The following is a 57671-nucleotide window of genomic DNA, read 5'->3' on the forward strand; positions in this document are numbered from 1 at the left end:
TTCTTGCAGTTATCGTAGAATCGCGCTATCGCTGACCATGCACGTTCAGCAGCAGACTGTCTAGCCATTGAATTGAGTTCATCGGCAAAAGGAAATTCAGCAGATAGTACCGCGCAATATTTATTAAGGTCATATCTGCCAATATTTTTATTATCCATCCAGTAGCGCAAGCACTTATTTTGGATGAATTGACTAGTGCGTATGGCTTCGTCAATAGCGCTATACTGTTTTTCTTTCCCCTTAACTTTGAACTCGTAAACAATCATGGTGTCGACCAGTTAACCACTATCTTATGTTAACACTTCTCACATAAGATAGCCAAATTTATTTGGCATATTCGCTTATATCCCCCGGTTGGAAACCGAGGGTTTTACGCATCACACTTCATAAGCAATTAATCCAGCTATCAAATTGATAAATTTCTTGCTAGCACTTAATGACAATCCTGGGTGGAAGTTTTTAATAAAGCGCAGAGGGACGCAGAGTCCTACCAAATTTAATTGGCTACTTCCTTAATTAAATTCTGTACTTAGCCGTTCGAGTTGGGCTTCAATGGCTGCCAAAAGTTGGTTTTGCTGCCAATCTTGGCTAAGATGAGCGGCTATGCAAGCGGCTCCAGCACCCATACCTTCTTTCACAAAGCCCTGTTCATAAGCTCTCAGTTGGGGATAACGAGAATCAGCAAAGCTCAGATCAGTTGCTAATAAGGCAGGGGTTCCTCCACTCTGAGTTAAGTTGCCTTTCCCTAAGCTGAGAGCTAGGTCAACTGTAGCGCCAGTAGGGTCTTCTGCCACCCAGCGAGTTGTGCCTACAACGACTGCTTCTGGTTGCCATGATAAAGCATAAGCTTGAGCGATCGCACTTATCAGAGCATAAACCGCCAGCATTTGTGTTCCTCCAGCAAGCATTACACCACAACTACGACTAGCAGCGATCGCCATCCCAGCTACCACCACTTGCATCGGATCACCCACAGCAGCGACGAGTTGCAAGGGGTTAACTGGGGAAGATGAGGAAGACAAAGTAAAATTTTCTCCGCCTGCTCCCTGCTTCCTGCTCCCCCTCATCTTCTCCAGCCCCGCTTCCACTAGTGCCCACTTTTGCGCATGGTTACATATAGGGTGGCTACTGTTAACTTTTCCGGCAGCATCTATACCCAAACCAGTTAAGATTGCCAGGGCAGTTGTAGTGCCTCCAACGACGCACTCACCAAGAATCACATACTTATGTTGGATATTGGCAGCAAGGCGTTCTCCCCAAAGTAGCCCTTGTTTAAACAAATGGTGTACCGTTGTAATTTCCATAGCAGCACCACTACTTAAGCACTGGGCAGGAGCGCCATCCAAATCAATTACTGGAACAGCAGGAGGCTGGGGTAAACCAGCATTAAACAAACGAACTGGTATCTTTAGTGACTTAAAAACAGCGCGAGAAATCAGCACAGGTGAAGCCCCGGCCGCTAATGGTGGTAAGGGATATTGAGCTTTATGTTCTGGCCCGTAATACAAAAACTCGGCATCGGCACAAGCAGTATATTTCCGATCCTCTGGAGTGCGACCCGCTGCTGAAATCCCTGGAATTAAACCAGTTTCAGTAAATCCTAAAACACATGCAAATACGGGTAGACAGCCACGATACCGTCGCAGCCATTCTTCACTCTGTTCTTTTTGCGTATAAATACTAATCATTTGGAAAGTTAAAAGTTAGGAATTAGGAGTTAGGAGTTAGGAGTTTAATTCATAACTATTAACTCACAACTCCTGACTATCCTTCATAATCCATGAGGACTTGCACCCAGCGTGGGGGCCGGGGAATGGGGTTACCCAGGCGGTCAAAAAGCAACCATGATGCCAGATGTACGATAAAAAGATAGATAAAGTTGTTTAGTACAATTAGAGCGATCGCTCCTACTTGAATCAAAAATACACTGGGACTCGCTAACAAACTCAGCTTCAAAAATACCCACTCTATGAACTCAGTTACCTGGGTAATTACATAAATCCACAAGTCTTCCCCTGACAAAACAGACAGCAACCACAGCCTAAAAAATACTCCCAAAGTACCCAACATCGTACCCAAGGTGATAGAAACAATCCAGGGAACACGACGACGATACCACGTTGCTCCTAAAAGCACGCCCATAAACCCGTAGGGCATGACAAACAGCAAACTGCGGGCTGGCCCCATCAGTACCGTTAGCAGTAACCCGGAGGTGAGTGCTGCCATCCATGCCGCGCGTTTGCCCCAACGCAGATAAACTAGAGCGATGGGCACCGGAAAAAATATCCGCAAAACTGGCCCCAAGGGAAAGTAAAAATTAATAAACCAAATTAAGCTAGCGGTACTGGCTAAAAACGCCGTTTCCACCATCCTCAAGGGTGCCTCAGCCTTGAGTTGAGGAGGCATTAACTGCTGTTCTTTGTCTAACCAATGATTGTGGGGAGTTGGAGATTCAGGGGATGGATCTTCCTCCGGCTCATCTGGCAGAGAATCTAAAATACTCATATCTGACAAGTTCTTAAACGATCATTCTTTCTAAGGCTGACAAATCAGGAATACAAATAGTGTCTTGATCCCGTTTAATCAAGCCTTTTTTTTCTAGCCTTGTCAACACTCGTGTCACCGTTTCTCGGGCCAGTCCGCTCAAACTACTCAATTCCCGATGGGGTAAATTGGGGATTTCGGTTCCGGTTTGCCCTTTTTTTCCCTGTCCTTCTGCCAAAAATAACAACGTATCTGCTACCCGTGACTGGCTATCAGATTCCCGCAACCGCAATCGGCGATTTACTTGCCGCAAACGTCGTGCCATGAGTTGCGCCAATCGAACTCCTGCCAAGGGTTCTATCTGAAGTAACTTGACAAAATCTTGAGCAGGCATACTACCAATTACCGTCGGGGCCAAGGTAATCACATCTGTGGATCGAGGTACTTCATCTAGGGCCGCCATTTCACCAAACAATTCCCCTTTGCCAAGAATATTCAGCGTTACCTCTTTTCCTTCCAGATTGTAGGTGCGAATTTTTACCCATCCGTCCAGAATAAAATACACAGAACCGCCCCAGTCATTTTCTAGCAAAATCACCTGATTGGCTGGATGAGTGCGGGTAACAAGATGGATCAGGGCTGATTCCACAGCAGTTTCTGGCAACCCTTGAAAAAAGGGAGCCGAGGTGATCATCCAAGGATTAGCCTGTGCTTGCAAGCTATATCGGTCTTCCATTACAACATTTTTATTCAAGCTGCTATATACACACAACAAACAAGAGCGCCAGTTTCAGCCTAAGCCATCAAGGCACAGCTCCCTTTCAAAGAGAAAACTTAACTATGCTACATAAGAAAGCGACAAGAACATTTTTCTAGACAATTTTTACCTATAAGTTTAAACGGGATAAAAGTTTTGCAAAAAGTAGTTTATAGCCGGCGGTTGTATTGCTTAGGGGCTAGCTGCACTGCAAACTTGATTAGTTCAGAATATAGGCAAACAACATCAATGATACTAAAGGGAGTAAATTATTGCTCAGGTATTTTAGCGATTTTCAAAAATAGGCAATTAAATGAGCTGCAAAACTAAGCTTCTCACACAAACACTGACTGAAGATTGCCACGACTCCCAGTAATCCATAACATAATGACAGTCACAAGTCCAAGCAGCGGCTTTTGCCACTCAAAACTTCTCCTATGTAAGATCCTCATAGGGGTACGGTGATTGTAAAGTAATTGTCACATTAGTTGACATACGTTTTAAGGTAAGGTGATAAAAGTGACTTCCAGTGCAGACGAAATTCAAAAGCTGATTGCAGACATTGACAACTTACTTGCCAGCGGTGGCAAACGCGTGTCTAAATTTCTGTCTGGTCAGGCGCAAGAGCCTAAAGAGGTTTTAGAACGAATTCGCAACTTCTTGGTCAGGCTACAAGAAAAAGAAGCATTACAGAAAGGCATCCCAAATCAGCCTTCTGAAGAACCGCGAACGCCTTTATTAACAAAATTTATTGATCAAGGTAATAACCAGTATCCATTACCGCAGCTCGAACCCTATCAGGAACAGAGCACTGTTGGGGCAGGACAATTAAAAAGTGAATTTTCGAGCTTGATCCAGCCATTGCGATCGGAATTAGAATTGCTTTTGCAAGAACGAGCCACTCTTATACAGGAAATTCGGCAGCTAGAGCAAAGGCGATTGCAAAACTACTCCTTAGCGCAGCAGTTGACAAACCAGGATCAAATGATTACCGAGTTTTTACAGGTACTCATGAGTCGCCTTGTGCCAACTTTAACGCCACTTGCAGCACAAACTTGGGAAAATTCTGCCAGTTCTTCAGAAGGAATTAATCACGCAAACTCAGAACCAACAACCTCTGCAACTCAACCTTTGTTAGAATCACCAGATCGTGTAGAGCGGTTAACACATCTGGCCAAAGAGTTGGATCAACGCTTATTATCACTAGATGGGACAGTAAATGTAGTCTTTGAGGCACTACAGCGCAACATTAATACTTATTACGAATCCCTGTCGCAAGCACTGGCAAGAATGCATAGCAAGGGAATGCAAGGCGAACAGTTGATGGCCAGCTTTCTCAATAATTTGACCCAGCATTTGCAGCCAGAATCCCCTAGTTCTCAATCATCTTTGTTGGAGGTAGAATCTGAGACACTAGAATCATTAGCTGACCCAGCCGAGATAACTGCTGGAGTTGCGCCCCAACCTTTCGAGCCTATACAGCCAGAAACTTCATCTTCACTCACAATTAATTCTGAGCAACAGAAGACTACCCTCACAGAGGATCTAGATGCAGTGCTGTTGCAGCTTGGCTTAGACTCGTCAGAATCTTCTGAAACCCAGACCGAATTATCGCAAGATATTTCTGCGTTAATTGGCGATGAAGTAGACCAACTTTACGCCAGTTTGTTTGGTACTGGTGATGTTAATCCAAGCCCCGATCTTGCTACAAATGACTTATCTGCTTCCACAATCGCCGAGAGTCCATCTGTCCCTACAACCGTGGATTCTGAGGTTGGACAGACAGATATAGGTCTTTCATCCCAAGAGACTTTAGTAGAAACCACAGATTCATCATCAGAACCACAGGAAGAACTATTTTTTGAAGAGGATACTGATATAGGGTCGCCTCTTAGCAACTCTCTGCCACAAACAGACAGTTTTCCCGTACAAGTCGACACTCAGCCAGCTAGTGTTGATACAATTAATACCCTAACTGACCTATTGCCTAATGCAGGTAATGATCAGGAACTGCTGGAAGTATCAACCTCTGTTGAGGATGCCACAATTACAGCACCAGTTACTCCAGAAGTAGCAGAAGTAGCAGAAATTGCGTTGGCAAAACCTACCGTACCCAAACCTACCGTACCCCTACAGGGAAGCAAGCTACGCGTAGCAGATGCACCAGAAGGTATCACCACACCGGAAGTATTAATTGCTGATCAGCCAGAACCGTTTTTAGATAACTACATTGCTGCTTCCCCCCAGGAAAACTTGCTTTCTGTTGAGTCAAATCAGGCTCCAGCCGTACCTGATATTTCTTTAGATGAAGAACAGTTGCAGCAATTAGATCGGGATTTGGCTAATTTTGATCGGCAGCTAAATTCTGAGTTGCAGCCAGCTACTAACTTGGATATTTCTCAGGTGCTGGTTACTAAAAATCAAGATATAATCCCCACAATTCCCCCTAAGCCGCAAACAGAAAATCTCCAATTAACAGAAAACACCTCAACTGCTGCTTTCTCCAGTTTGACAATTCCCCAGGTAGAAGCTGAACAAAAAAAGGAAGTTACAATTCCTGTTCAAGAAAGTTCTTTATCTTCAATTTCTAACTCCATCAACAATCCAGAAGCTTCGCTCAATGTTCTAGAATCAGTCTGGTATTTAGGAATTGATTTAGGTACAACAGGAATTTCTGCTGCATTATTAAATCGCTCGACTTTTGTTGTACATCCTATCTACTGGTCAGCAGAAAATTCGCAGGGAACAACTTCCTTCCAGCAATCATTTCGTTTACCAACAGAGGTTTATCTGCCTACAGCTTCTGTTCCCCACGGTGAAAACGAAAGTATTGAAGCACATGAACAGACTGCACCTGCGGCTGTTGCCCAAGATAAAGTACCTGAGCATTCAGCTACAACCCCTGCAACACCGAGATCAACAGCAGATTCGACAATAAACAATCTCTACTCGGCGCAGTTGAAGCCCTATTTACAAGTAGCCATTCCCTACAAGAGCGAACGGCAAAAATGGGAACCTGTTTTGCAATTAAATGAATTTTCGGCAGGCCCTTTGATTTGGGTTGTGCGATCGCTCTCTAAGCTACTGTTAACCCTCAAATCCGAAAAAACTTGTACCACCCCTAGTTTAATGGCTGCTGCTATGGGGATCAGTGAACAAGATTTCCCCAAGATTATCAATAATATTGCTGGTGTCATTTGCACCTGTCCATCTAGCTGGTCAGAACAATATCGCTTCAACGTGCGGGAAGCTTTACTCACCAGCAAACTCATCCAACATCCGCAGCAAGTCTTTTTTGTAGAAGAAGCGATCGCTAGTTTACTCCCAGAACTCGATGCTGCTAACGGTGAGCAAGTAAAATTAAGCGAACTTCAGGGTTCTCATCCTGCAAAAACCAGCGAACATTCCATTGTTGGCAACACCCTTGTGATTAACATTGGGACAACTGCCACAGAAATGTTGCTGGTAGATGTCCCAGAAACATTGCTGCAATTGACATACAATGATTTCATGCTCCACAGTTTTGCCTATGCTGGTAAAGGAATTGAACAAGATATTATCTGTCAGTTGCTATTGCCACCTAAATCTCGGCAATCACGCCCAGAAACACCAAGCGATGCCTGCGGCGGGCTACGCCAACGCAAAACTATCACCAGTAATCCTTGGCAATGGCAACCGTCAATTCCCGGTTTAGACCAAATGCGTTGGCAGAGTTTAGGGTTGGAAGAATTAGAACTACCCAGAGTTGGAGAACCAGATATCACCGCTCGGATTCGCCTCCAGCAGCGTCTAGAAAGTTCTCTGCTGGGACAGGCGGTATTAGATGCCGCACTAGCCCTAAAACTGATTTTGCAACACCAAGACTCTTTTACCCTGGAGTTGGCCGATCAGCAGTGGATTTTGCAACGACGAGATTTAGAAAGTCAGGTATTTATCCCGTTTGTGCGCCGCCTGAACCGAGAACTCAACAAGTTGTTGGTAGCTCGTGGCATCCCCACAGAATCCATTAATCAAGCTATCCTGACTGGTGGGGTGGCTTGTGTTGGGACGGTGAACCGCTGGCTACGGCAAAAACTCCCCAGCGCTAAGATTATTCAAGATTTATATCTCGGCGAAAACGGTGCTCCCAATTGTAGTCGGGTTGCTTATGGTTTGGCGATGTTGCCTCTACATCCCCAAATATTAGATATACCCAGGCAACAATACACTGATTATTTCTTATTTACAGAATTGCTGCGGCTGCTACCAGACCGATCCTTATCTTTTGGTGAAGTTATCCAGCTATTTGAGGGTCGTGGGATCAATACTCGCACTTGTCAGCAACGCCTCCTAGCTTTTTTGGAAGGTGAACTGCCTTCCGGTTTGATACCTTCAGTTACAGACTCAACCTGGCTCACCCAGAGTTCGCAAGAAAATTCTGACTATCAGGCGATCGCATCTGCACCACTTTTTGAAAAACAAGGGAGTCTTACTTATCGTCCCAATTCTCAACAACTGTTGTCTTTGCGTCGCTATCTAGATGCGATCAAAGCTAGTAATCAGCAATCACTGGAGGAACCATATACGGTGAATTTCGCCTTAGAGGTTCATCATTGAGATTGGTGCATCATACTAAAAATAAGGATACTATTCAAAATTCAAAATGCTTATACCGATTATATCTAAGGTTGCTCCAGAACAAAGGGCTTAAGCCCTTTGTTTCACCAAGCTTGATTTTGTGCAGTTTCACAAAGAATTGGTGTTACGTCATAAGCATTTTGAATTTTGCAAAGTACTAGTAGTACTTCAGGACAGTAATTTTTTGGATGTGTACCCCTTACACTATATTTTTATCTGATGGGAGAAAATAATGTAAATTTACAATCTATCATTTTAATTAAAAGATTCTGTAAACTTTGGGTTTTCGGTTTTTCTATTTTTGAAAATTTGTGTATATTAATACTCAGTAGTAGTGACAAAAGCAGTAAAAATTGCCTAAAAATTATAGTCAGGTCTACACTACTGATGCAAAAAGCCATGTTGTAGATAAGTTAGTCCTTGTGAATCATCTTTATCTTTATTCAGTTAATTGCTCACAACAGCCTTTCCACCCGTCAACTTTAAGCGTGAGAAAACGATTAATTGACATTGTTGGAGCCATTGTAGGGCTGATAATTACATTCATGGTAGCAATTCCTGTAGCAATTGCTACCTTTGTTCATGAGCCAAATCCAATATTTTATTCCCAAATTCGCTGTGGTTTGAACGGAAAAACTTTCCGCATATGGAAATTCCGTTCCATGATCGTCGATGCCGATAAACTCAAGCATTTGGTTGAAAACCAAGCTAAAGGTCATATCTTTAAATCTGTTGACGATCCTCGCATTACTCCTGTAGGTAAATTTTTGCGGCGCACTAGCTTAGACGAATTTCCCCAATTTTGGAATGTTCTGGTAGGGGACATGAGTTTAGTTGGTACTCGTCCACCCACTCCTGATGAAGTCAGCCATTACGATCCACATCATTGGGATAGATTGCGAGTTAAACCAGGCATTACCGGAGAATGGCAGGCTAATGGACGCTCCAGCATTACAGACTTTGAAACCATTGTCAAGATGGATATGGAATATCAACGTAAGTGGTCTGTAACTTATGACCTGAGTCTGATTATTAAAACTATCTGGGTTGTATTTAAAAAAACTGGTGCTTATTGAATTAAGGTATTGGGTATGGGGAGAGAGATTTTTATGTTCTCGTTGTAACTAAAGAGGCATGAGTGTCTATTTTTAATATCGTTTAACCTTTGACACCGCTACCAGTTTCCGTAGGTACGATATAACGTTGTAAAAATACAAATAGTAATAATACTGGGGCGATCGCAATCACTGAACCAGCAGCTACTAACCGCCAGTCAAGGGAAAATGTCCCTGCCAGCTTTGCAACTCCCAAAGGAAGAGTGTATAAATTTTCGTCTTGGATGATAATTAAAGGCCACAAAAAGTCACTCCAAGCACCAATGAATACAAAAATAGCTAAAGTTACCAATGCTGGGCGAACTGCTGGTAACATCACATGCCACCACAAACCTAACTCCGAACTTCCATCCATTCGGGCGGCTTCTTCTATCTCTTTGGGGACACTCATGAAAGCTTGACGCAACAGAAAAATGCCAAAGGCAGAAGCTAAACTCGGAAAAATCATTCCTAAATAAGTATTTCTCAAACCCAACTGAACTGTCAAAATATAGAGGGGAATCATCACGATTTGGAAGGGAATCATAATCGTAGAGACGATCGCCACAAAAATCCAGTCTCGCCCGACAAATGACAATCTTGCCAACGGATAGGCAGCTAAAGCGCAAAACAGCAGATTTAAGCCCACAGTCAGGACTGACACCAAAGTACTGTTATACAGGTATTGCCCAAAAGGTAGAGAGTTCCACACACTAAAGAAGTTATTTAGTGTTGGTTGACTAGGCAATAACTGTGGCGGCGACTGAAAAATATTTTCCGTAGGCGATTTTAAGGCTGTACTAATTAGCCACAGTAAAGGAAAGAGCATCACCAGTGCGATCGCTCCCAAAAGCATATACATTAGCAGAATTTGCGATCGTGATTTTTTCCAGTTCAGCATTTGATTAATAAGGGAAATTATCTTTTCTTAAAATTAAATTATCTCTCACCACAAGCGGCGAGGGGTTAGGAACGAAATGTAACGCACCCTGATATATAGATGTAGAGACGTAAAATTTTACATCTCTACAAAGTTTTGGCTGCATAACTAATAAATTTCACACATCAAATCAGCAACACTAGAAAATCGTATCTAATCAAGTTGGCAGCCTATCATCCTCCAGTTTTAAACCAAATTATAGTGGTTAATCTTCAACCTCTACATAAGGTTTTGGTTCACGCGATCGTTGGGCAATTTGTTCTCGTCGATACTTTGCAAGTTCGCTGTAAAGCCTCTTGCGAGAAAGATTCACACTTCCAACAGGCTCATGCTCTAGCAGTGTATGCCAAGGGGAAAACAATATACCCTCATCCAAACGTTTGCGTTCTTCAAAGTCAAATTTTTGGCTGGGAATGCGGACAGTCGCAACTTTAATAAACGGTGAATCTGCTTCTTGCCATTCGTGAACGTGGTCTTCAATTGGTGTTTTTTGATCGTCTACATAAAACTGAATGAAAAAGTCAAAAGACGCTTCCCGATTTTCTTCAGTCAAATATTTGACCATCGCTTCTCGGAGGTAATTTTCTGATTCTGGAAGTGTTTCGGGTGGTTGTTCAGGTTGTTGAGATTTGACGGACAATTTTACAATGCGAGACGCTCCTAACGTCGCTACCGTTTCGCTAACGCCAAACTTAAACGGAGCCATGCTCCAATATTGAATCAAAAGTGGATTTCCTACCTTCTGGCTGCCAATTTTTTGCAAGATAGCAAAGGCGTAAGCAAGTTCCTGCATTCGCTCTGGAGTAAGTTCTCCACTACCTGCTCTGGAAAGATCAGCGTAATCACGAACGTCTTTGGTTAAGAAAGTAGGATAATTGTTGAGTATAAAATCTTGAGTTTTTTCCTCATCATCCAGCACTTTTTGCCCGTCCACATTCATCACCTTGATGGCGATACCACGAACATCAGGCTGGCTATCGGAGTGGAATTTACCACGCTTTTGAGGTGAACCACCACTAGAAAAACGAATCCAGGCAGGATAGGTTTGGGAAGTTTTGAACAAACCTACTCTCAGTTCTTCAGGAAGATTGGGTTCAATAATAAACTCTCCCCAAAGGAGTCCATGACTTTTGCTATGAATTTGGCGGAGGTCTGGGCCGGTTTTTTGTTGAGCTTGGAGACTAGTTGCTATAATCTCGTCAATTATTGCTTCCTGCTCAGTGGTAGATGACGTTGGGTTAGTCATAAACATTTGATGATGTGTCTTCATCATCCTGAATCCTCAGCCCTTCTGAGTCAATCCGGTTTCCGTAGAAACTGTTTGTAATGGTTTATCCCAAAGTTCAATAGGTATTTGGGACAAATAAGCAAACTCAAAGACCACTCCGATAGTCGGCTTTGTCTGCCATTGCGGCAAACTGAGCAAGCGATCGTAATACCCGCCACCATAACCGAGGCGATATCCTTGATAGTCGCAAGCGACACTGGGGACGAGAATCAAATCTACTTCAGCCGGATCTAAGATTGGAGCGTTGGGGTGTGGTTCAGTAATGCCATAAGCACCGCTTTGAACAGAATCGTTAGGTGCCCAAATATGCCAACATAGGGATTTATCAACGCAGCGAGGAAATCCCCATCGGTGTTTGGTGTTTGCAAATAGTGGACTGAGGTCAGGTTCTTGGCGAAAACTGAAATAAGCAAGTATTGTTTTTGCTTGGGTAAATAAAATAGAGTTTTGTAAATGAGAGCAAATGCGATCGCTTTTTTCTCTCCACTCTCGAACAGACATTGATTGACGTGTTTTGAGTAGAGTGCGGCGTAGTTCTGCTTTATTTAGTTGATGATTAACTTTGTCCATAAAAATTCATAGCATCAAACAAATAAGCTGGGCGATGCCCAGCTTATACCACCCTAATTCACTAGTACATAGTTATGCAGCGTGTTGACGATACCACTCAATGGTATTTTTTAACCCTTCTTCAAAGCTCACTTGAGCCGTGAAATTAAAGGCAAGCTTTGCCCGTTCAGTATCTAAACAACGGCGGGGTTGACCATTAGGCTTGTCAGTTTGCCAAACAATTTCACCCTTAAACTCCATCAATTTGCAGATTAGAGTTACTAAATCAAGGATGGAGATTTCATAACCCGTTCCCAAGTTAACTGGTTCCGATTCGTTATAAAACTGAGTTCCCATAACAATCCCTCGCGCTGCATCTTCCGAATACAGAAACTCGCGAGTGGGACTGCCATCACCCCAAACTGGGAGTTGCTTTTCTGCTTTAATTTGGGCTTCGTGAACTTTACGAATTAACGCTGGAATAACGTGGGAACTTCCTGTGTCAAAGTTATCTTCTGGGCCATATAAATTGACTGGCAGTAAATAAACCCCATTAAAACCGTACTGCTGGCGGTAAGATTGCAATTGGACTAAAAGCGCTTTTTTAGCAATTCCGTAGGGGGCGTTGGTTTCTTCTGGGTAGCCATTCCAAAGATCATCTTCTTTGAATGGCACTGGGGTGAATTTAGGATAGGCGCAGATTGTACCAACACAAACGAATTTTTCTACTCCAGCTTGATAGGCAGCGTGAATTAGCTGGGTTCCCATGATCAAGTTATCGTAGAACAACTCAGCGGGTTTTTCACGGTTCAGACCGATGCCACCGACATGAGCTGCTAGGTGGATAATTATGTCTTGCTGGTCAACTGCACGTTGGCTATTTTCCCAGATACGCAAATCACAATCGCGCGATCGCGTGATTGTAATCTTCTCACGATCAGCCCCTGCTTTACACAGTTGATCTATCACCTGACGACCTAGAAACCCCGACCCACCAGTGACGAGAATGCGTTTATTTTTTAGTTCTAAGGCGGTCATATTTATTATCCTCTGTGGTGCGAATCAGAAGTGCAAAGCGCCCAGTTCTTGACGAACAGTAGCAATATCATGTGGGAATTGGGAACCATTTCCATTGGGTGAAGTGTGACCCAATGCTTGTAAGTCTGCTTCCACCATTAAGGAAACTAGTTCTTCAAAAGTTACTGATGGTGTCCAGCCTAACTTCTGCCGTGCTTTGGTAGAATCACCAATCAACAACTCTACCTCAGATGGACGGAGGTAACGCTCATCAAACTCTACATAATTTTGCCAATTGAGATTCACATAACTAAATGCCAGTTCTAAAAACTCCTTTACTGAGTGGGTTTCACCAGTAGCAATTACATAATCATCTGGCTGGTCTTTCTGCAACATCAACCACATTGCTTTAACGTAATCCTTCGCATAGCCCCAATCTCGCTTGGCGTCTAGATTACCCATGTAAATCTTTTTCTGCTTACCAGCAACGATACCAGCCACTGCTCTAGTAATTTTGCGGGTTACAAAGGTTTCGCCCCGCCGTGGTGACTCGTGGTTAAAAAGTATGCCATTACAAGCAAACAAATCATAAGACTCACGATAATTTACAGTTTGCCAGTGGGCGTAAACTTTCGCACAGGCATAGGGACTGCGGGGATAAAAGGGCGTTGTCTCCGTTTGCGGTATTGCTTGTACTAGACCGTACATTTCTGAAGAACCCGCCTGGTAAAATCGCACCTGAATTCCGGTACGGTGTTGATAGTCCCGAATTGCTTCTAACAAACGTAGGGTTCCCATTCCTACAGCATCCACTGTGTATTCTGGTGAATCAAAGCTGACTCTGACATGGGATTGAGCGCCGAGGTTGTAGATCTCTACTGGCTTAACTTCTTCTAAAATGCGCCGCAAAGTAGTACCATCCGTCAAGTCACCGTAGTGAAGAAACAACCGTACTCCATCTTTGTGGGGGTCTTCGTAAATGTGATCGATGCGGTCTGTGTTGAAGGTAGAAGTCCGGCGAATAATACCATGAACTTCATAACCTTGTTCCAACAAAAACTCACTTAGATATGAACCATCTTGACCAGTAATACCAGTAATCAACGCTCGCTTCTGTTGCGTCATGCTCAATTATCCCTTATTGTCCTTGATTAAAAAGTTACAGCCAATCTGATACAACCTAGCAGCTAATTGCTGAATTGCATAATGGGAAACCTACGAGTTATTATTGTTAGGATACTTTTTCGGTAAATAGATATACTTAATAAAAAGTAATTTAACACGTAAGATCAACCTTAGATAGATCAAGATTGTTTAATTATGTATATTCCTTGTACTAGATAGATCAAGATTATTTTTGTGTACGTTATTTTTTGGTCAAAACTTTATATATCTCTAGTTTTGTGAAGATTGAATAAAATAAATATTTTAAATTAGACTTTTTTTGGCAAAAATCCGAATCAGAGCAAAGCAAAGTGTGTATTCACACTTAGAAAAGCCTGAGCTAGCTAGAAAGGCATATATATAACAACTATATAAACAAAGATAAACAGTGGTTCAGTCTTACGGCAAGAATTGGTATTTAGGGGCATTAATTGCCCCACAGAATCGACCCTAAGTAGTGACTCAGTATGCCCCGTTATTTTTGGGCAGAATGACCACATCAACAGTTTTCAAGATGATCCATAAATCAAGCCAGAAATTCCTAAATCGAGCATAATGCAGGTCTATTTGGACTCGCCGAGGGTAGGGAATATCATTACGCCCAGACACCTGCCACAAACCAGTAATTCCTGGACGGATTGTTAAAATCTCATCAATGTGACAACCGTATTTTGGCAGTTCTTCCGCTACTAAAGGTCGGGGACCGACTACACTCATGTCCCCTTTTAAGACGTTCCAGAACTGGGGAAATTCGTCTAAGCTAGTAATTCGCAAAAATCGACCAATTTTGGTAATCCGGGGGTCTTGTTTCAGCTTAAAACTGCTTTCAAATTCTTGTCGCAACTCGGGCGATGTTTCCATCATTTGCATGAGGATTTCATCCGCATTGCTTACCATTGTTCGGAATTTAATACAATTAAACGCTTTGTAATTTTTCCCTACCCGTTCCTGGATATAAAAAATTGGCCCTTCTGAGCTGAAAGCAATCAGCAAGGTCAAAATTAAGTAGACGGGGAAGAACAAAATTAACACCGACAGCGAAAACACTATGTCGAACAGTCGTTTGGCAAACTCTCCGTTTAAACCCTGAAAAGATAAACCTTTGGGTTTAACTTTTGGCGTCTTTGTTTTTTGACCGCGTTTTAAGAAAGTACGCGTAGACGCTCTAGTGTCTTGCCGTACGCCTCGCTTGCCGGAGAGGAGTGAGCTCTGGGCAGTCATCATACTCCTTAATAATCCACACCACACATAGTCCCAATATTAAAGCCAAAATGATGTGCTTCTGGGGGGAAATTGCCAAAAGCCTAAAAAAAATCAGACATTAACCAAGACCATCATTCCAAAAACGGTCTTTTCTCGTTACACTTGTTTACAAAATCTAGATAACGATCTGCAAAAATTTCCGGTGAAAACTGCGCGGCGTGCGATCGCATATACTCGGAACTGAACGAACCCTCATACACTTCAAACTTTTCTACTGCCTCCACCAAAGCCGCCTCTGTTTGCGTCTTGAAGAATATACCTGTCCCTGTATCCGCACCAGAGCGAATATCTCGCACTGTTTCTAAAGCACCCCCTGCACCGTAGGCAATCACTGGCGTGCCACAGGCCTGTGCTTCCACTAGGGCAATACCAAAATCTTCACAAGCTGCATACACAAACGCCTTAGCCCTAGACATATATTTTTTTACCACATTATCGGGTTGCCATCCCAATATTTGGATATTGGAGTTTGCCATCTCGCGAATCTTGTTCATTTCATCTCCTGTACCAATGACTACTAATGGTCGTTTTAGTTGATTAAAAGCGTTTACAATCAACGATACTTGCTTGTAACTCACTAACCGGGAAACTGTCAGGTAAAAGTCCTCTTTCTCAGACAGAAAAGGAAATTCCCCAATATTCACTGGTGGGTAAATGACTGTTGCTTCTCGCCGATAGCAACGCCAAATCCGCCGAGCCGTATGTTGCGAGTTGGCAATGAAGTAATCAACGCGATTGGCACTCAATACATCCCACTGGCGCAAACGATGTAATAAATATCGTGTCACCCATCCAGCGAAACCACTACCCATTTTGCTGTGGCGCAGATAATCAAAGGTCAAGTCCCAGGCATAGCGCATAGGACTGTGGCAATAGCAAATATGCATCTGTTCGGGAGTGGTAAGGATTCCTTTAGCAACAGCGTGAGATGAAGACAGAATTACGTCATAATGCCGTAAATCAAGTTGTTCAATTGCCAAAGGCCACAAAGGCAAGTATTTTTGTATACCGTTGCGGGCATAGGGAAAGTCCTGAAGAAACGTCTTACCAATCTGACGCTTATATAAATAACTTTCAGGATTGCTGGATTCAAAATCGATGAGAGCATACAAATCAGCATCAATGTGATTCAAAATTTCTCGTACAACGAGTTCTGAACCACCGGTGGCTTTGGGTGTCAGCCACTCATGAACCAGAGCATATTTCAAGGGCACAGCTAACTTGAATAAATGGAAAATACAAAAGCCAACTTGATGACGTTAACTGAAAAGTTTCCCCTTGTGATTAATTAACGGGAAGCGCCCCAGATTAGCACATAAGACGCAATCTTTCCCTCAGAGGTTCCAGATGGATGCTGCAACCTGATAATCTCAGATTGGGCATTGCGGCTTGGGGATTGGGCATGGGACATTGGGAATTAGGCATTTTGATTATTCTCCTGCCTCTTAGCCTCTTCCCTAGTCGCCAGTCTCCAGTTCCCAATCCTTTGACGACAACTGATATAGAAATGGTGAATTTATGCGAATTTTAATTATGGGTGGTACTCGGTTCATTGGTGTCTATTTGACTCAACTACTAGTGGAACAAGGACATGAGGTGGTGCTGTTCAATCGTGGAAATAAACCAGCACCTTCTTTACAGGGAGTAGGACAAATTATAGGCGATCGCACTGATGCTACTCAATTAAAAGCAAAGTTATCACAAGAAAACTTTGATGTCATTTTTGACAATAACGGGCGGGAACTTACTGATACTCAACCACTAGCAGAAATTTTTCAAGGTCGAGTGCAACATTTTGTGTATATGAGTTCTGCGGGAGTATATCTCAAATCTGACCAATTGCCCCATGTAGAAGGTGATCCAGTAGATCCTAAAAGTCGCCATAAGGGTAAACATGAAACAGAAGCTTACTTAACTCAATTGGGATTGCCCTTTACCTCTATTCGTCCTACTTATATTTACGGGCCTCGTAATTATAATGAGTTGGAAGGCTGGTTTTTTGACAGAATTGTGCGTGATCGCCCCATTCCAATCCCCGGAAATGGCTTGCATATCACGCAGCTAGGTCATGTAAAAGACTTAGCACAGGCAATGACTCAGGTTTTGGGTAATGAACAAGCCATAGGACAGATTTATAATATCTCTGGCGATCGCTTTGTCACTTTTGATGGTTTAGCCCGTGCTAGTGCGATCGCGGCTGGGAAATCACCCGATGCTGTTAAAATCGTCCATTACGACCCGAAAAAGTTTGATTTTGGCAAGCGCAAAGCTTTTCCGATGCGGGTGCAGCATTTCTTTGCTTCGGTGAACAAAGCGCAAACAGAATTAAACTGGCAACCTGAATATGATTTAATTTCTGGGTTACAAGACTCTCTGGAAAATGATTATTTGGCTCATGCGAAAGACAAAGCTGATGTTGATTTCTCTGTAGATGAGGAGATTTTACAAGCTGTTTAAGAAGAAGATTTCCAACTTATCTAAGAGGATATCTCAAAAGTTCTTTTGTATAGGTCTAACCCTTAGAGATCCCCCTAACTCCTCCTTTTTAAGGGGGACTTTAAGACTGTTATTCCCCACTTATTAAGGGGGTTACGGGTGATCAAGAAATATTTGATACTTCTCAGACATCCTTTAAAAAGTTGGGAATCTGAACATTAGTCAAAAGGATTAGTTTTTCTTTTACCTGGGAAAGACGCAATTTATTACGTCTTTAGTTTTTACTTGAATATAAATAATATTTTTGCCTGTTGTCTATAAGTAAGTAAGCAAACGTTTTTGAACGCATTGCGTCAATTTCGCTTAAATTGGTTTCTGTAAATGGTGTTGTTGGTTAATAAAATGAACAAGTTACAATATCCACTCCATAATGTTCTAGAAGTCCGTGCCCGCTTAGGTGAAGGCCCCATGTGGGACTCTAACCAAAACCTACTGTACTGGGTCGATATTTTTAACCATCGGGTGCATCAGTTTCATCCTGCCACAGGGAAAAACTGCTTTTTTGACGTCGGAGATGTCGTAGGTGCGATCGCAACAGCGGGTGCAGATAGATTAATTATCGCACTGCGTCATCACCTGGCATTTCTCAACACCCAGACAGGTGAAGTTAATACCATTTTGGAAATTGAAGAAAATCTACCAGACAACCGACTAAATGATGGTAAATGTGACCCTCAAGGACGTTTTTGGTTCGGTTCAATGTGTACATTGGAAAAACCGCAGGCTAGCCTCTATCGCTATGATCATGATGGTTCATTGCATGTCATGGAAACGGGATTGACTATCTCTAACGGTCTGGGATGGAGTCCTGATCAAAAGACATTTTATCTGACAGATTCTCCTCAGCAAAAAATATACGCTTACGACTTTAATTCAATAACAGGAAACATTACTAATCGTCGCATTTTTGTTGATTTAACTCATGAACCCTTCTACCCAGATGGGTTGACAATAGACAGTAAAGGGCATATTTGGTCAGCTATGTGGGATGGATGGTGTGTGATTCGTTTCAACCCCAAGGGTGAAGAGATATTGCGGATAAAGCTACCTGTGCAATTGCCAACCAGTTGTACTTTTGGGGGCGAGGATTTGCAAACACTCTACATTACTACTGCTTCAGTAGGACTGAGCCAAGCAGAGATCGAAAAAAGTTTCTACGCTGGTGATTTGTTTGCCCTCGAAACTGATGTTACTGGATTACCTGCTAATAATTTTTAGAATTTTAGAAATTTTCAGGGAATTAAAGGATTTTACTGTTGTTTATTCTCTCCATGAAGCCACTTGCTGTTTGAGTTCTCTCATATCTAAATAATCGCTAGCAAAAGCTTTTCGTAAAAGTGGATGAGGAATAAATTGGTCATACTTTTGAATTTCTGGTGCTTCTGAAGTATTGATTAAATCTTCTGAGGTAATTCTTTGCTCACACAATGAAGCAATTTCATGATAAAGATATTTAAATTTATCCTTGCCTAATTTAATTGTTAAATAATAGGGATTTACTCCGCCAATACTTGTAATTTCTAACGATTCTCGACAGTAGGAGTTGAGTAATCTTTCTAGGGTGCGGTAAGCAACCGTACCCATCCAGGGAAAGATGCAGCATTTACCTTTTTCCAATTGCAAGATATTTTGTTTATCTAATCCAACCTGCTGTACCAATTGACGGACTTGACGTAAACGTTGCAAAGCATTTTTTTGCAGATAGCTGTACTCGACATTATCAAATAAAACCTGTTGCATTCGTTGCAAAACTTTGGTGTGAATAATACCACTACCACCACGCCAATAAATACTAGCTTTCCCCTCAGCTTGTTTAACAAAAATAGCCTTCTTCTTAAAGTCAACTTCTACGACTTCCCAAGTTCTCCCAGCTAAAGCAAATTGGTTGCCAACAGCAGGCGGTGTGACGATACTGCCAATTTGCGTTGCACTTTGCTTAACAATATATTCTTGCTGTTCAGCAAATACAGCGTAAAACTGGAATTTTCTGACAATCTTTTCTCCTACTAAACCCAAGATTAATTTACCTTGTTCAGTATGCTGAATATGACCAATATCTATTAAATAGCGGAGCAATAATTGGAAATCTTCTTTGGAAATAGCTGTAAAAGGCGGCAAGCTAAAAATTTGTTTAGCTAAGGCATTGGCTGAAAGTTCTCCCGTTGCTGTTAAAATACTCATTGTTTGGTGATACAGCAAACTCAAAGGATATTTAATCGGTCTGATTGGTTCAATCCATTGCTCCTCAAAATAAAGTTGAATGATAGCAATAGACTGCAAAAGTTGCCAGGGTATTTGCTCTGGTAGAGAAGCTTCTGGTAATGGTTTTTCTTCAGCGCAGATAAAGCGCATATCGGCAGCTTCCCCTCTTCTACCACTACGTCCTAAGCGTTGTAAAAAGCTAGCTACAGATAAGGGTGATTCTAACTGAATAACTCGCTCTAAATGACCGATATCTATGCCTAATTCTAAAGTGAGAGTAGCGGCTGTAACTGCTGGATTGTTGGGTTCGCGCATCGCGTTTTCAGCAGCTTGCCGCAAGCTAGCAGATATACTCCCATGATGTACATGATATATATCTGGTAGCCCTTGTTCTGTAGCAATTTGACGCAAAGATGCGATTACAGATTCGGTACGCGTCCGATTATTAGCAAATATTAGGCATTTACGAGATTTACTAAGGTTAAAAATATATTTTTCATAATCTGTTGCTTCTGATTCATCTACTTCATCAGTAATATAAAAATGTTCTACAGCTAGTTTAATTTGGCGTTTTATGCCGTCAATTTTTGGTGTAATCACTGGCTTCTCTGTTCCAGAACACAACCAATTTTCAGCTAGTGAGTAATCACCAAGAGTTGCAGACAAACCAATACGACGCGGTTGCTTTTGCGTCAGCTTTGCTAAACGTTGTAATTGGCAAATAATTTGACAACCGCGTTCCGAACCCATAAAGGCGTGAATTTCATCAATAATGACAAATCTTAAGTCACCAAATAAGCGAATGAGGTCGTTATTTTTATTAATTAACAAACTTTCTAAAGATTCTGGTGTAATTTGAAGAATACCTTGAGGATTTTTTAAAAGCTTGTTTTTTCGGCTTTGAGAAACATCCCCGTGCCAGTGCCAAACTGGAATATCTGCTTCTTTAAGTAAGTCGTTGAGGCGCTCAAATTGATCGTTAATTAAAGCTTTGATTGGACTAATATATAATGCCCCTATGGTTACAGCAGGGTTGGCATGTAATAGAGTCAAAACTGGGAGAAAGGCTGCTTCTGTTTTACCCGCAGCAGTTGCAGCAGTAACGAGCAAATGAGCATCGGTGTCAAATATAACTTGACAAGCGGCAACTTGAACTGGCCGTAATTCAGTCCACTGGTGATGATAAATATATTCTTGGATGAAGGGTGCAAGTCGGTTAAAGGCATCGCTCATATTTTTATGAATAATTGGATTAAAGAATCAGTCACTTACTTGTAAGATGTGATGGGCAATTAGATCAATCTCTTAATTAAGTGGGATTTTGGAAAATTTTGGCAATTTTTCCTCCTATTGACTCAAGTCAGATTAACATCTGTCAGTCAAACTTAAGTAATAGACACAAGTATATAATGAGTCAAAATCATGAATAAGTATAAGGAAACATTACGAGTAGTTCTTGCTATATGCATCATTGTGGTTGGAGTGACACACTTCCTTGTTCCAGAAGAATATGCCAAAATTGTGCCGCCGCAACTACCTTACCCTTTAGGATTAGTTTATCTGAGTGGCTTTTATGAAATTTTGGGTGGTATCGGTTTATTAGTCCCGCCTGTAAGTCAAGCTGCGGCTTGGGGACTTCTTGCTCTTTTTATTGCTGTTTACCCTGCCAATATTAATATGGCGGTTAATCTTATTAAGATTGAACATATACCAAATTCACCTTGGCTACACGTAGTTAGACTTCCCTTGCAAGCAGTTTTAATTGCTTGGGCTTGGTGGTATACGAAATCTTCTGATTGGGAAAAACAAGCTTCTATTATTCCTAAGTCACTCATTCCTAAAGAACTAAAATTAAAATGAGGGCGTTTTTTATATCTGAATCATGCGTGTTGCAACTTTGTTTGGAATAACACTCTCGTTAGCAATTGGTATTGGGGGAGTAACCATTCCGGTGACTCAAGCGGTGCAGCTTAGAGATGGCACTGTCTACTTTGTCCAACCGCCGAAACTTGTGGAGGCGACGACTACTTATAAAGATGTGAATGTTTGGGGCGCAACTTACTACTTTACTATTAACGTGCCGGAGAATGCTGGAGAACCCCTCCAGAAAGTAACGATCGCACAAAAAGAAGGAGCAGAAAACATCCGCTATGATCTTAATGATACCCGCGCCTTTGTCGGAACGAGCGATCGCAAAGAATCTCGGCTAACACTAGGCCCAATCACCAGGGAACGCAAGACACGCACAGTTACTGTGAACTTTGAGCCGCCTGTAACTCCGGGACAGACAGTTACAATTGCCCTTCGCCCTGTGAGGAATCCCAGCTTTTCTGGTGTCTACTTACTGGGTGTGACAGCGTTCCCGGTGGGTGAAAAATCTCACGGACAATTTCTTGGCTTTGGACGGTTTCAGTTTTACAACAATAGAAGTCACTGGTGGTTTCCATAAGCACCACTATGTTAATGCTGTGAACAACACAAGTTTGTATAGTAATGGTAACTTGTTGCAACCCACATTTCGCAGGTGCGAGTGCGATCGCAAATATTTATCCCCAGATTATTTGCAAATTTAAAATAAATCCTGGTAAAACATCTTCTCCTGATAATTCTTGGGTAGATGCTAGTGTTTCTATTGGTTTACCAATCCGATAGATTTCTACCTGACGCATTTTCGGATTAATTAACCAGCCTAATTTAACTCCGTTATCGATATATTCTTGCATTTTGGCTTGCGTTTCTCGCAAACTATCACTTGGTGACATTAACTCTAAAACAAAATCTGGAGCAATGGGCGGGAATTTTTCTTGTTCTTCAGGTGTGAGTGCATTCCATCTCTCTTTTCTTATCCAAGCTACATCAGGAGAACGGTTTGCACCATTGGGAAGTTTAAAGCAGGTGGAAGAATCGAAGCAAATTCCTAGTTGAGTTTGGCGATTCCAAATCACAAAATCTGCCGAAATTTCTGAGTTACGATTTCCAGTCTCTCCGCCTGTCGGTGGCATTATTAGTAGTTTTCCCTCTGCATTCCGTTCAAATTTGACTTCAGGATTTTCCCGACAGAGTTGATAAAATTGGTTGTCGGTAAGTTGGATAATGGGGTTCAAGTTGACGGTGATAGCTGTCATGGGGATTATCTTGAGGATGACATCAACTTTAGCTAAATTGTAAGGAATTATGAGTCAGGATATTGACGCAGTTAAAATTTCTATTATTATTCCGACTCTTAATGAAGCAGGGTATATCAAAGAGGCGATTGCAACTACTCAAGGCTATACAAATATAGAAGTAATCATAGTAGATGGTGGCTCCAAAGATGACACTATAGAAATAGCTAAGTCTTTAGGTGTAACAGTTATCTCATCATCTCCCGGTCGTGCTGTGCAAATGAACGCGGGTGCTGTAGTTGCTAGCGGGGAGATTCTGCTGTTTCTTCATGCAGATACCTGTTTACCTGCTGGGTTTGATGGCATGGTTCGCACAGCGCTACAACAACCGGGGACTGTGGCTGGTGCATTTAACTTGCGGATTGATGCCTCACTTTTAAGTTTACGATGGGTGGAGTGGGGAATAAATGTGCGATCGCATTTTTATCAAATGCCATACGGCGACCAAGCAATTTTTTTAACAAAAGCAGTATTTCAGCAAATTGGCGGTTTTCCTGAATTGCCTATCATGGAAGACTTTGAACTCATGCGTCGGTTAAAACGCATAGGACAGATTGTAATTATCCCCACACCAGTTGTTACCTCAGCCCGTAGATGGTTGCAAAAGGGAGTGTTCAAAACTACGCTGCTTAATCAAATAGTAATTACTGCTTATTTAATCGGCGTTTCCCCTGAGCGAATTCGTCGCTGGTATCGCCGAGAAAAATTTAAGAGAATTTAAGCTGTTTCTCATCTGGGTGATATATCTTAAGGGCATTGGATTTGAAGTGTTAAGGGTCATAACACGAAGCTTCAGGTTCAGAACACGAACTTTCAAGTTCTGAACACGAAATTTCAAGTTCTGAACACGAAATTTCAAGTTCTGAACACGAAATTTCAGGTTCTGAACACGAAGCTTCAAGTTCTAAACACGAAATTTCAAGTTCTGAACACGAAGCTTCAGGTTCTGAAGACGAACTTTCAAGTTCTGAACACGAAGCTTCAGGTTCTAAACACGAAATTTCAGATTCTAAATGTAAAACTTATAAAAATGAGGAAGCTTGTATTAAATCCCAAACTCAAACTACTACTCTTAAGTTGCCTAATTGCCACTCTTATAATTGTCGCTAAACAATTTAACTTTCAGGGACTTTTACAAACCTCAGTCATTTGGGTTGAGAGTCTTGGCATTTTAGGGCCTATCGCCTACATAGTCATTTACAACTTGGCAACATTACTGTTTATACCCGGTTCCCTCCTAACGCTCAAAGGCGGTTGTCTGTTTGGAGTATTTTGGGGGTCAATATATGTGCTAATTGCTGCAATAATCGGAGCAATCTTGGCTTTTATCATTGGACGCTACCTTTCACGGGATTGGGTTTCCCGACAAATGGACAAACATCCTAAATTTAAAGCGATTGATTTAGCCGTTGCCAAAGAGGGATGGAAAATTGTCTTGCTGACTCGTCTCTGTCCCGTTTTTCCTTTCAATTTATTGAATTATGCTTTTGGAGTAACACAGGTTTCCCTCAAAGACTATATATTAGGTTCCTTTGGGATAATTCCCGGTACTTTGATGTACGTTTATATTGGTTCTTTAGCTGGGAATCTTGCCATGATTAACACGTCTTATCAACCAATTACTCCAGAAACTCAAGTCTGGCAATGGGTAATGCAAGTAGTTGGGTTGATTGCTACCGTTGCCGTGACTGTGTACATCACAAAAGTTGCTCAAAAAGCTTTAGCTCAAAGTGTGGCATTAGAAGAAATCACAACCCATGACAAAACTAACAATCATTCAGATATTTAAAAATATAGGGGTTCTCGCTTATGTGAGGTACACCCGTAAGGGTACGGCAGTGCCGTGCCCCTACACTTGGCAATATAATTTTTTACCACATCTGAGTGGGAACCGCTATATTGATGCTAGAAACTTGCAGAGGTTTTTCAGCTTAAGTGGATTAATATTACTGATATTGGCGAGTGCTTTCGCATTAAACACAGACCCGGCTTTGGCACAAGAATCTGCAAATCCAAATTCTTTTAATCCCCAAGCCATTTTACGGGACTCGTTGCAATGGATTGATAGCCTGGGTACATTAGGAGCCATAGCTTTTATTGCTCTTTACATTATCGCTACCGTCGCTTTTTTCCCAGGTTCTATTCTCACCTTGGGAGCGGGTGTGATTTTTGGTGCAGCTTGGGGTTCTCTCTACGTGTTTATCGGTGCAACCCTTGGCGCTACTGCTGCTTTTCTTGTGGGACGTTATTTAGCAAGGGGCTGGATTGCTCGGAAAATCGCAGATAACAAAAAATTTGCCGCCATTGACCAAGCGGTTGGTAGAGAAGGATTAAAAATTGTCCTGTTAACGCGATTGTCCCCGATATTTCCTTTCAATTTATTAAATTATGCCTTTGGCATCACAGGAGTCTCACTTAAAGATTACTTTATCGGCTCTGTAGGCATGGTTCCTGGAACCATCATGTACGTTTATATTGGTTCACTTGCAGGTAATCTTGCCATGATTGGTACTGAAGCTCAACCTACCAACCCAACTTTGCAATGGGCAATTAGGATTTTGGGTTTGATTGCTACAGTCGCTGTGACAGTTTATGTAACCCGGATTGCGCGAAAAGCTTTAGAAGAAGAATTGTAAGGGCGTAGAATTGTTACGTCCTTACTGCCGTCTATTTAACTGCAAATTGCTGTAAATTATCGATTGTTGAAATGTTTATACAGGAAAGCTTCAATCGTGTTTGTCAATTCCCAAACGGACAAAACAATTCAAAGGCTGTATTCGTTGTTAAACAAGCATAAAAAATAAAAGACTGAGCCGCCTAAGTTTATCGGGATTCTTAATTTTGAATTTTGAATAGCCCCAAAAGGCAGTTTACTTTAGTATTTTCAATTCTTAAAAGAGGTTTCGCCAATGACCAATTCAGATTTAGAGAGAGTTACAGTTCGCCCAACGGATGAGTATAACCAAAAGTTGGTGTCTTACGTCCATCCGCCAAATTGGGTTAATCCTCAACCCGCCGATATTTACGATTTGGTAGTAATTGGGGCTGGTACGGCGGGTTTAGTGGTGGCTGCGGGGGCGGCGGGTCTGGATTTGGGTTTAAAAGTGGCGTTAATTGAAAAGCATCTCATGGGTGGAGATTGCTTAAATGTTGGTTGCGTACCATCTAAAACTATTATTCGGTCTGCTCGCGTGGTTGGGGAAATCTGGGATGCTCAAAACTTGGGAGTTAATATTCCCAAACATAATATTGATGTTGATTTTCCCAAAGTTATGGCAAGGATGCGGCGGATAAGGGCTGATATTAGTCATAACGACTCGGCGGAGCGGTTTAAAAACTTGGGTGTCGATGTCTTTTTGGGTAACGGTCGATTTGCGAGTAAAAATACCGTAGAAGTTGGCGACAAAACCCTCCGATTTAAAAAAGCTGTGATTGCGACTGGCGCGAGAGCCGCACAATTGTCGATTCCGGGAATTGAAAAGGCGGGTTATCTAACTAATGAGACGGTTTTTTCGCTGATTCAACGACCGGAACGTTTAGCGGTGATTGGTGGCGGCCCCATTGGTTGCGAATTGGCGCAAGCTTTCCGACGTTTGGGTTCTGAGGTGGTACTTTTCCATAGCGGTTCTCATCTTCTGAATAAAGAAGATGCTGAGGCTGCCAAAATTCTGCAAAAGGTTTTGATTAACGAAGGAATTCGCGTGGTGCTGAATTCTAAGTTGGAAGAAGTGGTAACTGTCACTGAGGGGAAACGGCTTTACTTTTCCTCCAATGGTCATCGAGATTCAGTGACGGTAGATGAAATTTTAGTTGGTGCGGGGCGATCGCCAAATGTGGAAGGTTTAAATTTAGAATCAGTTGGGGTGGAATACGACAAGCGTCAAGGTGTAAAGGTAAATGATTATCTCCAGACGACGAATCCCAAAATTTATGCAGCTGGCGATATTTGCATGAACTGGAAGTTTACCCATGCTGCTGATGCAGCAGCGCGGATTGTGATTAAGAATACGCTGTTTTCTCCCTTTGGCTTAGGACGCTCTAAACTCAGTAGTCTGGTGATGCCTTGGGTAACTTATACTGACCCAGAGATTGCCCATGTTGGGTTGTATGAACACGAGGCGCAGAAATTGGGTATTCAGGTGACGACAATCAACATACCTTTTAGTAGTGTAGACCGAGCGATCGCAGATGGTGAAGAATCAGGATTTGTCAAAATCCATCATAAAAAGGGGTCTGATGAAATTCTTGGTGCAACTATTGTCGCCAGTCACGCGGGTGAAATGATATCAGTTGTAACTACGGCAATGGTGAATAAGATCGGCTTGAGTAAGTTAAGCAGTGTGATTCATCCTTATCCCACTCAAGCCGAAGCGATTAAAAAAGCCGCTGATGCTTATCGTCGTACACTTTTGACATCAAATACCAAAAAATTGTTGGGATTTCTGACAAAGTTATCTTGAGCAAAATGATCCTATGGGACTCCTATTTAATTTTGAACTTTAAACAGGTTCCCAGCTATCAATCTTACCTAATGCCAAGTCTACGTAGTAAAGTTTACCATCATCTCCAGCCCTAATATCCACAGGGGCCCCTCCAGTAGAAGCAAACTGTGTAGTTGAGGCAACTTTACCCTGATTGTCCAAGGTTAAAGCAGTGATAGTTCCTTTGGTGGGATTACCGATAAACAAAGCATTGTTAAAGCCACCGCCCGTGTAAAAATCACCTACAATGATCGAAGTCGCGCCGTTTGAATGATCATAGGCGTAAATTGGTGGTGTAGCGGTTTTGCCAGCAGTATTGTAGAATTCTGCCGCTGAATCTAGTTGAGAATAAACGAATTGTTTGAGGTTGACGAGATTGCCATTTGAATCATATCCACCCTCAAAGTATGGCCAGCCAAAGTTTTTGCCTGGCCCACCAGTATTCACCTCTTCCCAAGAGTACCAGCCTACATCGCCGATAAAGGGAATATTGCTTTCTTGATTTATGGCGATGCGGAAGGCATTACGCACACCTGAGTTATAGACTTTAGAACGATTACTATTGGGATCACCGTTGTAGTAAGGATTAGTTGATAAACCTTGACCAGTAATGGCATCAATGTTCAGGATCTTGCCGGACAGATTATCAATATCCTGGACGCGAACTGCTCGGGGGTCGGCTCGGTTATAGGAAGTAGCATCACCAAGGCTCACAAACAGAGTCCCATCGTTACCAAAGCGCACGCTACCAACAGAGTGAGTTGAACTGTCGGTGGCGATAAAATCCTGGACGTTGGTAATGTTGTTGTTTTTGATAGCGTTGAGATAATCCTGGACATTGGCAAATAGCTGCCCAGTTGTTTTGTTTTTAATACCTGATGGCCCAGCGTTCTTTGTTTCGTCAGTAAGATTAACTGATGTGCTGTCAGTGTCTGGGCGGCTGATGTTGTCCCAAGTGCTATTTTTGCCTAATAATATGACTTGACTGCCGGCGATCGCAGTTTTGTAACCAGTATTTGGGTCAGCTTTCACCCGAACTAGCCGTGCTGCACGGTTACCTCCACTATCGGGATTGTCTAAGTTGCTATTAGGATTGTTCTTGGGATTGTTGACATTGGTTTCTACTGGATCGTAGGTAAATAACAGATAAACGTAGTTGTTGCCGTTCGCACTCTTACCAAAATCTGGATGTACGGCCATGCCTAATAAACCGCGATCGCTTACATTATTTACCTCTGAAGAAATATCGATAAATGGTTTTGCTTCTAAGGTGTTGGTGACGGTGTTAAACACCTTTACTATCCCATCTTTTTGGGCAATGAACATGAGCTTATTGTCAGCTGACCAGTCAAACTCTGTGGGTTGATCTAACCCCGAAACCAAAGTGTTTTTATTAAAACTGGAGTCATTACCGAAGATAGTTATTGTTGCCGCCGGATTACTAGGCAATACCATCCCAACGGCATTACTAAACTTCAAAGTAAATGCTTCATCTGCTTCCTGAATGGTGTCATCCTTGATGGCAATCAAAATGTTCTTGCTGGTTTCTCCTATTGCAAAGGTCAAGGTTCCAGATATAGCCTGGTAGTCAGAGCCAGCTTTAGCAGTTCCATCGACGGTTGTATAGTTGACACTTGCAGTCCCCGAACCGTTAGCCCGTGTAACTTTTATCGTGGCATTACCGATATTTTCATTAACTTGTGGCTGAGTAAAACTCAGACTTTGACCATCATTGTCTTGAATCGTAATTCCCAAAGTTCTTTGGGTTCCTAGTGTTGCTCCCTCTGGCTGATCAATGAGGAAACTAAAGGCTTTATCTGTTTCTATGATGTTATCGTTAACGATCCGAATTGCTACCTGTTTGCTAGTTTCTCCTGGTGCAAAGGTGAGTGTCCCCTCGACTTCCTCGCCTCCATTGCCGTAGTCATCCCCTACTTTTGCAGTACCACTTTGAGTGGCATACTTAATTGAAGATGTACCGCTTAGATCACCACTTCGCAGCACAGTCAAGGTTACAGTCCCGTCGCCTTCGTTCACAATGGTGGAAGATGATCCTAATGTAATGGTGGGCTGAAGAACTGGTGAATACAGTTGGGACTGGGGAATGATTTCTTTGGTCTGAGAGGAGCTTGACCAAGCTAGTTGGGAGACAGCAGCGTACTGATTTTCGTAGTATTCGAGTTTAATCTCGTACTTCTGACCTGCAACCAGTGCGATCGCGCCACTGTATTCTGTGGCGGATTGATTGACAAACTTATTGATGATTTGCTGACCATTCACCCACAGTCGCACACCATCATCACTAGTGGTGTAGAAATTGTAAGTCTCGCTGTACTTGGCTTGCACCTGACCTGTCCAACGCACTGAGAAGGTATCTGCACCGATGGACGGATCTGGAGAACCACCGCCCCAGTTAAAGTTCACCGTCGCATCTGTGCGAGTTTGCTTCAGGTTGGTGAAGTCGATGTTGTCGTAGTACTCTCCTTTGAGTCCCTTGCCATTTCCAGGTGTAGGTGTAGGTGTGTTGACATTACTATACAGTTGGGACTGGGGAATGATTTCTTTGGTCTGAGAGGAGCTTGACCAAGCCAGTTGGGAGACAGCAGCGTACTGATTTTCGTAGTATTCGAGTTTAATCTCGTATTTCTGACCTGCAACCAGTGCGATCGCGCCACTGTATTCTGTGGCGGATTGATTGACAAACTTATTGATGATTTGCTGACCATTCACCCACAGTCGCACACCATCATCACTAGTGGTGTAGAAATTGTAAGTCTCGCTGTACTTGGCTTGCACCTGACCTGTCCAACGCACTGAGAAGGTATCTGCACCAATGGACGGATCTGGAGAAACACCACCCCAGTTAAAGTTCACCGTCGCATCTGTGCGAGTTTGCTTCAGGTTGGTGAAGTCGATGTTGTCGTAGTACTCTCCTTTGAGTCCGTTGCCATTTCCAGGTGTAGGTATGTTGACATTACTATACAGTTGGGACTGAGGAATAATTTCTTTTGTCTGAGAGGAGCTTGACCAAGCCAGTTGGGAAACAGCAGCGTACTGATTTTCGTAGTATTCAAGTTTAATCTCGTATTTCTGACCTGCAACCAGTGCGATCGCGCCGCTGTGTTCTGTGGCGGATTGATTGACAAACTTATTGATGATTTGTTGACCATTCACCCACAGTCGCACCCCATCATCAGCAGTGGTGTAGAAATTGTAAGTCTCGCTGTACTTGGCTTCTACCTGACCTGTCCAACGCACTGAGAAGGTATCTGCACCAATGGACGGATCTGGAGAAACACCACCCCAGTTAAAGTTCACCGTCGCATCTGTGCGAGTTTGCTTCAGGTTGGTGAAGTCGATGTTGTCGTAGTACTCTCCTTTGAGTCCATCTCCCTGAGATAGCACACTGGCGCTAGCCCGAGCGGAAATATTGGATTGTGCTGGATCAATCGTTTGTAGAGATGATCTATTACTATCTATTGGACTTGGAGATGTTGACAACTGTTGGTTAAGACCTTGCTTCTGTAAATCATTCATTGAGATATATGCCTCACAATAGTGCTAAAACTAATTCCATAATCAATGCTTTCGGATTAGTTTTATATTGAATATTTTCAACAAAAAATTCGGAATGATTTTAGCTTAAATATATTTATAAGCTAATCCTTTGCCTATTGATATATTTATTAATGCTGATTCTCTTTCAGTGAATTGCTGATATAATTACTTTATTTTATGTATGCTCCTTTGCTGATTTTTCCCACTCTGCTATCTATTTGGATCAACATTAAAATAGGATAAAGTAATATACCTTGCTATATGTTCCCTAAAAGCAGGTAACGTGTATGCCAATAAATATTAGAGATTACTCAAAGGGTGTATTAGCCCTTATGAATTTTTGTTTCCTTCCGACCAATTTCTGAGTTTTTGATGCATGTAAATTTGCCAAACTGAATTTACATGCATCAAAAATCATAAATTCTCTTTTTTCAGAGCTTCTAATCTCACTAATGTGCAGGTGCATGAAGTTGAGCCGAAGCAATACCCAAGCGGGGTAAATATATGCCTAGGTAATTAAAAGTTAGAATTTACATTTTTAACTTTAGGTATTGTTTTTGGATGAATCAATTATATATTTGACAATATATCACCGTATTATGTCTATCTTTATTGTGGAACTTTGTTTAAATATTCACATTGATCTATACCTTTTTAAAGGAATATCAAAGTTTTGATTATTTTTAAATAAAAATTCCCAATCCACCGGATGATCTCATGTTTTTTAACCGCATAGTTATTATTTATATAAAAATTGTGTAAAGAAAATTTTAACATTTAAAGATTTGAACAAGAATTATTTATCTATGCTTGATATTGGCTACAAATTCATATTTTTGTTACAAGAATCAGCAGAGATATAGTAGTAATCTAAAGTCAGTGGAGCGAAAAGTTTTGCAAAAGCCTCATCAGTCAGGAATTTAAGCTAGGTAATACAATAGACCTCTTGCAAAAATAAATTATGGTACAATCAGGGGTTTTCAAAATTTGCTTTCTATCTCTATCAGACATCCTCATGAGGTAACAAAAATTCTCTGTATAGATTTTGATATGGATTTTTTCTAAACTTTTAACCATACCACAAAATAATTATGCAAGAGGTCTAATCTGTTAGAATTGCCCGATTATCATACTTATTCGAGTAAAGCTGTTGTAGGTAGACTATCTAGCGATCGCAAAGAATTATTAGCTTCCGAAACCCTATTTTGTTAATTTACAAAACTTTTCAATTTACTCAAAGTCGGAAAAATTACAAGTTTGACGTTGCAGATTCCCACTTTCCCCTAGACTAAGGGCAGCAACCTTGTTCAAACTGGCTGAGGAAAGTGGACTTTGACTGAGACAAACAATTTAAACTCTACCATCCAGAATGTCTCACGCAGGGAATTGCGAGATTTAGTGCGGACTCAGCTGCAAATGCTCCTAGAAGCGGGAGACTTGCAGGGAGCAAAAGCTATTCTCGTACCTGTGCAGCCTGCGGATATTGCCGAGGCGATTGAGGGCTTACCGGAAGCGATGCACGCTTTGGCTTTTCGCCTGCTTTCTAAAGATGAGGCTATTGAGGTTTATGAATATCTCGACTACAGTGTTCAAGAACGGTTAATCGAGGAACTTAAAAGTCAGGAAGTCCGCGATATTGTCGATCAAATGTCGTCGGATGACCGAGCTAGGTTATTTGATGAATTACCGGCAAAAGTCGTTAATCGCCTGCTAGAACAACTGAGTCCAGCAGAACGCCAAGCTACAGCCCAACTATTAGGTTATGAAGCTGATACTGCTGGGCGAATCATGACGCTAGAGCTAATCTCGCTGAAAGAAAACTTTACAGTATCTCAAGCCCTAGAGCGAATTCGCAATTTAGCTAATGCCAGTGAGATGATTTATTATCTTTATGTCATGGATGCGGCAAGGCGCTTAACAGGGATTGTATCGTTACGAGAGTTGGTAACTTCTCAGCCTGAGCAAATTATTGGCGAAATTATGACCCGTGATGTGGTGTTTGTCCACACTGATACAGACCAGGAAGAAGTTGCGAGATTAATCCAAAGATATGACTTTTTGGCTGTACCTGTCGTAGATCGAGAACAGCGTCTAGTAGGTATTATCACGGTCGATGATGTGATTGATATTCTGCAACAAGAAACCACCGAAGATATCTATGCCTTAGGTGGTGGTGTGCAGTCGGGAGGCGACAACTATTTTCAGATGAATTTACTGGAAATTGCTCGGAAGCGGGTTGTATGGTTGTTGGTTTTACTTGTAACCAATACGATCACAGGAACAATTATTAAGTCGCAAGAAGACCTTTTAGCAAAAGTGGTAACACTGACAGCGTTTATCCCTTTGCTGACTGGTACTGGTGGTAACGTGGGTGCTCAATCTTCCACAGTGGTGATTCGCGGGATGAATACCGACGAAATCCGATCGCTTGGCGCATTGCAGGTAATTGGCCGGGAAGCGATCGCAGGTGCATTATTGGGAGGAATGTTAGGCACGATCGCTACTGTCTGGGCTTATTTTCTGCAAGGACGATTAGAAGTAGCGATCGCTGTAGGCACTAGTTTGGTAGCTATTTCTCTTTTAGCTTCTATCTCCGGTTCGGCACTGCCGTTTCTATTTCGCTATCTCCGTTTAGATCCGGCATTAATGTCAGCACCATTCATTACCACAGCAGTTGATGTAGTAGGCGTTTTGATTTACTTCAATTTGGCACGGGTCATTTTAAAGTTATGAAAGAGTCATTAGTCATTAGTCATTAGTGAAGAACAAAGTACAAATGACAAATGACTAATTTTACAATTCTGATGCCGTATCTGGAGCAACAATTTCGCCAGTACCCAATTCCAGTATCATGTCCTGGTCAGTAATCAATCCGCTGAGTTCCTTCACTTGTAAATTCATTTCTTCACAAGCTTGTCTGAGTTCTCGTGCAAATTTGTTAAGGTCTTGACCATAGCCACATTGATAAGCAGCAGTTTCGATTCCTTGCTTGGCATTTGCTCTAGCACAATCTACTAGTTCCGTGCCATGCAGTGGTGTAGGAGATGCCATAGACGTACTTATTATTTCTTAAATGTTTGCTGCTAGATAGATTATCAATATTTCAATATTGTCTCATCCCTCCAATGGAAGACCATCAGGGTAGAGTTATAAGTAATTATTTCTTTGTCATTAGTCATTAGTCCTTTGTCCAAAATAAATAACCAATGGCCAATGACTAATAACTAATGACCAGCTTTTTCACTTATCCATTAACAACTTCTCCACCATTGACATGTAACACTTGTCCAGACACATAAGAAGCATCATCAGAAGCTAAAAATACGTAGCTAGGAGCAACTTCTTCTGGTTGTCCGGCTCGTTGCATTGGTACTTGTTTACCAAAAGTTTCAACTTTCTCTTCAGGAAAAGTTGATGGAATTAAAGGTGTCCAAATTGGCCCTGGTGCAACAGCATTAACACGAATTCCTTTAGGCACCAAATTTTGTGATAAGGAACGAGTAAAAGCAACGATCGCACCTTTTGTAGAAGAATAATCTAGTAGTTGTGGGCTACCTTTATAAGCTGTTACTGATGTGGTATTGATAATAGAACTGCCTGCTTGTAAATGCTTGAGTGCAGCCTTAGTCATGAAAAACATTGAGAATATATTAGTGCGGAAAGTTCGCTCTAGTTGTTCTTTGGTGATTTCTTCGATACTTTCTTTAGGATGTTGTTCGGCGGCGTTGTTGATGAGAATATCGAGTTTGCCAAACTCCCCAACTGTCTGTTGGATAGCTTGCTGACAAAAGGTTTCATCGCCGATATCGCCTGCAATGGTTACTGCACGACGCCCTTGTTTTTCTACCAAATGTTTTGTTTCTTTAGCATCGTCGTGTTCATTGAGGTAAAGAATCGCCACATCTGCACCTTCTTTAGCAAATGCGATCGCTACAGCACGACCAATACCACTATCTGCACCCGTAATCAATGCTACTTTATCTTGTAATTTGCCACTACCCCGATACTGCTCATCATCTGCTTTGGGTTTTGGCGTCATTTCTGATTCAACACCAGGTGGTTGTTGTTGCTGTGGCGGTTGTAATTTTTGCTCTTTTTGCTCTTTTGATTTAGCCATAGTTTTTGTTTCGGTAATATTGAATGTAATTGGATGTTGGTAAAAGCCTTCTTCAGTCTCTAGTCCCCATTTCAAAAGTAAACCTTGGATCGAAAATTCAACCCAAGGTTTATTTTTTGCTTTGGCTCTCACTAGCCATTTGCAATTTTAGGCGTTTATACCACGGATGCTTACCAAACGTACTTCTTGCTGGCAATTGTACGCGGCTTACATTATTTATCCTCACACCTGACACACGCTATTCACCTGACCACGAAAAACAAGTATACAACTCTCATGCGATGAAGGATTTCTCCTTCTCATCTGCTTTTAAGTTAACTATTATGTTGCTTTACTTTATCGCTCCATAGAGGTAAAATAAGCTGACATTTGCTCAACCTTAAGACGTAAAATAAATCAAATAAATAAGTGTTGCTGAATTAGTCTACAATCATTGATTGTGCCTCAACAATTGAGCCATTTTCGCTAAATAAAAATCAAGATTTATACTTTCTAACTTCGTAGTTGCAAAAATACTTACTTTTATACCATCGATTTTAGTTAATGTTAATATTTATTTAGGCTGATATCTGCATAGTTGCCTTTTTGTAGACTAAATTTCTTGCACAAGTATCTGACGACTAGTCCGCATAATAGCCCAAAAGCCTACGTGGTGCGCTACATTGAGATTATTAGAGGGTAGGGGTTATGGCAATACTAAATATTTCTGAGTTAGAGCAGGTTGAAAAGTTTCACCACTTACAATTAACCCTGAGCGATCGCTGGAAAACGAGCGAGTCATTTGACAATAATGAAGCGGATATTTTAATTATTCCCTCCCTGAGTCTCGATCAGCGCGAACTCCAAAAGATCGAAGGCTGCGAACATTATGAAGAAAGATTACTATTTTCTTTAATTCGGTTGCAGAATCCTCAGACTCGGCTGGTTTATGTAACATCAGTACCTCTGCATCCTAGTATCATTGATTATTATCTGCAACTGTTGCCAGGAATTCCCTTTTCTCATGCTCGCAATCGCTTGCTACTACTTTCTACTTACGATTCCTCGCTTAAGCCTCTCAGCCAAAAGATTTTAGAACGCCCCCGCCTGCTAAAGCGGATTCATCAAGCTTTGAGGCTAGATAAATCATTTATGATTTGCTACAACTCTTCGCACTGGGAAGGCGAATTGTCTGTAAAATTGGGTGTACCGCTGTATGCTGCCGCACCGGATTTACAGATTTGGGGGACAAAAAGTGGCAGTCGGCAAATCTTCGCCGAAAGCGGAGTACCGCATCCAGATGGCAGCGAAAAAATTTGGAACCATACAGATTTAGCAGAAGCTACCAGTGATTTGTGGGAACGACAACCGACATTAAAACGGGTTGTAGTAAAACTCAACGAAGGCATTTCTGGAGAGGGAAATGCATTGCTTGATCTTAGACCAATTGAGAATCTAGCACCAGGTATTGGGACTCATGCGCAAAGAGTAGCAGCAATTAGCGATCGCTTCTCAACAATGCGCTTTCAAGCAAAACAAGAGACTTGGGATAATTTTTCGGGAAGAATCCCTGAATTGGGGGCAATTACCGAAGCATTTGTGGAAGGGGAAATTAAGCGATCGCCCAGCGTCCAAGGACGAATCACTCCCACTGGCGAAGTGGAAATCCTTTCAACCCACGACCAAATTCTCGGAGGCCCAGACGGTCAGATTTATCTTGGATGTCGCTTTCCGGCTGATGAAAGCTATCGGTTGCAATTACAGCAATTGGGGTTACAAGTTGGTAGAAAGCTAGCAGAGAAAGGCACTTTAGAGCGATTTGGCGTAGATTTTATCACCGTTGACAATGGTAATGGAGAGTGGGATATTCAGGCGATCGAAATTAACCTGCGTAAAGGCGGTACAACTCATCCATTCATGACCTTGAAATTATTAACGAACGGGCGTTATGACCTTTCCACGGGTTTATTTTATAGTCAGCAAGGTCGTCCAAAATATTACATTGCCACTGATAATCTGCAAAAAGAGCGCTATCAGGGATTATTACCTAATGATTTGATGGATATCATCGCTCACCACAGACTGCACTTTGACAGTGGTACTGAAACGGGTACAGTGTTTCATCTTATGGGTTGCCTTTCGCAGTTTGGCAAGTTGGGATTAACCAGCATCGGTGATTCCCCGCAACAAGCACAAGACATTTATAACAAAGTTGTGAAAGTTCTAGATGAAGAAACCCGCAGCGAAAATCATGATTTATCGGCGGTTTCAAATTATTCCTTTCCCGTAGTTTGGGATGAATATAGTTAAAGAATGTCGTTTGCAACACATGAATCGGCTTAGGGGCGTAGATTATGTACATAATCTACGCTCTTGCCTAACGCTCATTAGCTGATTAGTTTTGAATGCTACTATTAGGTAAACTTTGTTGGTTATTTGGCTCTTTACGAGATTGAAATTGAGTATATATATATGTTACCAATGCTAAAGTCAGCCCAATGGCAAAGACCACTCCCAGGATTCGCAAGAAATTGGGAGAAATTCTCGTAGCTAGCTGCCCATTTAGCTTTGGTTGGTAAATAGTGTCATCTGTTGCTACTTGTGGTCTGCCTTGATTAGATGCAGGTCGCGGTTGATACAACGTCACATCTGGCGGCACTTGTGGTCTGCCTTGGTTGGATGCAGGTCGCGGTTGATACAAGGTCTTATCTGGTGGCACTTGTTGCCCACTCTGATTAGACCCAGGTCTTGGTTGATACAAGGTCTTATCTGGTGGCACTTGTTGCCCACTCTGATTAGACCCAGGTCTTGGTTGAAACAATGTTTTATCTGGTGGCACTTGTTGCCCACCCTGATTAGCTCCAGGTCTTGGTTGAAACAAGGTCTTATCTGGTGGCGCTTGTTGCCCGCTTTGATTAGACGCAGGTCGTGGTTGATATAATGTCACGTCCGGTTTGCTGGCATTTGGATTATTCACAGGACTTGGTTGACTTTGCTCAACTGGGTGAAATGGTCTCGAAACGGTTTCGTGATTTGAACCTTGGTTGTATCCAGCTTGAAGGGGAGGAACGGTTTCCTCAGATTGGTTTTGCTCAACTGGTTGAAATGGTCTCGGAACAGTTTCGTGATTTGAACCTTGATTGTATGCAGATGGAGGACGCACAATAGTGTCGTCGTTCGATTGTCTTGGAACAGTTTCGTAATTTGAACCCTGATTGTATGCAGATGGAGGACGCACAATAGTGTCTTCGTTCGATTGTCTTGGAACAGTTTCGTGATTTGAACCTTGATTGTATGCAGATGGAGGACGCACAATAGTGTCTTCGTTCGATTGTCTTGGAACAGTTTCGTGATTTGAACCTTGATTGTAAAAAGGTTGCGGCTCCCCAGTAGCCTGTCCGGGTACACTAGTAGTCCCTGTGACAAATTTGGCAGCAGCTTGCAAAGCCTGATTCAATTCTTCTACTGTTGCAAATCGGTTAGCTGGGTTCTTGTGCAGGCATTTCATCACTACCTCTTCCAATTGTACGGGTAGGTGCTCACACCCTGGTTGCGATCGCAGTGGTTTTGGTGGTTCATAAGCATGAGCTAATACCCAAGAAGCTTCACTAATATGACTACCCTTAATGCTGATTCCAAAGGGGTCGGCTGCACTCAGCATTTCATAAAGGATAATCCCTAAACTGTAAATATCACCCCTAGCGTCCAGGTTTTTATCACTTTGGATTTGCTCAGGAGGTGCGTAACGAAACGTACCAATAAATGTACTAGTTATATTTGTAATATTGGAATTTTCTGAAGATTCACTCCGAATTTTGGCAACACCAAAATCCAAAACTTTTACCCACTCTCCCAAATCTGTAGGCACTAAAAATATATTATCTGGTTTCAGGTCACGATGAACTACCTGAATATGTTCAGTGGTTTTACCTCCATCCCTTTGGAGAGTTACCCCATGATGGGCAAGCTGTAAACCTTTGCAAACTTGCGCCATAATCTTCACAGTCCGCTCAACAGATAGCCGCTTTTCGCGTAGCAGTAACTGCCTAAGGGTTTGCCCCCGCAAATATTCCATTACATAAAATGGAAAACCTTCTGGGGTGACTCCACAATCACTAATCTTAACGATGTGGTCACTTTGCAAAGCAGCACAAACTGCCACCTCACGCTCAAAACGCTTTCTCATTTCTTGTGATGCCACCAGCGTATCTTTGAGCAACTTCAGTGCTACCTGCTGACCTACACGGGTGTCAGTTGCCAGGAAGACTTCTCCCATGCCACCCCCGGCTAACCGTCTGTCTAAACGGTATCGCTCGTTATCACCTACGAAGCGTCCAATCCAAGAATTTGAAGAAGGTGGGGATTTCATCTGGGGCAACCCATCCTAGTTACTTTAAAGTGTTAACTTTCGTCAGAGATACTACTAGTATTACAAATATGATTGCTTGCTTCGTAACCTTAAGTAGTTAGTAATATATGCTACTAGTATTTATCTAATTATACTCAGCTTAACATATTACTAACTTAAAGTAATGCGAAGAATTTGATAAAATGTTTAAAGTTAAGACCTATGACAGTTGAAATTAGTTTCTGATATATAAGTTAACGCAAATTCGACGAGGGTCGTCAGCGTAACTCTTTTTTCCTGATTTTGAGCTATAGCAGACTCTACTCATCGAATTAAGGTTATTTTTATCTGCCGAGCTGCTAATAAGTAGTAGTCCATTAAGAAATAATTGAGGGGTGGGGATTGTTCTTAGTTTGCATTAAAGCGCAAACCAAGAACCTAGCAACTCAAACTTGACAGACTATTGCTTATGTATTTTTGTATACCGTGCAGATAGTCTCCGTTACAGAATATTTAAAGTTTTGCAAAATATATTCTGTCAATGTGCTCAGGCGTACATGATTGATATGTGCTATTGCCATGAGGAACGAGGATGAGTAATGTGCTCTCTATAGCCGCCGTGACAGCAGTACTAAAAGTCTTGCTGGAAAATGGTTTAGTCAGTGATCCGATCACTGCTAGTGTTGGTGATGTGATTGTAACTGCCCTGCCGCCTGATCGAATTTCAGTTGAAGCTGACGAGCGTGCTCAAATTAACCTATTTCTCTATCAAGTGACGCAGAATCGCAATGTCGATTGGGTATCTCAGGAATTTCGGAGCAGGCACTCACGTATTAATGGAAACCCGCGCTCTCCGACTCCACCACTAGCTCTTGATCTCCATTACTTGCTAACAGCCTATGGAGCCAAGGATTTTCAGGCGGAGCTTCTACTTGGCTACGCAATGCATTTATTACACAAAACACCAGCTATCACATCGGATATTATTGAGAATACTCTGAGAAATGCCTCTACAACCAATACCTCAAGTGCTTTTTCGCAAGCTTTAGCAAGTGTGTCTGTATCCGATTTAGCTGAACAAATTGGGCAGATCAAACTGACTCCAGAATTTTTTAACATGGAAGAAACTTCTAAGTTATGGTCTGCTTTACAAACGCACTATCGACCTTCAGCTACCTATCTGGCATCAATGGTATTGATTGAAAGTAGCAAATCTGACAACTCTGAAAGTTTCTATATAATGCCCTTGTCTCAGCCGAGTATAGAGCAAGTTATGGCTACGGCAAAGACTGAGCAAATGATTGTTGCGGGCACAACATTAGTAATTCGTGGTAAACGGTTACGGGGTGAGATCACACGAGTTCGTTTGGGTAATACGGAGACATTACTAGTACCTCAGGATGTTAAAGAAACGCAAATCAGCTTGTTAGTCCCGCCAGATTTGTACGCAAGTGTGCAGGGTATCCAAGTTGTACATCTAACGATGAACAACGCAGGACAAACGGATTATCTAGTTGAATCAAACGTTGCAACTTTTGTCCTCCATCCAACAATTTCAGCATTTGTCGCTCAAGTGGAAAATAGCGGCGACAATTTACGCACAGCAGAAATTATCGTTAAATTCCAGCCCAAAGTTGGTAAGGCACAGCGGGTAGTTTTGCTACTTAATGAAGCGTCAGGTGATAACCCGGTAGCTTACTCTTTCTTGGTTGCACCACGCACCGAAAACACTGATGCAATCACTATTCCTGTCAAAAATGTGAAACCAGGAACTTATATTGTCCGGGTGCAGGTAGATGGGGCGGAAAGTCCACTGCATAAAAATCAGTCCGGGGAATATGATTCGCCACAGGTGACAATTCTATGAATGCTACGACAAATTACAATTGGGATGAGGCAAACTACCGCTATCTATCAGCAGCCCTAGCTGTGGTGCGTGGTATTTTAGAAAATCACACGGCAAAAGAGCAAAATCAACCTGAGGAGAAAAACCAAGAGCATTTACAGCAAGCGTTACAGGAAGCTGCTGCTGCTATGCCTGCACCATCGACATTGGAGAGAGTGTGCAAAATATTTAGCCTCTCACCCTTTGAACGTGATTTGTTGCTGTTGTGTGCAGGTATGGAATTGAATGGAGATTTTGCGAAGTTATGTGCTATAGTCCACGGGGATTCACAACGAGCTTACCCAACCTTAAGTTTAGCTCTGGCAGCTTTACCTAACGTCCACTGGGATGCGATCGCTCCAAATGCTCCCTTACGTCATTGGCGGTTAATTCAGGTTGGTGACGGTCATTCCCTTACTCTCAGTCCCTTGAGAATTGACGAGCGGATTTTACATTATTTAACGGGTATTCAATATCTTGACGAACGATTAGCTGGGATCATTGAGCCATTACAAGAGGTTAGTGATTTAGTACCCTCGCACCAAGATTTAGCAGAACGAGTAGCAGCAGTTTGGTCGCAAGCTTACAAGGTTAATAGCTTACCAATCGTTCAGTTATGTAGTAACGAAACTGTCAGCAAACGTGCCATTGCCGCTACAATTTGTCAGAGCCAGGGTTTAAGCCTGTGGGTAATGCCTGCACAAGTCATTCCCTTAGCACCTGGCGAGTTGGATAATCTCATCCGCCTATGGACTCGTGAGACGATTTTAAGTAAGTGTGCATTACTAATAGACTGCAACGATCTGGATACTAATGATACAGCGCGGCTGAATGCGATCGCTCGGTTCATTGAACGCACAAACGGCTTTTTAATAGTCACGAGTCGAGAACGGATCGGCTTATCACAACGCCTAGTAGTTAATTTTGACGTACATCAACCAACTATCAAAGAACAAGGTGTAGTTTGGCAAGATGCACTAGGTGCAATTGCACCGCAAATGAACGGGCAAGTTAAAACCCTAGTGGATCAGTTCAACCTAAGCGCCGCAACCATCCGCGCTGCTTGTGCAGAAGCCGTAGGGCAGTTAGCACAAACACCAGAAAACGATATCACTAGCATTTTATGGGATGCCTGCCGTGTGCAAGCACGTCCGCGCTTGGATGAACTCGCCCAGCGAATTGAGCCATCTGGTGATTGGGAGGACTTAGTATTACCAGAGGCACAGAAACAAGTTCTCCGGGAAATTGCAGCTCATGTGCGTCAACGGAGTACTGTATATAACAATTGGGGGTTTGCTGCCAAGAGTGCGCGAGGATTGGGAATCAGCGCTTTATTTGCAGGTGCTAGCGGCACTGGTAAAACCTTGGGAGCAGAAGTGCTGGCCCATAAATTGCGTCTCGACCTTTATCGCATTGATTTATCGTCGGTAGTCAGCAAATATATTGGCGAGACAGAGAAGAATTTGCGCCGGGTATTTGATGCTGCTGAACAAGGCGGGGTAATTTTGTTATTTGATGAAGCTGACGCTTTATTTGGCAAACGGAGTGAGGTTAAAGATGCCCGCGATCGCTACGCAAACATCGAAGTTAGCTACCTATTGCAACGGATGGAAAGCTACCCAGGTTTAGCAGTCCTGACTACTAACTTGAAGAGTGCAATTGATACAGCCTTTCTGCGGCGCATTCGCTTTGTAGTGCAGTTCCCCTTCCCGGATACAACGCAACGAGCCGAGATTTGGCGACGCGTCTTTCCAACTGACACCCCAACCGCAGATTTAGATGCTCTGCAACTAGCACGACTCAATGTCGCTGGGGGTAATATCCGTAACATAGCCTTAAATGCAGCTTTCCTCGCTGCCGATGCTGGGGAACCAGTGCAGATGAAACACGTGTTGCGGGCTGCTCAGACAGAATATACCAAATTAGAGAAGCCTTTGACTGAGGCGGAAGTTGGGGGGTGGATGTGAAGATTTCATACAATCTTGACGGCTGAATAAATTCAGCTATTCGCTTATATCCCCCGCATGAATGACGGGGGCTTTACGCATCACGACTCGTAAGTGGTTCACGTTAGCACAACTTGAAGCGTTTCTTGCCAATTTAAGTGCAACTGTGAGTGAGCATTGCCGCTATTAATGGCAATTTCTATCCAGCCGTGACTGCCAACTAAAGCTATTATTTCTCCCACGTTAACATCACTGTAAGTTTCACAGCCTGGTATACTCAACCCCGCAGCATGCACAGACCAAGTTTTGCCTTGTACGTAACTCCCTGCAATGTTGCTCACTAAGTTGCCAAAGTGGTCAATATATTGAATGCAACCCACTACACCAGTGCTTGTTTGCTTGCACTCGCCTATATCCAGTGTTACCAAACTTGCTGGCTCAATTTCTTGTCCTAGCTGTTTGAGGGAGACACCACTAGCAAGATTAGCTCCCACTGGTGCAAAGATATCTCTACCGTGAAAAGTTTTGCTTGGTTGAAGAGTTTGCCAATAGTTAAGATTTGTGAGTTCGACGGCTGCGATCGCAGGACTTTGACTAAGTACCCCGCTAAAGATACCATTATCTGGGCCTACCAAAAACCCTTGAGCAAATTCTACTGCGATCGCTCGTCGCTTGCTTCCCACACCCGGATCTACTACTGCCACATGCACTGTGCCAACGGGGAAATAGGGACAAGCATTCATCAGGGAAAACCTGGCTGCGGCTATGTCTTGCGGTGGAATTTGGTGCGTTAAGTCTACCACCGTCAGTCTGGGGTTAATTTGGGCTATGACACCCTTCATTATGCCTACATAAACATCGCGATCGCCGAAATCACTCAGTAAAGTCACGAGTGGTTGTTGACCTATCTGCTTTTTAGACATATTTTTGCTAAAATCTACATTAATTCCGAAATTTCTGTAGCAACAGCTACAAAATATATGCTATGTTAAGAATACCAGACATAAAGCAAAAAATTAAAGAAGGTAATCATTATGAATCAAGGTAGACTACAAAGTGTCAGGAAAGCACAAGAAACTCACAGAGAGAATATTCAAAAAAGCCTAGAGCATCGCTTGCAAGTAGCCAGAGCAAAGGGCGACGAACAACTGATTCGTCAACTAGAAGCTGAAATGAGGTATTCCAGCTAAATCAAGTTTTCATTGTTCTTAGTTTGTTGTGTAACCCGCTATAGCGGGTTTTTTTGTTTTTAGGAGGTTTTTTAGTAATTTCGCTCTTACAACGTTTTAACTAACCCAGTTGCATATAGAAAAAACTGCGATCGCTCTGGAGTATACACCTCCTTTAGTTGACTATTAAAAACTGTATTCAAAAATACAGTTTTTAGACACTAGCTCAAGCCACTTCCCGTAGCTGTGACGGTACACTCACCTCTGGAAATGAAAGTGAGAGTTGTTCGGCTTGAGGTACTGCGGCCTGTTCTAAAACTTGAACTTCGATATTCACGCTCACCAGATAACTGCCTGTATCAGCACCAACCGCTTCAGCAATTAATTTGGCAATGTCTGGGCGTTTAGCGGTCAGCGGGTCACGTAAAATACACCGATCCCATTCATGCTTGGCAGTCGGATTGAGGTTGAGAATGTAATGCTTCATCATCGAACTAACCCTTGAATCCATCTTCCAGAAGGTTTTCACAGAGCCGTTATGCATTTAACTAGGCTTTGTGGACGCTAACTTTATTATAGTATATTTGTACTAAAATAGGCGATATCTGAGTGAAAAACTGGGGGATACAGACCATTACTAGGAGCGCACAAGTGAGCGTTAGCCATATTCTTGTGCTACATCCCATTATTTTAGGGGCTGTGTTTTAATTCAGAGGGGAATAATCAAACCGCTTCGCAAAGTCATTTCGTTCTACTTATATACCAACAACTCTTTATCAAAGCGCGATGCCGTTCACGGAGCATCTCGTAGAGAAGGCGGGAAAAGCCAACGCCACATTTATTTATTCCCTTATTCTCAATCAAATTTGGTAGCGGGTGTGAATCCCCAATTTACAATTCCAGAAAATCTGTCCATAGGTAATTTCTAACATCAAGCTATTGCAACTAAGCTTACAAAGTAACGCCTAATTTTTATATAAACCGCTATATGGTAGATATCTATATTATTGAGCTATTTGTGATTGGTCTGCTTCTGCTAATGGTCACATTAGGGTCAGGTTGGATTTCTCGCTTACCTCTTTCTTTTGCTATTATCTATCTACTAGTTGGTATTTTACTAGGCCCTTACGGCTTAGGGCTGATTCAATTACGTCGAGATGAAGTTTTTAATGCCGAACTGCTGGAGAGAATCACAGAACTTGTAGTAATTATTTCTGTATTTAGCTGCGGTTTAAAAATTGTTCGCCCTCTAAAATTGGGGGTTTGGGGTATTACGGCACGATTAATTGTATTTCTGATGCCAATGTCAATTTTTGCTTTGGCTGCTGTAGGTAAATTATTTTTAGGGATGAATTGGGGAGAAGCAATTTTATTAGGAGCAATTCTCGCACCTACCGATCCAGTATTAGCATCAGAAGTACAACTGACCGATACAAATGACCAAGATGAGTTGAGATTTGGTTTAACTTCTGAAGGTGGGTTAAACGATGCTTTAGCTTTTCCCTTCGTTTACTTTGGCATTCATGCATTAAAAGATGATAACTGGGGTAATTGGTTTAAAGAGTGGATTGCGGTTGATTTAATTTGGGCGATCGCAGCCGGCATTGTTATGGGAATTGTCGTTGCCAAATCTATAGTTTGGATTGAAAAAAGAATTCAAAAACGTCGTCCTGCTGATGAGTTAATGGAAGATTTTATTGCTATCAGCACAATTCTACTGACTTATTCTTTAACAGAAATGGTTAATGGCTATGGATTTTTGGCAGTATTTGTTGCTGGGTTAGTTATCCAACGCAGTTACAGAAATCCTGAAAAACCGCTAGCGCAATTGGAATTTGTTGAGCAAGTTGAAAAGCTGCTGGAAGTTGGAACAATTCTACTATTAGGTTCAATATTATTATTGCAACCAATGCTCAACTATGCTATGCAATCTTTATTAGTAGTAATTTTATTATTATTCGTAATCAGACCTGTAGGAGTTTGGATTAGCACAATAGGTAAACGCCCTCTCGACTCACACCGCCGAACCTTTCATCCAGGAACTCGCTGGTTATTTGGATGGTTTGGTATTCGTGGTGTCGGCTCTTTATATTATCTTGCCTATGCGTTTGGTCATGGATTAAAAGGAGAAGCCGCTGAACAAATTGCTTGGATAACTTACACTACTATTGTAGTTTCTGTGATTATACATGGAATTAGTGCAACTCCATTAATGAAGTGGTATGAGCGCAATCTTACTAATCAGAGAAAAGCTACTCCTCCCGCCACAATAGATGAATTTGAGTAAAATTAATTTTTGTTGTAGTGTTATAGCTAAACCGTAACGCGCCATCAAAAATTTAAGGTGTGTTCCGCTTTAGCAGTAACACACCCTACAATTTAATTTTCTAAACCTGACTCAAAACCTCTCTCCGGTTTTGAGTTTTATTCTCCTTACAGCGGTTCTCGTTTACGTGAGGTACACCCGTAGGGGCACGGCACTGCCGTGCCCCTACACCTAGCGATATAATGTTGTACCGCATCTTAGTGGGAACCGCTATATATTGTTGGGAAGGAGTTAGGTTTAAGGTTAAGGTTTATATTTCCTATTTACCTGTCACCTTTTCAATAACTTCTTTGGCTTTTTCACCAAAACTTTCTGGGGGATTTTGTTCTTGTTCAGCCTTCAAATTCCTTTCGTAAGTTTTCTCTAGAGTATTAAGATTTTCTGAATCTTTTATTGCTTGCTCATAAGCTTCTTGTCGTTTTTCTTCTTGAACGCCAACACCTGGATCATATTCGTTAGCGCGATTGATTTTTTCTTCAGAATTTGGTTTATACTCTGGGGGTATTAGCTTTAATTCTTCAAGAGTAGTTGCATAACTAGCCTGCTGAACGAAAATGAATGAACCTGACAAGCTGATGAAAATAATTAAGCCAATAACCAAAAAGCTTGAACGTAACGCTTTCTTTAAAGTTAATAGAATTTTTTGCACGGAAAACTCCTCCTGTTGTTCTGTTATAAGCCTTGCTCATGTATAAATATATTCAATATTTAAGGCTCACAGGCATCCTAAGTGTTTAGGTACAGTTTTTCCTTCTACCGCAAGATATATTAATTTTTACCTATAGTTAAGTTGATGCTATTGAAACCTTTTAGCCCCTAGCACTACTTAGATTTTTGTAATACTCAAATTGTCGTACTTAACGAAATTCTGCCCAGAACTTTAGTTCTGGGGTAATAATTCAAGTTCACTGAAGTGGACTGAAATTTTCACTCTATTATAGATAGCCAGCTAACATAGCTAAAAATCTTGTCTTGAGTGTTCTCTTAAATGACCTCTATAGCGGTTCCCACTCAGATGCGGTATAACATTATATCGCTAATTATAGGGGCACGGCACTGCCGTGCCCCTACTGGTGTATCACGTAAACGAGAACCGCTATAACTATTAGCTTCAAAATTAATTTTGAGATGAGATAGCAATGAAACGCGAGATTAATGATCAAACTTTGAGCTTACGTGCTTAACCCAAGCGAATTAAGCTATAACCAAGTGTGATTAATTTTAATTCCTCGGCTTTGCATTACATCTTCAAATAAATTTGTTGGTAGTGCTTCTTCAACAGCAAAAACACCTGGTTTCTTGAGTTTACCTTCTAGCAATAACTGGGCAATACTACCTGTACCACAACCAGAAGCAGCCGCTGTATTTTCATGCACTATAGTTGAGCAATAAACGGCTGTTTCACCATTTTTTTGCCCTGTAACTTCTGAACGAACTGCTACACCAATTCCACTAAAATTATTAGTAACATCTGTCATGGAATGGCTGACATGAGACAGAAATTCAATCATGTAACGGCGTTGCATTAACCACTTTGGAAAAACGTGTGCTGCAATCCAAGTTAAATGATTGTAAAAATCGGGAACAGATCCAAACTTAGTAATTACAGTTTTTACTGATGGGAAAGCTTTGGGCAGCGTAAAGGTTTCTGGCATATCAAACCAGTAAACTCCGCTGAGTCCATAGGGAGGTGGAAACTCAACTAATTCTCTTTCACTATAAGGTTTAATTAACTCCCATTTTCCATCTATCCAAGTCTCAAAAGGATACTGTAACCCCAGAAAAGTTGTCCGCATCACTGTAATGCCAGCACCACCAGAACCAGAAACCAAATAACTTAAATGGATCTTTTCTGGTTTATCAAATTGTTCAACACCTTGACGTACCATGCTGTTAGAAATACCAGGAAAAATGCCAGTATTAATAATTGCAGTTACACCAGCAGCAGCAGCCTGTTCATGATAATTCAGAGCTTTGCTGGTATAAGAACGATGGTCGCTGACATCTACATAATTAACGCCTTGAGAAATACAGGTTTCGAGAACATTAGTATCTCGATAATGAAATGGGCCAGCACAATGAATGACTAAATTAGAGTTTGCGATCGCATCTCGCAACTTGTCAACTTCTGCCAAGTCCAATACCAAAAACTGCACCTGTCCTCCCGAAGACAAGCTAACAGCCTTCCCAAACTCCGCAGAACGTCCAGTAATTGTAATTTTAGCCTGCGTATGGGTAGCAAGATCCTGAGCAACACTGCTACCAATCCGCCCCCGTCCACCAAGAATTAAAACGCTGTCTGTCATTACTCCAGATTAGCAACACTAACCTTATTTCATCAGTTTTCCATCCTATTTGCCATCGGTTACAAGTATGATTTATACCATTTCACGAAATTTCTGCTTTTATTGTTGTAAGCAAGTTAGTAGTAAAGACTAAAAAATAACTTGACAATGTACTACATTTGCGCATCAATTTGCCTGACTACTGTTAACGCCGAATAACTCACCCCAGCAGTACCTTCCCCTGGATGGGTGGAGTCACCAACTAACCACAGATGCTGGATGGGTGTACGATTGGCGAACCCGAAGGGGCCAAAGGTCGGAATCCTTTGACCTATGCCACCGACTATACCGCGATCGCGGGCTGTGAAATGGGCAAAGGTGCGGGGTGTTGCGGCTTCTTGATAAATAATCGTTTCTGGTTTGAGATAGAAGTATTGGGCAAGACGAGCGATCGCTTCTTGGGTAAACTTTTCTTTTAGTCCTTCATAATCTTCAGTCTGCCACCACTGTGCAGGATCGACAAATGAAGAAGCGATAATTGTCGCTTTCCCCTCCGGTGCGCGACCATCTCCAGGATGACTGACGGAAACAAACAGGGAATTATTCTCGCCAATGGGGCCATTGACATCGTACAGAAATTGGAGGTGAGGAGGGCATCCAGGCGGAATCGCGCTGGCATCTACACCCAAATAAACCACAAACGCACCCGATGCTTGGGGCAGTTTTTTCACCCGATTTTTATATCCAGATGGTGCTTGTTCTCCCAATAACTGCACCAAGTTTTGTACGGTGACATTGGTAACTATGTGGTCGGCGGCTTCTGTCCAGACTTCGCCGGTTTTCTGATTTCTAATTACTACAGCAGTAGCTTTGCCATTCTCTACTTTGATTTTTTCTACAGTGTGGCGCATCAATAGTTTGCCGCCATCTCTTTCTAAGGATTGTACCAAGCGATCGCTTAATACTTGCATACTTCCCTGGAGGTGAAACAATCCTTGGGGCAGTTGGGATACACTCAACGCTGTGGCGGCATAAAGTAATGCTGTCTGTTCTGCATCCACCTGGGAGTATAGCTTCAGTTGCAAATCTAAAAAAGTTCTCAGTCGTTGGTCATTTCCTAGTCCACATAACCGTAAAGCATCTCCTACCGTAAACAAAGTGAAGGGTACGGTAATTAATGTACTGGGACGCACCGCTTGCGTTAGCTGCCAAAAATCCCATAAATTACGTGGTGGTAGCACAGGATCACGTCCTTGAAATTCCCAACTGGCATCAAATAAAGTTGCCATCAATTGCCAGAACGGTTCGCTACCGGGAAACTGTTTTTGTCGTTCCTCTTGCCATTTCTCTTGGTCGCGCCAAACATTAATCGGTGTGCTTTCCCCAGGTAAATACACTGCACAAGCAGGATCACAAGGCGTTGCTTCCGGTAAATCAATTTTCAATTCTGAGAAAATGCGGTGATGAATTCCCCCTGGTTCCAACCCCGCCACCTGAGTTGCGCCCACATCAAAGGTAAATCCCTGCCGTTTAAACGTCGAAGCACAGCCTCCTGGTACGAGGGCCTGATCCAAAATTAAGACGCTGTAACCTCTATGAGCTAATAATGCTCCAGCAGTCAGTCCACCTATTCCGGCACCGATAACAACAACACGAGAGTTACTTTTGTCAAGAGAAATGCTGGACATTGATTAGTTTATTTAAAATTCTTCATATTTCTACTCATAATTTTACCTTAATCTCAAAGTTAAATGGGATGCGATCGCAGATAGCTGTGCGCTCCTACCGTGTATTTTTGCCGTTCGCCTAAAGCTCGTAGAAAGTCTCCAGGTTGGAAACCAGGAAAACCACGACAACGTAGAATTCGCTATTCGATAGTCAAAAAAAGTACAACTAACCCCCGCAACAATCAACGAAAATCTTTTTATACCAATTTAATATGAAGTTGCATAGAAAAGGGCTTCTAAAATAAAGTTATAAGAGGAAACAGAAATTACCTGCTTAATTATTCTTCGTCTCAAGAATGAATCTGTAACAGCTAATTAGCTCTCTCTTCCCCTTTGCCAAAACTGCCGTAAAATCTCCCCAGGTTTACGATCCCAAGTGTCTATATGCTCGTATATCAAGTTATCTTGATTTAGTTTATACGTTGAATAGCCATTAAAAAGCAAATCTGCTTTCCAAGGAACGCGTAACACTCCTCGCACTGTCCACTTTGCTAAAATAGTGTCTTCGGCTGACTGAGATACTTCATGCACATCAAAGTAAATATTGGTAAAAAATAGCCTAGCGTGAAATCGCAAAGTCCAAAATATAATGCGATAATTAAATTTGTATTTAAATGTATTTACCGGATCTTTAAAGTAGATATCCTGTGTATAAATATCATAGGAGATATCTTTTTCAAAAAGTGTTGGTAAATCCTCTTTTAAAGTCTTAATTACCTGTTCTACCGATAATTGAGATTCCACGCGCATTTTTCCTTAAAAAATCTTTTTTAACAACCTTTCCACTCCTCGCCAAATAGAAGATGTCTTCTTGTTATCTACACCACCCGCACTCAAATCTGACAGAGTGGGAAATGATGCAGACTTAGCATAAGGGCCATTTCGCAAAACTTTCGCTAGGGTATTGTTATTCTCGCGCAAACCTTCGTAAAAAAAGAATACCTCTCCTTGAATGCCAAGTTGGCGATTGTATTCAATTGCCTGCACCAGATATTCTGGACTAATGCAATAAGAACCAAGCTTCATCAGTATTCCCGGTGCTAACTTCGGCAGTGTCGCATCTGTGAACTGCTGGTTTATTAGTTTATCAGCGATCGCTTGATAACTCCTAAAATCACGGCGATAAATCTGCGGCTGAATCATATCAACTATTCCCCGGTTCAGCCATGTGGGGGAGTCTTGCAGATATTCCTGGAATGCCCAATCATAAATATTAGGTGCGATCGCTACTAGCAAATTAGGATTAACTGCTTTCACCTCCCCGTAGAGACGCGCCAAAAAGTCAGTCAGAATATCTGCACGCCACTGTAACCATTGCCTATCCTTAGGGTTCTGTGGCGGATTGCGATCAAATTCCTGGCGATAGCGGGTGATAGTTACCTCGTCATAGCCACCTTCACAGGGTAATGCAGGGAAGCGATCGTCTCCTTGAACACCATCCACATCATAATTCTTCACAACTTCCAGCACCAAGTTCAACAAAAATTCCTGTACCTGTAAGTCGAGTGCATTCAACCACTCAAAGCCGTTTTTCTTCAGTAAGTTACCGTTACAATCACGCGCAGCCCATTCCGGTTTTTTTTGTAAAAGTACACCACCATTCAAATTGTAGGAACTGGCAAAACCGTATTCAAACCAAGGAATAACTTTCAACCCAACTCGCCGCGCCTCAACTACCACTTCTTCCAAAGGGTCGCGGCCTACAGACATAGGATCAATTTCGACTCCAAATGTCTGCTGCATTGTTTGACTAGGATATAAAGTTACTGCCTTGTTCCAAACAACGGGAAACACCACATTAAATCCTGTCTCGGCCAGAAAATTCATCGCCTCAGCAATACGTTCCTTTGACCTGAGAACTTTACTATCAGTAGTGGTCAGCCAGATACCACGGGTTTCTATTGCCATTTCTATAAATTGAAATTCTCGGCACTGCACCATCTAAACATTGACTAGCCGACGATAACGTGCCTGTATGATTGTGTAAATGGCATAGGCAACCAAACCTAACGCCACAATACCCAAAAGCCATGCTCCATAAGGCTGTTGTGCTAGAGTCTGTAATACTTGATCCAAACCTTGTGCGGTAGCAGCGTTCGATTGCCTTGCAGCTTCAATTAAAAACCAACCGATAATACAAAATACTATACCCCTTGCCGCTAAACCAAATCTGGAAATCCTCATTACCCATTGGGCTTCTTTGTTGCTTAATTCAGTTAAATTGAGTTCTTTACGAAATTTGCCACTAAAAGCTTGATAAAACTGATAGAAGCCTAGAGCAATTACAAACACCCCCACAGTTCCAACTAGCCATTGACCAAAGGGTTGAGAAAGCAAACGTGCCGTCCAATCTTCAGTAGAATCACTACTATTTTTAGCGCTGCCTGTACCCATAACGATTTGCACAGCACTTAAGGCTAAACTTGCATAAATCAGTCCATTGACTGCGTAACCAATTCGCACTGCCAAACCTTTGGCATCATTACCTTTATTTTCTGGGTCTTTAATTGCCTGTACAAAACGCCAGATTACGTATCCAATCAAGCCAATTGCAACTAAAGCCAGCAAAAATTTACCAAATGGCTGGTTGACGATTGTTTGGAGAGCGCCTTGGGTATCAGTTGTTTTACCACCCGTGCCAAAAGCTGCCTGTGCTGCCAGTAGTCCAACTATACCGTAAACTACTCCCTTAGAAACATAGCCAAATCGTCCCAGTCGCTCAACCCACAATGAAGCATGGTTTGCCAACTGTTGTGTCATGGTAGTTGTGGAGAATTATTATATCTACCTTTTACCAAAATTTACCCACGATTCACATCTACCCCAGGGAAAATAGTCTAATTTTTTTGCAAAAAGTCCCTATCGTAATACTGTCTTTTAATAGATGTGAGGCTGCTCAAAAAATATTACACTTATTAAGCACAGTATTATTATTTAGTATTTTTTAATGCTGAGTTTGGATTAATTATGTCTTTAATAGAAAGCTCTTGGAAACACGAATATATAACTACCAATGGGGTAAAACTACACTACGTTACCCAAGGTGAAGGGCCATTAATGTTGATGTTGCATGGGTTTCCTGAGTTTTGGTACTCTTGGCGGCATCAAATACCAGAATTTGCTCAAGATTTTAAAGTTGTCGCCATTGACTTGCGTGGTTACAACGATAGCGATAAACCAAATGATCAATCAGCTTATGTAATGGATGAGTTTATCAAAGATGTTGAAGGAGTAATTAAAGGATTAGGATACCAAAAATGTGTTTTAGTTGGACATGATTGGGGAGGTGCGATCGCTTGGAATTTTGCCTATGCTCACCCCGAAATGCTAGAGCGATTAATTATCCTTAACCTGCCTCATCCTGCCAAATTTGCCCAAGGTTTACGCACTCCCCAACAGTTGCTACGTAGCAACTACATATTCCTATTTCAACTACCGTGGATACCAGAATTACTTTTACAATCTTCAGACTACCAAGCAATTGAAACAGCTTTTAAAGGTACAGCAGTTAACAAGAGTGCTTTCACCAAAGCAGATATTGACGCATATAAAGATGCTGCTGCAAAACGCGGTGCCCTCACAGCAATGTTGAACTATTACCGCAATATTTTTCAGCAGAGAATGCTAAATCCCAATTGGGGCATTCTGGAAGTGCCAACACTAATGATTTGGGGAGAAAATGATACTGCACTTGGCAAGGAACTAACCTACGACACCGCAGCCTATGTTAGGGACTTTCAAATTAAGTACATTCCCCATTGCGGCCATTGGGTGCAGCAAGAACAGCCTGAGTTGGTCAATCGGTATATGCGAGAATTTCTGACGGCTTAATCTAACAGTATTTATTAAAAAGTATAAATACTTATCAAAGTAGCCAAATTATGGCGAGTAGTGCAAGCTTTTAAAAAGATTTAATAGTGATTTAACACTGGCAGTTTTTTGGGGATTGTCAAGTAAAAATCGCCAAAAATCAGAATTAACGGCATTTGTTAGATTATCGTTATCCCTGTCTCATATCACAACTAACTTGTTAGTAAATAGATTGACCTTATGAAGTTTAATGAGATAATAGAGTTGTGAGGGACAGAACGGACGCAACTTGATTATTTAAGGGGGAAAATTATGAAACTCCAGCTATTAGCGGCCATGGCCTTAGCAACTCCCCTATTTTTCACTAGCTCGGTTAAAGCCGAGAATCCGCAGGATTTACAAAAGCTGCTTTCAACTGGGGAATGTATCCAGTGCAATCTAGCGGGAGCTAACCTCAGTGGCGCTCATTTAATTGGTGCTGACTTGAGAGGCTCGAAGCTCCAAGGAGCCAACCTTGTAGGGGCTAACCTCGAAGGTGCTGACTTAACTGGTGCAAATTTGGCAGGTGCTAACCTAACATCAGCTTATGTAGCCAATGTAAATTTGAAGCAAACCAACCTCAACGGGGTAAATTTTACTCGCGCTATGATTCACGATTCTAATGTGTATAAAGCATCAATGAATGATCTCAATCTCACTGATGCCGAAATATTTAACACTGGAATCGGGATTGGTGGAGAAGATGCCGAGATTCCCGATTGGGACTAGGCTGAACTGAGTAGGCAGGTTAAAATAAACACAACATCAGAGAAACTGGTTTTTTGCCGGTATTATCCTTAAAATCTGTCTATACAAAAATAAAAAATGAAACCCCTCTGCTTTGTAATGACTTTACTATGACGAAAGCAGAGGGGTTTTCTTATTGGGGCTGAATCGAATATCCGTGCAAAAAGTGTAATTTAGGCTGAAAATTATTGCTATGTCTAGCTTTCAGGCTTTTCATTAGAGGACTTGGCTTTGTGAAAGACCCGAAACGCGGAGATATTCAAGATTACCCCTAGTGTAATCTTGAGTGCCGATGCTGGAAAAATGCCAACAAGCATTCCTCCAATGATGGCTCCAATCACCGAACCAACTCCCATAGGCGCTATGGTATTGCTCAAGGCTGTACGATCTACAAATGCACCTCGATTAGCATATTTAATAACCCCTACCAGTACAGTTGGTAAGCTAACTAGAAGACTGGCTGTACCTGCTGTCTTAATATCTGCACCAAAAGCGAAAACAAGTGTTGGGATAATTACTTCACCCCCAGCAACCCCAAGTAGATTGCTTACCAGCCCAATTGCTAGTCCAAATAAGATACCTGCCAAAATGCGCCAACTGAAAGCAGGGGGTAGAAGGGCTGGTATTTGTTGAGGTAGAAAACCCTCGACTATCAAGGCAATGCCAATGACTACCAATAGCACCAAGATGATTCGCTCAAGCTGTTCGTTTGAGAGTTTTCCCGCGACCGCCACCCCAAAAAAAGCAGTGGTAACCGCTCCGGCAATCAAGGAGAAGATTACAGGCAGCAATGGAATAACGGGGCTGAAGGAAAGCGTACTGCCCCGGATTACCAAGGATGCAGCAATCGTAATCAAGCTGACAGCCAAGTTCAGAGGTACAGCCTGCCGCACTGAATAGCCCAATGTTCCAGCCAGGACTGGCAGCCGAAACTCTGCGCCTCCCAAGCCAATCAGCCCTCCTAACAGCCCAATTGGCACGGCATAAAGAAAGGATAATCGGAAACGACGCACTTCCAAGCTTGTAGTTGTAGGCTCCGGCGCAGACGAGTTATTCTTTTTCATCAATTTTCTGCTTAGGTCTTTTCCTCGTTAAACTACTCGTGGTTGACTGTTTGCAAAGAGTTGATGCGAGTAGGGACGTTGCATTGCAACGTCCCTAAAGAAGTGTTGTTTAATTTATAGGAGCACTAACTAAACCATTGTGCCTGAGCAAAGCGATCGTACTTGGTTCACGACCCCGGAAAGTTTTAAACACCTCCATTGGATGCTGACCACCACCAAGCGCCAGCACCGTATCCCGATAACGCCGACCTGTAGCTTTTATAGCTTCCTCATCTTCTAGCCCAGCTTCTTCAAAAGCGGCAAAAGCATCAGCGCTCAGTACTTCAGCCCATTTGTAACTGTAGTAACCTGCTGCATAACCACCCTCAAAAATATGTCCAAAAGCACATAAAATTGAATCTTCTGGAAGCGGTGGTAAAACGGTAGTAGTCTTGGCTATGCGATGACGCACATCTGACGGGGTTTCATCACTACCAGGGTGATAGCGGTAGTGTAGTTCTAAATCAAGACTGCTCAGGTGGATTTGCCGCAACATGGCAGTACCACTCATATAATTACGCGCTGCTAGCAGCTTTTGATAATAATGCTCCGGTAGGGCTTCACCAGTTTCGTAATGCTTCGCCATTCCAAACAAAGTGGGTCGCTCATAGCACCAGTTTTCCATAAACTGACTAGGTAGTTCCACTGCATCCCATTCCACATTATTGATGCCTGCGGCTCCGGGATAATCAACCTTGGTGAGCAGATGGTGCAATCCATGACCAAACTCGTGGAACAAAGTCTCTACTTCATAGAAAGTCATCAAACTAGGTTTACCATCTACGGGAGGACTTTGATTACACACTAAATAAGCTACAGGTAAGCGGATGGCAGCGACACCATTTTCAGTGATTTTGGCCCGATTGATGCACACATCCATCCAAGCACCACCGCGTTTCTCGGCTGGACGGCTGTAAGGGTCTAAGTAGAAGTAGGCTATGGGAGAACCAGTTTCGTCAACAATTTGGAAATAACGAACATCTTCATGCCATACTGGCGCTTGACCATCGGCAGAGGTGACAGTAACGCCAAACAGCCGCTTGACTAGTCCAAATAAGCCGTCTAAGACTTGGGGAAGGGGGAAGTAGGGACGCAATTCTTCAGCGGTAAAGGCAA

The 57671-nt window shown here is 42.2% G+C and carries 45 protein-coding genes and 1 pseudogene (1 of these 46 running past the window's edge); 19 read left to right on the forward strand and 27 right to left on the reverse strand.

Going from position 1 to position 57671, the window contains the following annotated elements; genetic code table 11:
* The 4 genes and pseudogenes from H6G92_RS00005 to H6G92_RS00020 all read right to left on the reverse strand — a co-directional run.
* Window positions 1–266 (reverse strand): annotated as a pseudogene (locus H6G92_RS00005) (RNA-guided endonuclease TnpB family protein); the annotation flags it as partial.
* Window positions 267–512: 246 nt separating this feature from the next.
* Window positions 513–1688 (reverse strand): nicotinate mononucleotide-dependent phosphoribosyltransferase CobT, encoded by a 1176-nt coding sequence (cobT, locus tag H6G92_RS00010; protein WP_190889529.1) that lies wholly within the window; start codon window positions 1686–1688, stop codon window positions 513–515.
* A 76-nt stretch (window positions 1689–1764) separates the two neighbouring features.
* Complete coding sequence (locus tag H6G92_RS00015) at window positions 1765–2505, reverse strand: DUF2232 domain-containing protein (RefSeq protein ID WP_190889530.1); 741 nt, start codon at window positions 2503–2505, stop codon at window positions 1765–1767.
* A gap of 13 nt (window positions 2506–2518) precedes the next feature.
* Window positions 2519–3220: a Crp/Fnr family transcriptional regulator gene (locus H6G92_RS00020; RefSeq protein ID WP_190890082.1), complete on the reverse strand. Its 702-nt coding sequence runs from the start codon at window positions 3218–3220 to the stop codon at window positions 2519–2521.
* Between the two features lie 540 nt (window positions 3221–3760).
* Here H6G92_RS00020 and H6G92_RS00025 point away from each other — a divergent pair.
* Both H6G92_RS00025 and H6G92_RS00030 read left to right on the forward strand, forming a co-directional pair.
* Complete coding sequence (locus tag H6G92_RS00025; protein ID WP_190889531.1) at window positions 3761–7837, forward strand: hypothetical protein; 4077 nt, start codon at window positions 3761–3763, stop codon at window positions 7835–7837.
* A gap of 443 nt (window positions 7838–8280) precedes the next feature.
* Window positions 8281–8934 carry a sugar transferase gene (locus H6G92_RS00030; RefSeq protein WP_190890085.1) on the forward strand — a complete coding sequence of 218 codons (654 nt, stop codon included), beginning with the start codon at window positions 8281–8283 and terminating at the stop codon, window positions 8932–8934.
* An 82-nt stretch (window positions 8935–9016) separates the two neighbouring features.
* Here the strand turns inward: H6G92_RS00030 and H6G92_RS00035 are convergent, their stop codons facing one another.
* From H6G92_RS00035 to H6G92_RS00065, 7 genes are all read right to left on the reverse strand, one after another.
* The gene (locus H6G92_RS00035; protein WP_190889532.1) at window positions 9017–9853 is read right to left on the reverse strand and encodes a carbohydrate ABC transporter permease; all 837 of its coding nucleotides are present in this window, start codon (window positions 9851–9853) and stop codon (window positions 9017–9019) included.
* Between the two features lie 244 nt (window positions 9854–10097).
* Entirely contained in the window at window positions 10098–11138 is a 1041-nt protein-coding gene (locus H6G92_RS00040) for a catalase family protein (protein ID WP_242059014.1), read from the reverse strand.
* 36 nt (window positions 11139–11174) lie between these two features.
* A complete protein-coding gene (locus H6G92_RS00045; protein ID WP_190889534.1) occupies window positions 11175–11750 on the reverse strand; it encodes a 5-formyltetrahydrofolate cyclo-ligase in 576 nt (191 codons plus the stop codon).
* 72 nt (window positions 11751–11822) lie between these two features.
* Window positions 11823–12767 (reverse strand): GDP-L-fucose synthase family protein, encoded by a 945-nt coding sequence (locus H6G92_RS00050; RefSeq protein WP_190889535.1) that lies wholly within the window; start codon window positions 12765–12767, stop codon window positions 11823–11825.
* Between the two features lie 24 nt (window positions 12768–12791).
* Window positions 12792–13871, reverse strand: coding sequence for a GDP-mannose 4,6-dehydratase (gene gmd, locus H6G92_RS00055; protein ID WP_190889537.1), 1080 nt, complete (start codon window positions 13869–13871; stop codon window positions 12792–12794).
* A gap of 501 nt (window positions 13872–14372) precedes the next feature.
* Window positions 14373–15131, reverse strand: a complete 759-nt coding sequence (locus H6G92_RS00060; protein WP_190890087.1) for a sugar transferase — start codon at window positions 15129–15131, stop codon at window positions 14373–14375.
* A gap of 113 nt (window positions 15132–15244) precedes the next feature.
* A complete protein-coding gene (locus tag H6G92_RS00065; RefSeq protein ID WP_190889540.1) occupies window positions 15245–16387 on the reverse strand; it encodes a glycosyltransferase in 1143 nt (380 codons plus the stop codon).
* Window positions 16388–16524: 137 nt separating this feature from the next.
* On the opposite strand from H6G92_RS00065, the gene H6G92_RS00070 reads away from it, so the two are divergent.
* The 3 genes from H6G92_RS00070 to H6G92_RS00080 all read left to right on the forward strand — a co-directional run bounded on the left by H6G92_RS00070 (window position 16525) and on the right by H6G92_RS00080 (window position 18887).
* The gene (locus tag H6G92_RS00070) at window positions 16525–16704 is read left to right on the forward strand and encodes a hypothetical protein (protein WP_190889542.1); all 180 of its coding nucleotides are present in this window, start codon (window positions 16525–16527) and stop codon (window positions 16702–16704) included.
* On the forward strand, window positions 16692–17630 hold the full coding sequence (locus H6G92_RS00075) for an NAD-dependent epimerase/dehydratase family protein (protein ID WP_190889543.1): 939 nt from the start codon (window positions 16692–16694) through the stop codon (window positions 17628–17630). The genes H6G92_RS00070 and H6G92_RS00075 overlap by 13 nt, the downstream gene beginning before the upstream one ends.
* 381 nt (window positions 17631–18011) lie before the next feature.
* Window positions 18012–18887: an SMP-30/gluconolactonase/LRE family protein gene (locus tag H6G92_RS00080; RefSeq protein WP_190889544.1), complete on the forward strand. Its 876-nt coding sequence runs from the start codon at window positions 18012–18014 to the stop codon at window positions 18885–18887.
* A gap of 42 nt (window positions 18888–18929) precedes the next feature.
* On the opposite strand, the gene H6G92_RS00085 is transcribed toward H6G92_RS00080, so the two are convergent.
* Complete coding sequence (locus H6G92_RS00085) at window positions 18930–21104, reverse strand: DEAD/DEAH box helicase (RefSeq protein ID WP_190889545.1); 2175 nt, start codon at window positions 21102–21104, stop codon at window positions 18930–18932.
* A 189-nt stretch (window positions 21105–21293) separates the two neighbouring features.
* Between H6G92_RS00085 and H6G92_RS00090 the strand changes: the two genes are divergently transcribed.
* Both H6G92_RS00090 and H6G92_RS00095 read left to right on the forward strand, forming a co-directional pair.
* Entirely contained in the window at window positions 21294–21731 is a 438-nt protein-coding gene (locus tag H6G92_RS00090) for a DoxX family protein (RefSeq protein WP_190889546.1), read from the forward strand.
* A 22-nt stretch (window positions 21732–21753) separates the two neighbouring features.
* Window positions 21754–22320 carry a DUF2808 domain-containing protein gene (locus H6G92_RS00095; protein WP_190889547.1) on the forward strand — a complete coding sequence of 189 codons (567 nt, stop codon included), beginning with the start codon at window positions 21754–21756 and terminating at the stop codon, window positions 22318–22320.
* 97 nt (window positions 22321–22417) lie between these two features.
* Here the strand turns inward: H6G92_RS00095 and H6G92_RS00100 are convergent, their stop codons facing one another.
* Complete coding sequence (locus H6G92_RS00100; RefSeq protein ID WP_190889548.1) at window positions 22418–22996, reverse strand: Uma2 family endonuclease; 579 nt, start codon at window positions 22994–22996, stop codon at window positions 22418–22420.
* A 49-nt stretch (window positions 22997–23045) separates the two neighbouring features.
* Here H6G92_RS00100 and H6G92_RS00105 point away from each other — a divergent pair, with 49 nt between their 5' ends.
* The 4 genes from H6G92_RS00105 to H6G92_RS00120 all read left to right on the forward strand — a co-directional run bounded on the left by H6G92_RS00105 (window position 23046) and on the right by H6G92_RS00120 (window position 27495).
* Window positions 23046–23756, forward strand: coding sequence for a TIGR04283 family arsenosugar biosynthesis glycosyltransferase (locus H6G92_RS00105; RefSeq protein ID WP_190889550.1), 711 nt, complete (start codon window positions 23046–23048; stop codon window positions 23754–23756).
* Between the two features lie 309 nt (window positions 23757–24065).
* Window positions 24066–24824 carry a TVP38/TMEM64 family protein gene (locus H6G92_RS00110; RefSeq protein WP_190889552.1) on the forward strand — a complete coding sequence of 253 codons (759 nt, stop codon included), beginning with the start codon at window positions 24066–24068 and terminating at the stop codon, window positions 24822–24824.
* On the forward strand, window positions 24793–25671 hold the full coding sequence (locus tag H6G92_RS00115) for a TVP38/TMEM64 family protein (RefSeq protein WP_242059015.1): 879 nt from the start codon (window positions 24793–24795) through the stop codon (window positions 25669–25671). Before H6G92_RS00110 ends, H6G92_RS00115 begins: the two co-directional genes overlap by 32 nt.
* Window positions 25672–25944: 273 nt before the next feature.
* Complete coding sequence (locus H6G92_RS00120; protein ID WP_190889554.1) at window positions 25945–27495, forward strand: mercuric reductase; 1551 nt, start codon at window positions 25945–25947, stop codon at window positions 27493–27495.
* 39 nt (window positions 27496–27534) lie between these two features.
* On the opposite strand, the gene H6G92_RS00125 is transcribed toward H6G92_RS00120, so the two are convergent.
* Entirely contained in the window at window positions 27535–31053 is a 3519-nt protein-coding gene (locus H6G92_RS00125) for a PA14 domain-containing protein (RefSeq protein ID WP_190889556.1), read from the reverse strand.
* Between the two features lie 1353 nt (window positions 31054–32406).
* On the opposite strand from H6G92_RS00125, the gene mgtE reads away from it, so the two are divergent.
* Entirely contained in the window at window positions 32407–33807 is a 1401-nt protein-coding gene (gene mgtE, locus H6G92_RS00130; protein ID WP_190889558.1) for a magnesium transporter, read from the forward strand.
* Window positions 33808–33867: 60 nt separating this feature from the next.
* Here the strand turns inward: mgtE and H6G92_RS00135 are convergent, their stop codons facing one another.
* Window positions 33868–34125: a hypothetical protein gene (locus H6G92_RS00135; RefSeq protein ID WP_190889560.1), complete on the reverse strand. Its 258-nt coding sequence runs from the start codon at window positions 34123–34125 to the stop codon at window positions 33868–33870.
* A gap of 193 nt (window positions 34126–34318) precedes the next feature.
* Entirely contained in the window at window positions 34319–35191 is an 873-nt protein-coding gene (locus H6G92_RS00140; protein WP_190889562.1) for an SDR family oxidoreductase, read from the reverse strand.
* A 687-nt stretch (window positions 35192–35878) separates the two neighbouring features.
* On the opposite strand from H6G92_RS00140, the gene H6G92_RS00145 reads away from it, so the two are divergent.
* Complete coding sequence (locus tag H6G92_RS00145) at window positions 35879–37480, forward strand: peptide ligase PGM1-related protein (RefSeq protein WP_190889564.1); 1602 nt, start codon at window positions 35879–35881, stop codon at window positions 37478–37480.
* Between the two features lie 85 nt (window positions 37481–37565).
* On the opposite strand, the gene H6G92_RS00150 is transcribed toward H6G92_RS00145, so the two are convergent.
* Window positions 37566–39539, reverse strand: coding sequence for a serine/threonine protein kinase (locus H6G92_RS00150; protein WP_190889566.1), 1974 nt, complete (start codon window positions 39537–39539; stop codon window positions 37566–37568).
* A gap of 571 nt (window positions 39540–40110) precedes the next feature.
* Here H6G92_RS00150 and H6G92_RS00155 point away from each other — a divergent pair.
* Window positions 40111–41385 carry a DUF4255 domain-containing protein gene (locus tag H6G92_RS00155; RefSeq protein ID WP_190889568.1) on the forward strand — a complete coding sequence of 425 codons (1275 nt, stop codon included), beginning with the start codon at window positions 40111–40113 and terminating at the stop codon, window positions 41383–41385.
* The gene (locus tag H6G92_RS00160; RefSeq protein ID WP_190889570.1) at window positions 41382–43370 is read left to right on the forward strand and encodes an ATP-binding protein; all 1989 of its coding nucleotides are present in this window, start codon (window positions 41382–41384) and stop codon (window positions 43368–43370) included. The genes H6G92_RS00155 and H6G92_RS00160 overlap by 4 nt, the downstream gene beginning before the upstream one ends.
* Window positions 43371–43468: 98 nt before the next feature.
* On the opposite strand, the gene H6G92_RS00165 is transcribed toward H6G92_RS00160, so the two are convergent.
* On the reverse strand, window positions 43469–44272 hold the full coding sequence (locus H6G92_RS00165) for an SAM hydrolase/SAM-dependent halogenase family protein (protein ID WP_190889572.1): 804 nt from the start codon (window positions 44270–44272) through the stop codon (window positions 43469–43471).
* Between the two features lie 111 nt (window positions 44273–44383).
* Between H6G92_RS00165 and pirA the strand changes: the two genes are divergently transcribed.
* Complete coding sequence (gene pirA, locus H6G92_RS00170) at window positions 44384–44539, forward strand: arginine synthesis PII-interacting regulator PirA (RefSeq protein WP_190889575.1); 156 nt, start codon at window positions 44384–44386, stop codon at window positions 44537–44539.
* Between the two features lie 205 nt (window positions 44540–44744).
* On the opposite strand, the gene H6G92_RS00175 is transcribed toward pirA, so the two are convergent.
* Window positions 44745–45008: a hypothetical protein gene (locus tag H6G92_RS00175; protein ID WP_190889577.1), complete on the reverse strand. Its 264-nt coding sequence runs from the start codon at window positions 45006–45008 to the stop codon at window positions 44745–44747.
* 498 nt (window positions 45009–45506) lie between these two features.
* On the opposite strand from H6G92_RS00175, the gene H6G92_RS00180 reads away from it, so the two are divergent.
* Entirely contained in the window at window positions 45507–46805 is a 1299-nt protein-coding gene (locus H6G92_RS00180; RefSeq protein WP_190889580.1) for a cation:proton antiporter, read from the forward strand.
* 298 nt (window positions 46806–47103) lie between these two features.
* Here the strand turns inward: H6G92_RS00180 and H6G92_RS00185 are convergent, their stop codons facing one another.
* The 6 genes from H6G92_RS00185 to H6G92_RS00210 all read right to left on the reverse strand — a co-directional run bounded on the left by H6G92_RS00185 (window position 47104) and on the right by H6G92_RS00210 (window position 53616).
* Window positions 47104–47493 (reverse strand): hypothetical protein, encoded by a 390-nt coding sequence (locus H6G92_RS00185; RefSeq protein ID WP_190889582.1) that lies wholly within the window; start codon window positions 47491–47493, stop codon window positions 47104–47106.
* 550 nt (window positions 47494–48043) lie between these two features.
* The gene (locus tag H6G92_RS00190) at window positions 48044–49150 is read right to left on the reverse strand and encodes a saccharopine dehydrogenase family protein (RefSeq protein ID WP_190889584.1); all 1107 of its coding nucleotides are present in this window, start codon (window positions 49148–49150) and stop codon (window positions 48044–48046) included.
* Between the two features lie 152 nt (window positions 49151–49302).
* Window positions 49303–50817, reverse strand: a complete 1515-nt coding sequence (gene crtD, locus H6G92_RS00195; RefSeq protein WP_190889586.1) for a C-3',4' desaturase CrtD — start codon at window positions 50815–50817, stop codon at window positions 49303–49305.
* A gap of 354 nt (window positions 50818–51171) precedes the next feature.
* Window positions 51172–51600, reverse strand: a complete 429-nt coding sequence (locus H6G92_RS00200; RefSeq protein ID WP_190889589.1) for a DUF2358 domain-containing protein — start codon at window positions 51598–51600, stop codon at window positions 51172–51174.
* Window positions 51601–51612: 12 nt separating this feature from the next.
* On the reverse strand, window positions 51613–52764 hold the full coding sequence (locus H6G92_RS00205; protein WP_190889591.1) for a glycoside hydrolase family 10 protein: 1152 nt from the start codon (window positions 52762–52764) through the stop codon (window positions 51613–51615).
* A 33-nt stretch (window positions 52765–52797) separates the two neighbouring features.
* Complete coding sequence (locus tag H6G92_RS00210) at window positions 52798–53616, reverse strand: DUF1206 domain-containing protein (RefSeq protein WP_190889593.1); 819 nt, start codon at window positions 53614–53616, stop codon at window positions 52798–52800.
* 207 nt (window positions 53617–53823) lie between these two features.
* Between H6G92_RS00210 and H6G92_RS00215 the strand changes: the two genes are divergently transcribed.
* Both H6G92_RS00215 and H6G92_RS00220 read left to right on the forward strand, forming a co-directional pair.
* Window positions 53824–54687, forward strand: a complete 864-nt coding sequence (locus H6G92_RS00215) for an alpha/beta fold hydrolase (protein ID WP_190889596.1) — start codon at window positions 53824–53826, stop codon at window positions 54685–54687.
* 291 nt (window positions 54688–54978) lie between these two features.
* Window positions 54979–55434: a pentapeptide repeat-containing protein gene (locus H6G92_RS00220; protein ID WP_190889598.1), complete on the forward strand. Its 456-nt coding sequence runs from the start codon at window positions 54979–54981 to the stop codon at window positions 55432–55434.
* A 215-nt stretch (window positions 55435–55649) separates the two neighbouring features.
* On the opposite strand, the gene H6G92_RS00225 is transcribed toward H6G92_RS00220, so the two are convergent.
* Window positions 55650–56516 carry a sulfite exporter TauE/SafE family protein gene (locus H6G92_RS00225; RefSeq protein WP_190889601.1) on the reverse strand — a complete coding sequence of 289 codons (867 nt, stop codon included), beginning with the start codon at window positions 56514–56516 and terminating at the stop codon, window positions 55650–55652.
* A 109-nt stretch (window positions 56517–56625) separates the two neighbouring features.
* Window positions 56626–57671, reverse strand: the final stretch of a protein-coding gene (locus H6G92_RS00230) for a M3 family metallopeptidase (RefSeq protein WP_190889603.1). 1066 nt of this gene lie beyond the right edge of the window; only the last 1046 of its 2112 coding nucleotides appear in the window; its start codon lies off the right edge, out of view; it ends in the stop codon at window positions 56626–56628.

Source organism: Nostoc foliaceum FACHB-393 (genome assembly GCF_014698505.1).
GTDB lineage: Bacteria > Cyanobacteriota > Cyanobacteriia > Cyanobacteriales > Nostocaceae > Nostoc > Nostoc foliaceum_A.

Excerpts from the sequence above, each read along its gene's own strand:
- H6G92_RS00205 (WP_190889591.1), bottom strand. The coding sequence starts at position 52,764 with ATGGCAATAGAAACCCGTGGTATCTGGCTGACCACTACTGATAGTAAA.
- H6G92_RS00135 (WP_190889560.1), bottom strand. The coding sequence starts at position 34,125 with ATGGCATCTCCTACACCACTGCATGGCACGGAACTAGTAGATTGTGCT.
- cobT (WP_190889529.1), bottom strand. The coding sequence starts at position 1,688 with ATGATTAGTATTTATACGCAAAAAGAACAGAGTGAAGAATGGCTGCGA.
- H6G92_RS00060 (WP_190890087.1), bottom strand. The coding sequence starts at position 15,131 with ATGACTGCCCAGAGCTCACTCCTCTCCGGCAAGCGAGGCGTACGGCAA.
- H6G92_RS00115 (WP_242059015.1), top strand. The coding sequence starts at position 24,793 with ATGACAAAACTAACAATCATTCAGATATTTAAAAATATAGGGGTTCTC.
- H6G92_RS00080 (WP_190889544.1), top strand. The coding sequence starts at position 18,012 with ATGAACAAGTTACAATATCCACTCCATAATGTTCTAGAAGTCCGTGCC.
- H6G92_RS00105 (WP_190889550.1), top strand. The coding sequence starts at position 23,046 with ATGAGTCAGGATATTGACGCAGTTAAAATTTCTATTATTATTCCGACT.
- H6G92_RS00015 (WP_190889530.1), bottom strand. The coding sequence starts at position 2,505 with ATGAGTATTTTAGATTCTCTGCCAGATGAGCCGGAGGAAGATCCATCC.
- H6G92_RS00045 (WP_190889534.1), bottom strand. The coding sequence starts at position 11,750 with ATGGACAAAGTTAATCATCAACTAAATAAAGCAGAACTACGCCGCACT.
- H6G92_RS00070 (WP_190889542.1), top strand. The coding sequence starts at position 16,525 with ATGCTGCAACCTGATAATCTCAGATTGGGCATTGCGGCTTGGGGATTG.
- H6G92_RS00095 (WP_190889547.1), top strand. The coding sequence starts at position 21,754 with ATGCGTGTTGCAACTTTGTTTGGAATAACACTCTCGTTAGCAATTGGT.
- H6G92_RS00035 (WP_190889532.1), bottom strand. The coding sequence starts at position 9,853 with ATGCTGAACTGGAAAAAATCACGATCGCAAATTCTGCTAATGTATATG.
- H6G92_RS00125 (WP_190889556.1), bottom strand. The coding sequence starts at position 31,053 with ATGAATGATTTACAGAAGCAAGGTCTTAACCAACAGTTGTCAACATCT.
- H6G92_RS00155 (WP_190889568.1), top strand. The coding sequence starts at position 40,111 with ATGAGTAATGTGCTCTCTATAGCCGCCGTGACAGCAGTACTAAAAGTC.
- H6G92_RS00160 (WP_190889570.1), top strand. The coding sequence starts at position 41,382 with ATGAATGCTACGACAAATTACAATTGGGATGAGGCAAACTACCGCTAT.
- H6G92_RS00180 (WP_190889580.1), top strand. The coding sequence starts at position 45,507 with ATGGTAGATATCTATATTATTGAGCTATTTGTGATTGGTCTGCTTCTG.
- H6G92_RS00220 (WP_190889598.1), top strand. The coding sequence starts at position 54,979 with ATGAAACTCCAGCTATTAGCGGCCATGGCCTTAGCAACTCCCCTATTT.
- H6G92_RS00210 (WP_190889593.1), bottom strand. The coding sequence starts at position 53,616 with ATGACACAACAGTTGGCAAACCATGCTTCATTGTGGGTTGAGCGACTG.
- H6G92_RS00175 (WP_190889577.1), bottom strand. The coding sequence starts at position 45,008 with ATGATGAAGCATTACATTCTCAACCTCAATCCGACTGCCAAGCATGAA.
- crtD (WP_190889586.1), bottom strand. The coding sequence starts at position 50,817 with ATGTCCAGCATTTCTCTTGACAAAAGTAACTCTCGTGTTGTTGTTATC.
- H6G92_RS00120 (WP_190889554.1), top strand. The coding sequence starts at position 25,945 with ATGACCAATTCAGATTTAGAGAGAGTTACAGTTCGCCCAACGGATGAG.
- gmd (WP_190889537.1), bottom strand. The coding sequence starts at position 13,871 with ATGACGCAACAGAAGCGAGCGTTGATTACTGGTATTACTGGTCAAGAT.
- H6G92_RS00190 (WP_190889584.1), bottom strand. The coding sequence starts at position 49,150 with ATGACAGACAGCGTTTTAATTCTTGGTGGACGGGGGCGGATTGGTAGC.
- H6G92_RS00085 (WP_190889545.1), bottom strand. The coding sequence starts at position 21,104 with ATGAGCGATGCCTTTAACCGACTTGCACCCTTCATCCAAGAATATATT.
- H6G92_RS00225 (WP_190889601.1), bottom strand. The coding sequence starts at position 56,516 with ATGAAAAAGAATAACTCGTCTGCGCCGGAGCCTACAACTACAAGCTTG.
- H6G92_RS00215 (WP_190889596.1), top strand. The coding sequence starts at position 53,824 with ATGTCTTTAATAGAAAGCTCTTGGAAACACGAATATATAACTACCAAT.
- H6G92_RS00145 (WP_190889564.1), top strand. The coding sequence starts at position 35,879 with ATGGCAATACTAAATATTTCTGAGTTAGAGCAGGTTGAAAAGTTTCAC.
- H6G92_RS00110 (WP_190889552.1), top strand. The coding sequence starts at position 24,066 with ATGAGGAAGCTTGTATTAAATCCCAAACTCAAACTACTACTCTTAAGT.
- pirA (WP_190889575.1), top strand. The coding sequence starts at position 44,384 with ATGAATCAAGGTAGACTACAAAGTGTCAGGAAAGCACAAGAAACTCAC.
- H6G92_RS00140 (WP_190889562.1), bottom strand. The coding sequence starts at position 35,191 with ATGGCTAAATCAAAAGAGCAAAAAGAGCAAAAATTACAACCGCCACAG.
- H6G92_RS00165 (WP_190889572.1), bottom strand. The coding sequence starts at position 44,272 with ATGTCTAAAAAGCAGATAGGTCAACAACCACTCGTGACTTTACTGAGT.
- H6G92_RS00075 (WP_190889543.1), top strand. The coding sequence starts at position 16,692 with ATGCGAATTTTAATTATGGGTGGTACTCGGTTCATTGGTGTCTATTTG.
- H6G92_RS00150 (WP_190889566.1), bottom strand. The coding sequence starts at position 39,539 with ATGAAATCCCCACCTTCTTCAAATTCTTGGATTGGACGCTTCGTAGGT.
- H6G92_RS00100 (WP_190889548.1), bottom strand. The coding sequence starts at position 22,996 with ATGACAGCTATCACCGTCAACTTGAACCCCATTATCCAACTTACCGAC.
- H6G92_RS00090 (WP_190889546.1), top strand. The coding sequence starts at position 21,294 with ATGAATAAGTATAAGGAAACATTACGAGTAGTTCTTGCTATATGCATC.
- H6G92_RS00020 (WP_190890082.1), bottom strand. The coding sequence starts at position 3,220 with ATGGAAGACCGATATAGCTTGCAAGCACAGGCTAATCCTTGGATGATC.
- H6G92_RS00040 (WP_242059014.1), bottom strand. The coding sequence starts at position 11,138 with ATGACTAACCCAACGTCATCTACCACTGAGCAGGAAGCAATAATTGAC.
- H6G92_RS00050 (WP_190889535.1), bottom strand. The coding sequence starts at position 12,767 with ATGACCGCCTTAGAACTAAAAAATAAACGCATTCTCGTCACTGGTGGG.